This is a genomic window from Nostoc sp. 'Peltigera membranacea cyanobiont' 210A, assembly GCF_002246015.1.
GTDB lineage: Bacteria > Cyanobacteriota > Cyanobacteriia > Cyanobacteriales > Nostocaceae > Nostoc.
Window position 1 is genome coordinate 1 of sequence record NZ_NOLJ01000015.1, and the last position, 57,671, is coordinate 57,671.

Annotated in this window: 55 protein-coding genes and 1 pseudogene (1 of these 56 running past the window's edge); 32 read left to right on the top strand and 24 right to left on the bottom strand. The window is 41.5% G+C overall.

Annotated elements, in window-relative coordinates; all coding sequences use genetic code 11:
* Positions 1–96: 96 nt before the first annotated feature.
* A complete protein-coding gene (locus tag CDG76_RS33015; protein WP_223265493.1) occupies positions 97–531 on the bottom strand; it encodes a RibD family protein in 435 nt (144 codons plus the stop codon).
* Positions 532–889: 358 nt separating this feature from the next.
* On the opposite strand from CDG76_RS33015, the gene CDG76_RS33020 reads away from it, so the two are divergent.
* Positions 890–2,272 (top strand): DUF2252 domain-containing protein, encoded by a 1,383-nt coding sequence (locus CDG76_RS33020; RefSeq protein ID WP_094353062.1) that lies wholly within the window; start codon positions 890–892, stop codon positions 2,270–2,272.
* A gap of 489 nt (positions 2,273–2,761) precedes the next feature.
* Here CDG76_RS33020 and namA read toward each other — a convergent pair whose 3' ends face one another.
* From namA to CDG76_RS33060, 8 genes are all read right to left on the bottom strand, one after another.
* Positions 2,762–3,832, bottom strand: coding sequence for an NADPH dehydrogenase NamA (gene namA, locus CDG76_RS33025; RefSeq protein WP_094353063.1), 1,071 nt, complete (start codon positions 3,830–3,832; stop codon positions 2,762–2,764).
* 350 nt (positions 3,833–4,182) lie between these two features.
* Positions 4,183–4,389, bottom strand: a complete 207-nt coding sequence (locus CDG76_RS33030) for a hypothetical protein (protein ID WP_094353064.1) — start codon at positions 4,387–4,389, stop codon at positions 4,183–4,185.
* Between the two features lie 457 nt (positions 4,390–4,846).
* Entirely contained in the window at positions 4,847–5,047 is a 201-nt protein-coding gene (locus CDG76_RS33035; RefSeq protein WP_317616151.1) for a hypothetical protein, read from the bottom strand.
* A 527-nt stretch (positions 5,048–5,574) separates the two neighbouring features.
* Positions 5,575–6,756 carry a DUF5050 domain-containing protein gene (locus CDG76_RS33040; RefSeq protein ID WP_094353065.1) on the bottom strand — a complete coding sequence of 394 codons (1,182 nt, stop codon included), beginning with the start codon at positions 6,754–6,756 and terminating at the stop codon, positions 5,575–5,577.
* 274 nt (positions 6,757–7,030) lie between these two features.
* Positions 7,031–7,279 carry a helix-turn-helix domain-containing protein gene (locus tag CDG76_RS33045; RefSeq protein ID WP_094353066.1) on the bottom strand — a complete coding sequence of 83 codons (249 nt, stop codon included), beginning with the start codon at positions 7,277–7,279 and terminating at the stop codon, positions 7,031–7,033.
* A gap of 288 nt (positions 7,280–7,567) precedes the next feature.
* Positions 7,568–8,032, bottom strand: coding sequence for a CYTH domain-containing protein (locus CDG76_RS33050; protein WP_094353067.1), 465 nt, complete (start codon positions 8,030–8,032; stop codon positions 7,568–7,570).
* A gap of 323 nt (positions 8,033–8,355) precedes the next feature.
* Positions 8,356–9,042 (bottom strand): DUF6875 domain-containing protein, encoded by a 687-nt coding sequence (locus tag CDG76_RS33055; RefSeq protein WP_094353161.1) that lies wholly within the window; start codon positions 9,040–9,042, stop codon positions 8,356–8,358.
* Between the two features lie 1,064 nt (positions 9,043–10,106).
* Positions 10,107–11,756, bottom strand: coding sequence for an alpha/beta hydrolase (locus tag CDG76_RS33060; RefSeq protein ID WP_094353068.1), 1,650 nt, complete (start codon positions 11,754–11,756; stop codon positions 10,107–10,109).
* Between the two features lie 653 nt (positions 11,757–12,409).
* On the opposite strand from CDG76_RS33060, the gene CDG76_RS33065 reads away from it, so the two are divergent.
* Entirely contained in the window at positions 12,410–12,862 is a 453-nt protein-coding gene (locus CDG76_RS33065) for a hypothetical protein (RefSeq protein WP_094353069.1), read from the top strand.
* A 35-nt stretch (positions 12,863–12,897) separates the two neighbouring features.
* Here the strand turns inward: CDG76_RS33065 and CDG76_RS33070 are convergent, their stop codons facing one another.
* From CDG76_RS33070 to CDG76_RS38825, 7 genes are all read right to left on the bottom strand, one after another.
* A complete protein-coding gene (locus CDG76_RS33070; protein ID WP_094353070.1) occupies positions 12,898–13,920 on the bottom strand; it encodes a M28 family peptidase in 1,023 nt (340 codons plus the stop codon).
* Between the two features lie 268 nt (positions 13,921–14,188).
* Positions 14,189–14,401 (bottom strand): hypothetical protein, encoded by a 213-nt coding sequence (locus CDG76_RS33075; RefSeq protein ID WP_143854212.1) that lies wholly within the window; start codon positions 14,399–14,401, stop codon positions 14,189–14,191.
* A 466-nt stretch (positions 14,402–14,867) separates the two neighbouring features.
* Positions 14,868–15,959, bottom strand: a complete 1,092-nt coding sequence (locus tag CDG76_RS33080; RefSeq protein WP_094353072.1) for an ABC transporter ATP-binding protein — start codon at positions 15,957–15,959, stop codon at positions 14,868–14,870.
* 8 nt (positions 15,960–15,967) lie between these two features.
* A complete protein-coding gene (locus CDG76_RS33085; RefSeq protein ID WP_094353073.1) occupies positions 15,968–16,852 on the bottom strand; it encodes a carbohydrate ABC transporter permease in 885 nt (294 codons plus the stop codon).
* A 3-nt stretch (positions 16,853–16,855) separates the two neighbouring features.
* A complete protein-coding gene (locus CDG76_RS33090; protein WP_094353074.1) occupies positions 16,856–17,767 on the bottom strand; it encodes a carbohydrate ABC transporter permease in 912 nt (303 codons plus the stop codon).
* Positions 17,768–17,833: 66 nt separating this feature from the next.
* Positions 17,834–19,168, bottom strand: a complete 1,335-nt coding sequence (locus CDG76_RS33095) for an ABC transporter substrate-binding protein (protein ID WP_094353075.1) — start codon at positions 19,166–19,168, stop codon at positions 17,834–17,836.
* Between the two features lie 280 nt (positions 19,169–19,448).
* The gene (locus CDG76_RS38825; protein WP_143854213.1) at positions 19,449–19,631 is read right to left on the bottom strand and encodes a hypothetical protein; all 183 of its coding nucleotides are present in this window, start codon (positions 19,629–19,631) and stop codon (positions 19,449–19,451) included.
* Between the two features lie 24 nt (positions 19,632–19,655).
* Between CDG76_RS38825 and CDG76_RS33100 the strand changes: the two genes are divergently transcribed.
* Positions 19,656–20,927: an urease accessory protein UreH domain-containing protein gene (locus CDG76_RS33100; RefSeq protein ID WP_094353076.1), complete on the top strand. Its 1,272-nt coding sequence runs from the start codon at positions 19,656–19,658 to the stop codon at positions 20,925–20,927.
* Complete coding sequence (locus CDG76_RS33105; RefSeq protein WP_223265494.1) at positions 20,902–21,603, top strand: hypothetical protein; 702 nt, start codon at positions 20,902–20,904, stop codon at positions 21,601–21,603. Before CDG76_RS33100 ends, CDG76_RS33105 begins: the two co-directional genes overlap by 26 nt.
* A gap of 304 nt (positions 21,604–21,907) precedes the next feature.
* Here the strand turns inward: CDG76_RS33105 and galE are convergent, their stop codons facing one another.
* The gene (gene galE / locus CDG76_RS33110; RefSeq protein ID WP_094353077.1) at positions 21,908–22,906 is read right to left on the bottom strand and encodes a UDP-glucose 4-epimerase GalE; all 999 of its coding nucleotides are present in this window, start codon (positions 22,904–22,906) and stop codon (positions 21,908–21,910) included.
* A 225-nt stretch (positions 22,907–23,131) separates the two neighbouring features.
* Here galE and CDG76_RS37945 point away from each other — a divergent pair, with 225 nt between their 5' ends.
* From CDG76_RS37945 to CDG76_RS33180, 16 genes and pseudogenes are all read left to right on the top strand, one after another.
* Positions 23,132–23,299: a hypothetical protein gene (locus tag CDG76_RS37945; RefSeq protein WP_190241061.1), complete on the top strand. Its 168-nt coding sequence runs from the start codon at positions 23,132–23,134 to the stop codon at positions 23,297–23,299.
* Between the two features lie 10 nt (positions 23,300–23,309).
* A complete protein-coding gene (locus CDG76_RS33115) occupies positions 23,310–23,960 on the top strand; it encodes a hypothetical protein (RefSeq protein WP_094353078.1) in 651 nt (216 codons plus the stop codon).
* A 246-nt stretch (positions 23,961–24,206) separates the two neighbouring features.
* Positions 24,207–25,958 (top strand): ABC transporter ATP-binding protein, encoded by a 1,752-nt coding sequence (locus CDG76_RS33120; protein WP_094353079.1) that lies wholly within the window; start codon positions 24,207–24,209, stop codon positions 25,956–25,958.
* Between the two features lie 391 nt (positions 25,959–26,349).
* Positions 26,350–27,405 (top strand): magnesium-protoporphyrin IX monomethyl ester (oxidative) cyclase, encoded by a 1,056-nt coding sequence (gene acsF / locus CDG76_RS33125; RefSeq protein WP_094353080.1) that lies wholly within the window; start codon positions 26,350–26,352, stop codon positions 27,403–27,405.
* Positions 27,406–27,636: 231 nt separating this feature from the next.
* On the top strand, positions 27,637–29,040 hold the full coding sequence (locus tag CDG76_RS33130) for an eCIS core domain-containing protein (RefSeq protein ID WP_094353081.1): 1,404 nt from the start codon (positions 27,637–27,639) through the stop codon (positions 29,038–29,040).
* 368 nt (positions 29,041–29,408) lie between these two features.
* Complete coding sequence (locus tag CDG76_RS33135) at positions 29,409–30,356, top strand: zinc-binding dehydrogenase (RefSeq protein WP_094353082.1); 948 nt, start codon at positions 29,409–29,411, stop codon at positions 30,354–30,356.
* A gap of 15 nt (positions 30,357–30,371) precedes the next feature.
* Positions 30,372–30,719, top strand: coding sequence for an inorganic pyrophosphatase (locus CDG76_RS33140; protein WP_094353083.1), 348 nt, complete (start codon positions 30,372–30,374; stop codon positions 30,717–30,719).
* Between the two features lie 29 nt (positions 30,720–30,748).
* Positions 30,749–31,549 (top strand): SDR family oxidoreductase, encoded by an 801-nt coding sequence (locus CDG76_RS33145; RefSeq protein ID WP_094353084.1) that lies wholly within the window; start codon positions 30,749–30,751, stop codon positions 31,547–31,549.
* 76 nt (positions 31,550–31,625) lie between these two features.
* Positions 31,626–32,540, top strand: coding sequence for a TauD/TfdA dioxygenase family protein (locus CDG76_RS33150; protein ID WP_094353085.1), 915 nt, complete (start codon positions 31,626–31,628; stop codon positions 32,538–32,540).
* Between the two features lie 158 nt (positions 32,541–32,698).
* Positions 32,699–32,827 carry a hypothetical protein gene (locus tag CDG76_RS39295; RefSeq protein ID WP_262984383.1) on the top strand — a complete coding sequence of 43 codons (129 nt, stop codon included), beginning with the start codon at positions 32,699–32,701 and terminating at the stop codon, positions 32,825–32,827.
* Positions 32,796–33,254, top strand: a pseudogene (locus tag CDG76_RS33155) (nitrilotriacetate monooxygenase); the annotation flags it as partial. The gene CDG76_RS39295 and the pseudogene CDG76_RS33155, both read left to right, overlap by 32 nt.
* 100 nt (positions 33,255–33,354) lie before the next feature.
* A complete protein-coding gene (locus CDG76_RS33160; protein WP_223265495.1) occupies positions 33,355–34,062 on the top strand; it encodes an HAD family hydrolase in 708 nt (235 codons plus the stop codon).
* 40 nt (positions 34,063–34,102) lie between these two features.
* On the top strand, positions 34,103–34,879 hold the full coding sequence (locus CDG76_RS33165; protein WP_094353087.1) for a sulfite exporter TauE/SafE family protein: 777 nt from the start codon (positions 34,103–34,105) through the stop codon (positions 34,877–34,879).
* Between the two features lie 27 nt (positions 34,880–34,906).
* Entirely contained in the window at positions 34,907–35,371 is a 465-nt protein-coding gene (locus tag CDG76_RS33170; RefSeq protein WP_190241062.1) for an MFS transporter, read from the top strand.
* A 195-nt stretch (positions 35,372–35,566) separates the two neighbouring features.
* Positions 35,567–35,953, top strand: a complete 387-nt coding sequence (gene hpxZ / locus CDG76_RS33175) for an oxalurate catabolism protein HpxZ (RefSeq protein WP_094353088.1) — start codon at positions 35,567–35,569, stop codon at positions 35,951–35,953.
* A 31-nt stretch (positions 35,954–35,984) separates the two neighbouring features.
* A complete protein-coding gene (locus CDG76_RS33180; protein ID WP_094353089.1) occupies positions 35,985–36,563 on the top strand; it encodes an O-methyltransferase in 579 nt (192 codons plus the stop codon).
* 196 nt (positions 36,564–36,759) lie between these two features.
* On the opposite strand, the gene CDG76_RS33185 is transcribed toward CDG76_RS33180, so the two are convergent.
* The 4 genes from CDG76_RS33185 to CDG76_RS33200 all read right to left on the bottom strand — a co-directional run bounded on the left by CDG76_RS33185 (position 36,760) and on the right by CDG76_RS33200 (position 41,483).
* A complete protein-coding gene (locus CDG76_RS33185; RefSeq protein ID WP_094353090.1) occupies positions 36,760–37,434 on the bottom strand; it encodes a hypothetical protein in 675 nt (224 codons plus the stop codon).
* Positions 37,435–37,872: 438 nt separating this feature from the next.
* Complete coding sequence (locus CDG76_RS33190; protein WP_094353091.1) at positions 37,873–38,334, bottom strand: hypothetical protein; 462 nt, start codon at positions 38,332–38,334, stop codon at positions 37,873–37,875.
* A gap of 26 nt (positions 38,335–38,360) precedes the next feature.
* A complete protein-coding gene (locus CDG76_RS33195) occupies positions 38,361–40,199 on the bottom strand; it encodes a bifunctional serine/threonine-protein kinase/formylglycine-generating enzyme family protein (RefSeq protein ID WP_190241063.1) in 1,839 nt (612 codons plus the stop codon).
* Positions 40,200–40,673: 474 nt separating this feature from the next.
* The gene (locus tag CDG76_RS33200; RefSeq protein ID WP_094353092.1) at positions 40,674–41,483 is read right to left on the bottom strand and encodes an ABC transporter permease; all 810 of its coding nucleotides are present in this window, start codon (positions 41,481–41,483) and stop codon (positions 40,674–40,676) included.
* Between the two features lie 164 nt (positions 41,484–41,647).
* Between CDG76_RS33200 and CDG76_RS36760 the strand changes: the two genes are divergently transcribed.
* Both CDG76_RS36760 and CDG76_RS33205 read left to right on the top strand, forming a co-directional pair.
* On the top strand, positions 41,648–41,878 hold the full coding sequence (locus tag CDG76_RS36760) for a hypothetical protein (RefSeq protein ID WP_143854214.1): 231 nt from the start codon (positions 41,648–41,650) through the stop codon (positions 41,876–41,878).
* A 683-nt stretch (positions 41,879–42,561) separates the two neighbouring features.
* Positions 42,562–43,638 (top strand): glycosyltransferase family 4 protein, encoded by a 1,077-nt coding sequence (locus CDG76_RS33205; protein WP_094353093.1) that lies wholly within the window; start codon positions 42,562–42,564, stop codon positions 43,636–43,638.
* A 307-nt stretch (positions 43,639–43,945) separates the two neighbouring features.
* Here CDG76_RS33205 and CDG76_RS33210 read toward each other — a convergent pair whose 3' ends face one another.
* Positions 43,946–45,577 carry a DUF655 domain-containing protein gene (locus CDG76_RS33210; RefSeq protein ID WP_094353094.1) on the bottom strand — a complete coding sequence of 544 codons (1,632 nt, stop codon included), beginning with the start codon at positions 45,575–45,577 and terminating at the stop codon, positions 43,946–43,948.
* Between the two features lie 218 nt (positions 45,578–45,795).
* On the opposite strand from CDG76_RS33210, the gene CDG76_RS33215 reads away from it, so the two are divergent.
* From CDG76_RS33215 to CDG76_RS33240, 6 genes are all read left to right on the top strand, one after another.
* Positions 45,796–46,965: a cysteine desulfurase family protein gene (locus tag CDG76_RS33215; RefSeq protein ID WP_094353095.1), complete on the top strand. Its 1,170-nt coding sequence runs from the start codon at positions 45,796–45,798 to the stop codon at positions 46,963–46,965.
* A 68-nt stretch (positions 46,966–47,033) separates the two neighbouring features.
* Positions 47,034–49,817: a hypothetical protein gene (locus CDG76_RS33220; protein WP_094353096.1), complete on the top strand. Its 2,784-nt coding sequence runs from the start codon at positions 47,034–47,036 to the stop codon at positions 49,815–49,817.
* A 42-nt stretch (positions 49,818–49,859) separates the two neighbouring features.
* On the top strand, positions 49,860–50,087 hold the full coding sequence (locus CDG76_RS33225; protein WP_094353097.1) for an antitoxin: 228 nt from the start codon (positions 49,860–49,862) through the stop codon (positions 50,085–50,087).
* Complete coding sequence (gene vapC / locus CDG76_RS33230; protein WP_094353098.1) at positions 50,088–50,489, top strand: type II toxin-antitoxin system tRNA(fMet)-specific endonuclease VapC; 402 nt, start codon at positions 50,088–50,090, stop codon at positions 50,487–50,489. It abuts the gene before it with no gap.
* Positions 50,490–50,568: 79 nt separating this feature from the next.
* The gene (gene rbsK, locus CDG76_RS33235; RefSeq protein ID WP_094353099.1) at positions 50,569–51,510 is read left to right on the top strand and encodes a ribokinase; all 942 of its coding nucleotides are present in this window, start codon (positions 50,569–50,571) and stop codon (positions 51,508–51,510) included.
* 134 nt (positions 51,511–51,644) lie between these two features.
* Positions 51,645–52,286 carry a transaldolase family protein gene (locus CDG76_RS33240; protein ID WP_094353100.1) on the top strand — a complete coding sequence of 214 codons (642 nt, stop codon included), beginning with the start codon at positions 51,645–51,647 and terminating at the stop codon, positions 52,284–52,286.
* A gap of 11 nt (positions 52,287–52,297) precedes the next feature.
* Here CDG76_RS33240 and CDG76_RS33245 read toward each other — a convergent pair whose 3' ends face one another.
* A complete protein-coding gene (locus CDG76_RS33245) occupies positions 52,298–53,191 on the bottom strand; it encodes a LysR family transcriptional regulator (RefSeq protein WP_094353101.1) in 894 nt (297 codons plus the stop codon).
* Positions 53,192–53,368: 177 nt separating this feature from the next.
* Here CDG76_RS33245 and CDG76_RS33250 point away from each other — a divergent pair, with 177 nt between their 5' ends.
* From CDG76_RS33250 to cls, 4 genes are all read left to right on the top strand, one after another.
* Positions 53,369–53,653, top strand: coding sequence for a hypothetical protein (locus CDG76_RS33250; protein WP_094353102.1), 285 nt, complete (start codon positions 53,369–53,371; stop codon positions 53,651–53,653).
* Between the two features lie 4 nt (positions 53,654–53,657).
* Entirely contained in the window at positions 53,658–54,314 is a 657-nt protein-coding gene (locus CDG76_RS33255; protein WP_094353103.1) for a glutathione S-transferase family protein, read from the top strand.
* A 675-nt stretch (positions 54,315–54,989) separates the two neighbouring features.
* Positions 54,990–55,826: an endonuclease/exonuclease/phosphatase family protein gene (locus CDG76_RS33260; RefSeq protein ID WP_094353104.1), complete on the top strand. Its 837-nt coding sequence runs from the start codon at positions 54,990–54,992 to the stop codon at positions 55,824–55,826.
* 11 nt (positions 55,827–55,837) lie between these two features.
* Complete coding sequence (gene cls / locus CDG76_RS33265; RefSeq protein WP_094353105.1) at positions 55,838–57,280, top strand: cardiolipin synthase; 1,443 nt, start codon at positions 55,838–55,840, stop codon at positions 57,278–57,280.
* 41 nt (positions 57,281–57,321) lie between these two features.
* Here the strand turns inward: cls and CDG76_RS33270 are convergent, their stop codons facing one another.
* Positions 57,322–57,671: the 3' portion of a pyridoxamine 5'-phosphate oxidase family protein gene (locus tag CDG76_RS33270; protein ID WP_094353106.1), read on the bottom strand. The gene runs 205 nt beyond the window's last position; only the last 350 of its 555 coding nucleotides appear in the window; its start codon lies beyond the right edge, outside the window — the gene reads right to left on this strand; the stop codon is at positions 57,322–57,324.

Consider the following 57,671-nt stretch of genomic DNA (forward strand, 5'->3'; position numbering starts at 1 on the left):
TCTGAATGGCAAGGCTTACACTTGCATCTGACCGAGAGTTCAGCCTTTTGATGACAGTAATCTGCTGTCAGGCTGGCTTAGTTATGTACGGACTGATTACCGTGATTCACTAGGCAACGAATCGCACGTATCTCCCAAATCAATTAATTCGGCCAGTTTTTGCAAAGTTGTTGTATCAGAACTGCGCTCTAAAGCAGTCCGTGTGGTAAATATCCATCGCTCAATGTCCTGACTCAAAAAAGGCAAGTCCGGCGATAAGTTAAGGGAACCTGAAACAACGCAAGTAATCGGCTGAGGAGACTGACCCCGAACCTCACGCGCTGCCAACAGTTCGCGATCGCGAATTGCAAAGGTTCCCCCCTCAGCCCGAATTGTCCCTGCTCCTACCAGGACTAGATCGGCAAGGGAGACTTGATACTCCACGTGTGCATAATCGACTACATTAGGTTCACGGGGCGCTTTCGGATCTACGGCACTAATTTTTCCATCGGCCGTCATCGCAAGAACCAAAGTTGTTTGGATAGCTGACATGATTATGTTGTAACGATTCTTTATAATTTTACCTTTTTGAAGCCCCTCAATACTTTCAAGTAAATAGTTGTTGCATTGTGCTTTAAATCACTTTGCTAAATATGGCTTAAGGTGGTAAAAAACTGTTGTTGAAAAAGAGGCAGGGGAGCAGGGAGCAAGGGGGATAGAAAAGAATTGGGATTCGACCCAATCAATTCGAGAACCACTTGTAAGAAGTGGGGGACGTAAGAACATGTTCCGCTCCGCAAACTAGGCAGGAGTCAGGTGTCATTCCCCCCCCGCTCCCTGCCCCCTGCCCCCTGCCTCTTCGTTGAATGATTCTCTCTACACAAGAGTTTTTTACGCCTAAGAAAGTATCATGCCTAAACACATATCTGCAATCGTCGTATTTGTCTTAATTTTAATTTTGGGATTTGCATCTCCAGTTCAAGCTGCAACTCCCCGTTCAACTTGGGTGGTGAATGAAATTTACCAATATAATCATCCCTTTGCTTCTCAATTGCCTCAAGAACTGGCAACGAAAATGCAAAAGATGACAGCTAAAGATAGCTTTTTCACCTTTTATCGGGGGACGGCTCACATTTTTTATCGTGATATGCAGACCTTACCAAGTTCACGATTTGTAAACTCTTCAACCTCAGCCGTCTGGTTAGAAGGAGATATGCATCTGGAAAATCTTGGAGCGATAAGAGATAGCAAAGACAACAACGTTTTTGACACCACCGACTTTGATGAAGGCTATCTTGGCCCTTACGTTTGGGACTTGCGACGGATGGCAGTCTCCATTCTGTTGGTAGCTAAAAACAATGGTCTTAACTCAACTGATACTAAGGATGTTGTGCGAAATTTCTTGGATGCTTACTTCAATAAGATGAATGACTTTAAGGGAAGCAATGATGAACTGTCATACCGTTTAGAATCCAGCAATACGAACGGTGTGGTCAAAGATTTAATTCAAAAGGCATCACAGAATAGCCGTTCTAAGTTTTTAAAAAAGTATACAGTGCTAAATAACAGTAACAATCGCCTCTTCAAGACAGCCTCAGAACTCCAGCCTGTATCCAGCAGCACCTATTCTGACATTGCTGGGGCTATGAGCAGCTATATCGCCTCAATTCCTATCAGTAAGCGCTACAACGACAGTTACTATACTCTCAAAGACATTCGGCTTAAATTAGGTTCAGGTGTTGGTAGTCTTGGGAAGTATCGATATTACTTGCTGATTGAGGGGCCAAGTTCAGCAACCGACGACGATCGCATTTTAGAGATGAAGCAGGAAGGCAGTAGCGCAGTTGCGATCGCAGATCCAGGTTTGCTGCCGAGTTCAGTCTACGGGAACCAAGACGGGGCAAGGGTGACAATCACTATGAAAGCGATGTTATCCAATCTCGATCCCTTGGTTGGCTATACTACTGTCAGTAGCATCCCCTTTATGGTGCGTGAAAAATCACCCTACCAAGTGGACTTTGACTATAAGTTGTTAACCAGTAAGTCAAAATTCATGGATGCGATGGGGTACGCAGGGAAGGTGGTTGCAAAAAATCATGCAATCTCCGATCGAGACTATGATGCTGCGATTATTCCTGTCAGTGTTGATAAAGAAGTGACTGATATTGTAAGTGGTAATAAAGTTGTATTCAAAGACGAAATTTTTAACTTTGCAGTGGACTATGCAACTCAAGTCGAATATGATTACACAAGTTTTGTAGATGCTTATAAACAAGGGGTGAAACTCTACTAGAATATTGATTCAGTATTCAGAGATTGTTTTAATCTACAGCAACATCAAATAATTGCTCTAAGAGGGTGTTTGAAAAGTCTAAATTATTACTAGCCTTGGCGACTAGAAGTCACGGCTACACAGACAAAACCCACCTACGTGGGTTAAAGAGTTTGATTTTGTGTTAGTCCGCGCAGGTGGTCACTGAGCCTGTCGTTCGCGCAGCGTCTCGTAGAGAAGTGCGGACTTTGCTTGTGTAGTCGCGATTTCCAATCGCCCAAAACTTTTCAAACATCCTCTAATGAATTCACCTGATATGTACATCTTAACCTAGTCTAGGTTTCGGTTTTTTTCGTACTTATGCTTTTTTTAATTCGGGATTTGGGCCTTGTTAAATATCAACCCAAATCCCTACACGGAAGCACTTTGGACTTATCTCCACACCCTGCTTGACATTTTGGCGTCGCTTTAAGTTGTCACCAATATACAGAGCATAGGAACAAGGAAAGCTTACAGCCAAGCGCGATCGTATTGAACAGGCCAGAGTTTATCGTGTCCAAGTTGTTTGGCCGCCAGATGTGGCCAGTAAGGATTGCGGAGTAGTTCGCGTCCTAACAGGACTATATCAGCGACTTCTGTACGAATAATCTCGTCAGCTTGTTCAGGGGATGTAATTAAACCCACGGCTCCTGTATGAATATTAGCTTCGCGGCGGATGCGTTCGGCAAACTGAGTCTGATAACCAGGTTTAATTGGGATATGAACGCCCGGTATGATACCGCCTGATGAATTGTCGATGAGATCAACTCCTAAAGACTTGAGTTTGTCACTTAAAGCGATACTTTGCTCAATGTCCCAGCCATCATTATCTACCCAATCGGTGGCGGAGATGCGTACCCAGAGCGGATGTGTGTGAGGCCAAACCTCTCGGACTGCTTGAACTATTTCTCTGAGCAGACGAGTCCGGTTTTCAAAGCTGCCACCATAATCATCTTGACGGTGGTTAGAAAGGGGTGAGAGAAATTGGTGCAGTAGATAACCGTGGGCAGCATGGATTTCCACTACCTTGAAACCAGCTTGTAAAGAACGTTTGGCAGCTTGGGCAAAAGCATCAATAATTTCTTGAATTCCCTCAAGACTGAGGGCTTCTGGAACTGGGCTATCTTGGCTAAAAGCGATCGCACTACTTGAAACTAAGGGACGCCAACCTTCCTGAGATTCATCTAATGCTTTCCCTCCTTTACTCGGTTTGGCAGTGCTGGCTTTTCTACCTGCATGAGCTAGTTGAATACCTGCAACAGCTCCAAAGTTATGAATTAATGCCACAGTCTTGGCTAAAGTTTCAATATGTGAATCTGACCAAATTCCCAAATCTTGCGGGCTAATGCGTCCACGCGGCTCCACAGCTGCCGCTTCTGTGAACACTATACCTGCACCGCCAACTGCGCGAGAAGCTAGATGAATAACGTGCCAATCATTAGCATATCCATTTGTACTGGAATATTGACACATCGGTGAAACGGCGATGCGGTTGCGAAAAACAACTTCACGAATCTTGAATGGTTCAAATAGATGTGCCATTAATCTTGATTCCTTCTCTTACTACGTAAAATAAATTGGGGAGGGATTTGCAGCATGAATTCGATTTCGCATTATTTTGCATTAATTAAATAGAGAAGTCAAAATTCAGAACGCAATCAGTGGGGAATTTAGATCCACCACTTGATAATTTCCCACCAAATTTTGAATTTGGTGGGAGACTTAAACCCTTACTCTCAGAGCCGAATTTACCGCCGTAGGTGTAGCAGTAGTTCTTGCGTAGGGCAGTATTCCTCCAGCCGACGCTCTCTACGAGACACTGCGCGTAGCTTGCTTCTCTGTAAAAGTATGCGGACTCGCTATCCTGCCTTACGCAAGAACTACCTCTTTTGTTAAATATTTGTTGAATGACTAGAGTCATCATAGAGATTTGGATAAATAGGCTGATCGTCAGGCTTTTGAGACTGCAATTCCCAGATATCGCGTTTTCCTAGTTCTTGATCCACTAATAACTGTAGATGATCTGGTAATTTAGTCGTTTGCCAAATTGACCAAATCTCTTCACCAAATAATTCTTTTTCAATTTTTCCAGAAAACATGATTTGACCTCCATGAATGTTCAGCTTTAAGTTTAGTAACTCCTCATTTAGGAAAGACGAAGTAACAAAATTGTCATTCTTCATTCTTTCGCTATCTTTAAAATACAGGTACTATTCGCCCTTAATACTGCTTGTTAATAAAATCTCTAACTTGTGCATTGTTAAGTAACTTTTCATTACGGATATTGTCGATAGTATCGCCTCCTGTGAGGGCAATAATCCGTTGAAAAAGGCGATTGGATGAGCGCGATCGTTACCAATTTGTCTACTCAAAATTAAATGCAAATGCAGGGTCAGAAATCAGCAAAATTGCCTGACTAGTAGCTTACAGAATAGATTTCTTGCATAAATCAAATGTCCTCACCCTCAATCTCTCTCCCAAGCTGGGGAAATTACGTATCAAGCGCATATAATCATGAGCTTCTTATAGCGCGACGATTAGGACGCCCTTCATCATCTAGCAACCATTACCAGAAGGTGCTGTTGCTCCAGTGGTACCGCAGTAGCCTTTATCTACGAGTATCCTTCTTACTCCTTGAGCAGCAGCATTCCAAGTTGCCCAAGTTGCTGATGGGCCACTGCTTATGACTAGAACATCAGTCTCTAAATTCAGTGGCGAAGTCGAACTATTACCTGACTCAGATTGATATGTACTCACGATTACATCTCCTAAAAAGTTTACTTGGCACTAATTTTTGAGTTTCTTGGCTAACCCACCTAATTTTCTAGCAAAATACGGTAAGTATATCGATTTACAGTATTATATAATTATGAGATTTACATAGATTGTGCTAAAAAACAAGAGGCTATTAAAATTTATTGATTAGGACTTACGCAAAAACCCTCTCAAACTCTCATTCCTCCGTGACCTTTGCGCCCTTTGTGGTTCGTTTTCCGTTACCTGTGCGTAAGTCCTATTGATATTACTCTTGAATAAAATGCAGCCTGTGGCGAAAACTTTCTCAAAAAAGTAAAGGACAAGAACTATACTTGTCCTCAATGGTTAAAATAATATATTCTGCATCGGATAAGGTTTAAGGGTTATTGGTGTAGATAATTGGTCTTTTCAGACGCGATAAATCGCGTCTCTACATCCGGGTTTTGGGTTTATCTGAACTCTATTGACTGACAGTTTTCTGCAAAAAAGAATTGATCAACGAGATTCTCTACAATCTAGTTGCTCAATTAAAACTTAACGAAATAAGTATTTGTTGGTAATGTTTTGGCAGTTCCTACGTTTGTAGCCAAGTCATTTATTTTATTATCTGTTTTGATTACTGCAAACTTATCAGTAAATAGCAATACTTCACCATTTCCCGGTGTTACCCAAGCGTGGCGAGTCATTAGGTTTTTGGAAACAACTAAAAGAGATGCATCTCCACGGTAAGCCGAGATGGGTTTACCCATGAAGGTTTGATTATCCCTATTGGCGATCGCATAAGCAGCAGAGGAACCCACAAAAATTTTACTGCCATCTGAGTAAATAGTTTTAGGGAAATTGCTAGCGCCGTCTCCCATCCCCGCAGTTGTAGGCCTTCTTGGAATACTTAGCTGTCCACGCTCGACAGTAAAATTAGTCAGATTAACAGTTCCTATATAAACCTTTGTTTCGTCACGGGTTTGTGCAGCATTGGTATAGGTGTCTGTGGTGATCAAAGTCTTTGTTAATAAGTCTTTGCCATTCCACCTGTAGATTGAGTTACCCCCATAAACTGAACCAAGGACATAAAGCTTGTCTTCAAAAATATGTAATCGGTTAAGTCTTGTGTCTGCCATGTCGTGAGCAAGAGCGGCAGAACTGTAGCCCCAAAGCTTGCCTTGGTTATTTCCTCCTAAATTTGCCAAAGCAAATATTTTTGCTCCGTCGAAAACCATCCGGTAAAGAAAAGCTATCTGGACGGGAATACCTAACCTCTTTTGTTGCTGGTAGCCACTAGTGTAGAGATAGCCGTTTTTATACTCAAAATCCATTACCTCAGTTACGCCATAACTCTGTTTGGCTTTAAAGTTGAGGTTTTTGTCATAAATTGATAAAGTATTTGCAGACTGGTAAATAATCCAATTTTGCAAAAATTTTACCCGTGTCTTTGAATTAGCTGTATTGCTAACTATTTTTTGCCTAGTTCCGTCAGTTTTTATTTTTACTAGTCCTGTTGGAACGGCTAAGACATAAGTTTTGCCGTCAATTGCTACAATATCACGAGCATCGTAATTAGAGTTTGGGATTAGTTTTTTCGTCCCATTACTTTCTACTTCCCATACACCTTCAGTATTGATGACCGCAACTTTGCTGCCGTTAGTGCAAGCTGCTCTTGGCGAAGAAATATTAAGATATGTAGCTAAAGCGGGGGTAGAGTAATCAAACATTGTACAGTTCCGATAAAGTGGACTGAAAAATATTGGCGCTTAATTAAGAAAAAGATTTTGGGAGTTTTTGCGCGTTTTTAAGCTAAACTCGTCTTCAAAAGTGCAAAAAATATCGGCTACGGTAAACTCAAACTCAAAGGTTGAGTAATCCGCAAAATATGCATATCTGCAAACATCGGTAAAATTAGAATTGAGTTGTTTGTGGTTATGTCGTAGCGATAACCTGTTAATTGGGGGAAAGTAACTTCAATTAATTTGCCTCTGAGCCTGCTTTCTAATTCGACAAATACTTCACCGAGACTTTCTGCCCCAGCTCACCCATCTGCTTTAACATCCCCTCAATCTTTTGCATAGCTAGAGATGAAGGCTTGGCATATCCTTTCTCCCAACGGTTTACCGTCGAATAAGTTATACCTAAAGATGCTGCAAACTGTTCTTGGGTAAGACTAGTTATGCTACGAAATTCACGGATGAGCTTTCCAACTTCCGGTTGCTTGATTAGCAAAGGTTTCTTAATGGTCATTTAGCTAAGAACGCACCTGTTAATCTGGCGAGTGATATGTATTTCGCTACATCCTATTGGGACTAATGCTGAATTGATAGGCGAAAATATACTAGAATTTTTATACTTTCTTGATTTGCTAACCAAGTAATTACACGTCCGTAGATACGGTATTTCCTAATGAGACTCCCAAGGAATCAATTACGCAACGAAATAAGCATCCTGTTGTCAAGAAGCAGTTAAAATCAATATCTGTTGAAGAAGAAGTCAGAAGTCAAAAGTCAGGAGTCAGGAGTCAGAATCAGGCTATTACCATTGTGAAAAAGGGTATTTTACTAAATTGCTGTTGAAGTATCTGGAGTCATCAGAAACTTCTTGTCCAATCCATTTTGGTAATTCAATTTGCTGATTTTCATCAGTGAGTTCAACTTCTGCTAATATCAGTCCTTTATTAACACCATCAAACTCATCTATTTCCCAAATCAAACCACCAGACTCTATTTTATATCTGGTTTTTTCTATAAAGGGACGTTGACATAATGTCTCAAGTATTTCTTGAGCATCTTTAACAGGAATAGGATATTCAAACTCTAATCTCGAATATTTAATATTGGGGCCTTTAATGGTCAAATAACTTTTTTCACCTACTATACGTATACGTACAGTTGCTTTGTCTTCTGTAGCAATGTATCCTTGACGATATACACTACCTTCAGCTAATCCTCTCCAGCTATCTCCTCTCACTAAATATTTACGCTCTATTTCTTTCGCCATGTTATTTACCAAATTATTTGCTTTTTTATATCACAAATAATATAGCAATCCTAAATCTCTTCACAAAAATGTGTGTGCAATTATTACAAATCACAGTGAAGTTGTTGAAGTATTGATATTGATTAATTGATAATTAGCGATCGCTTCTACTGTAGTACGATAATTTACATCCTAATGACGATTTGATGCTATCTGCACCAAGCGATTGCAACTAGCAGTAAATTCGTCATTTGTATCCCATTTATTTCAAGGTGCAGTGAATTGAAAAGACTGTTAATCCTCCATACCTATGTTCAATCACTAGCACTGAATTCAAACATTTGTTATATATAAGAACTCACCAAATTTTCTTGTTTAATTTGTTCTTTTGCTAAAGCCAATGCTTGATGAGCATTTTTAAACTTTGTTTCATCTGTAAATTTATGCTCAAAATTCTTTAAATAAGCTTCCAGATACCGAATACGTAAGTGGGGATCGGCCGGATTCTGAAGAAAAGGGAGGTCAGCTTCAACCATAAACCGGATAGCTAACAAGGGGATGGGGCTACGAAGTGGACGAAAATTTGGGTTGTGCAGACCAGGACAGTCATTACGTTTATGAAATTCTCCTATCATCAGTCCTGACTCAACAAACAAAGGTTTAAGTTTTTGTTGGACACTATCTACTACTTTAGAAGCGTCTTCTATATGGATATCAGGAAAAATAAGTAAAAAAGCTTTATTAATTGCTAATTCCTGCTCTTTAACATCTATTTGCAGAAATATATCTCGATAGCGTCCAACAATCTCTTCTAATTGTTCTGGATACAAATCTTTTGTGTGAATAACTGCTAGACGAATACTATTTGATTTGAGGGAGTAAGGTACAAAAGGGCAAACTGCGCCGGGTCTACCTAAGTTAGGATGAGACCTTCCTAAAAAATTTTTCACCCATTCCATAATTTCAATTAAGGCAGAAAGGTCTTCGTGTTGCTGGAGTTGTTCAATTTCACGAGTTGTATAGAGTTGCATAGGCTTGAGTGAAATGGAATAATTGTTTAATTCTGAATCCCAAATTAGTTTTACCTGCATGTGTATTGTAAAACTCATTATTTAAGTAAATAAAACAAGCCCTTTGTTGTTGATTTTTGGGTAATCTGTGGCTTGCAGAAGATAACAAGGATCTCCCATTTGGTTTTGTGAACTTAAAGTAATTTACGTCAATACATACACAAATAGATTTCGCATCAAATAACTTCTTTTCATTTGTTTTGAAATTAGTTTGTAATATGTTAGCTTCAGAACTAATATTTGAATTTTGAAATACGTGTAGGACGTACTACACTTTGCTAATACACTCTACAATTAATTGACAGAGTTTTTCAAAAAGAATTTACGATTTCTAGATGATACGTATGTATCATCATTATTGGGCATCTACTCCTCGTTTTTTACACTCTTAAGCTTCTGTTATTTTTATGAATACATTATAAATTTTATGTGTAAATAGTTATTTTTACTGTGAAAATTTGGTGTAGATTTAACAGCAACTTTAGGGCTACTATCAAGGTAATAGACTTGTAGTAAATAAAAATTTTACACAGAATTGGTATAAGGCCAATTGTATAAGCTGTATATTAATCACAGCATATTTATTTGGTCTAAAAATAAAAATCAAAAGGGGAGGCAGAATAAGCGGCGACTTCTACCGTTAATATCTCTATTCTTAAGTAAGCTACTCACAAAATTAAATATTTTAGGACTTACAGTACTATACCAATTAACCATAATATGCATTGAGTCAAATTTATATTTCCGGTGCTGATTGCAACCCCAATTTTGTGGCATATTTACTGTTCTGGGTGTTATATCATGTCCGCTTGATTGCTTATTAAACCCGAAGAACCCCACCCCGCCAAAGCTACGCTTTGTCTCCCCTCCCCGCAGGCGGGGAGGGGTTGGGGGTGGGGTGTAATGACTGTGGTTAGCATACACTAATTATGCGGACATGATATTAGACATGGCTCCAAAGCCCAAAATTAGTATAGTCAATATGTATGATACGTAAGTCCTATATTTGTTTAATTGGAAGTCTCTTATTTCTCAACAAATTCTTTCACCACTGCCATAGCTTCAGGAGGAATCTGCGTAATTAGACGAAATGGAAATGCGGCAGTTGAAGCAAACTGAGCATAGTCTGGTGTCAGGAAGATAGCATAGTTTTTAGCTTCTGGAGTCATCTGGAAAGCAAAGGCCAAGGTTAGAGCTTTAACGTACTTGCGAATATCTGCTGCTTTTTCACCGACAACTTCACCGCCACTAATCGGTGTATTTGGTTGTCCGCTCTGATCTAATGTGGTGCTGGGGTCTTTTACACTGAGATGAGTACCCCCAATTATACCAACTAGCCATTTTGGGGATGGGATTTTTTCAAATCCGACAATTTGTTCAGTTAAAGCTGGGGTGGTTTTATCGGCGGAACCTGCTAACACTATGGTAGGAACTTGTATCTTAGTTAACCCAGTTTCGCCAAAAATCAGAGAAGTTGTGGGATTGAGAGCGATCGCTTGTTTGATTCTGGGATCTCGTAGTTGATAGCTATTTTCTGGTAGTTCTTGAGCGATGCACTGCATATTTTCTCCCAAACTCAAGATAGTCAAGTTCTTTTTACAGCGTTGTTTGAGATGTTCTAGTTGTAACTCTGCCCCAGCAAGTGCTAAAGCTGTACCACCACCAAAAGAATAGCCAACAACCATCGCGTTCGTGGTTGCAAGTTTCCCTTGCAAGGGATGATTAGCCGTTTGGTTGAGCTTTGCTAATTCGTCGAGGACAAAACTAATATCTTGAGGACGATACAAAAACTCTTGAGGCTTCATGACTCTGATTTTGCCTTGTAATGCTAAGTTAGCATTTGCCTGATTACTACCGGGATGTTCTAAAGCTGCTACGACATAACCGTGGGATGCTAAATGTTCTGCTAGGTAACGCAAGTCCGTGCGGACTGACCCGAAGCCGTGAGAAAATACAATTACGGGTTTGTCGGGAGTTGCAGCAGTTGACCAGTAAATATCAACTGGGATTTTGCGATCGCGCTTTTGATCGTTCAGACTTAAGTTGAGTATTTTTACTTGGGCGCTTCCTGGTTGGCTAGGATCAAAAGGGAAAGAAATCTGCGGTGTTCTCGGATGTGCTGTTATAGGATCGAGTTGGGGAGCGATCGCTAGCATGAATTGCTGGGTACGCCAAAAAGCTGTATTTAAATTTCCTGCAACAACGAAAGCCTTTGGCAAATCAATTTCTAAGCGTTTACTGGGATAAGCAGCAATAAAACTCAGTATAGAAAGGCCTTGCGGTGCAGTAGAACCTAACACCAATCCTGCTCTCAGTGCTTGTACCCCAGCTTTGTCCTTTCGGGCTAAAGCTGTAGCAAAGTCATTGAGAATAGTTGTACCAATCTGAGTATTAATTAACCTATCAAGTGTGACAACATTCATAGGTATATTCATGCCCAGCGCCCCCAAGAAGAAGCGGCGTTGTTCTTCAGACAAAGACTGTAAACTCCCAGGCAGTTTTCCTGTTTTTACAGCTTTTTGCAACTCAGTAACAGAGATGGATTCTGTAAATAAACCCAAACGCACAACAACTGTGTCAGCTGCAATGGCCGAAGTATTTGCCCCGAACTGTGTAAGTGCGATGGCGCTAAATAAACCCGCAACTATCTTAAGACTTCTCCAACTTTTTCCCATAAACTTTTATACCAACTGTTACTTACGGGAATATAACGGATATTTGTGTATTTGACTACCCCAATAATTGTCTAGAAATAAAAGTAAATTTTTTCTTAACTTGATGGCAATGTCTACGACGGTTACTGACTTGTGCTGAGTGCAGTCGTTGGCGCAGCCTCTCGCAGAGAAGTAGCTTTGTCGTACCACTTGCCTACGGCACGCTCCACGAACGTGGAAGCAAGTTACGCGCAGCGCCTGTCTGCGACACGCTGCGCGAACGTAGAGAAGTGCGGGCTACACCTATGCTCTAATCTCCTCAAAGCATCTTGCCGCTGCAAATAGAGGCATATTACAAGCATAACAAAAGTAACGAATTGTAGAATTCATCACAGCTAAAAATTTGAGCATAAATCAGTGTTAACAGCCACAAAAGCTCGATTGTTTCTCAGCTAGGTTTAATACTGTAACGGAGCTACTAGAACAGGGAAAGCGACCGCATCTACAATCTGCAATTTTATTTGACAGGAAAATTTAACTGACTGCTTAATGTTTTGTCTTTGCTCTTTAAAACGTTTTGCAGAGGTGTTGCAGATGAATAGTCTGATTGCTGTAGCTGCACGATCGTTACTCATCAAATTCTACCAGCCGCATCAACAATTTTTCTTGGCTTTATGCGTCGCAGACTCCCATATATTTTAATTTTTCTGCTCTCTTTGAGTATTATTACACTGTGGTGGCCTGTGAATGATTCTGATTGTAATTTCGAGGCTTTTATCGCATCAAAAACTACAAAATTCCAAGTACATGCTACTAAGGTTAGTGTTCAGCCGTGGCGTGGTCGTCATCATGTATATGGAATTTTTATGATTCCTGATGAATACAAACAAGCTCCATTTTTTGTGTTAACAGTCCAAGGTGCTGGTAGTTACTGTTCAAAACAATTTGGTCATAAACAAAACTTTGATGATATCTTTGCTGAACCAGGAACTTATCTGGTCAAGAAGGCTATTAGGACTCGAAAAACTCTACGGCTTATTCTCCAAGGTTTATATTCTCAGGTTAATGATAAAAATAATTGGACGTTGACTTTCCCGGAACCAAAAGCTAGTCAAGATAATTCATAATTCATCAGTTAGCTTGGTGGTTGAGTTTCCAAAACCTAGTCTTTCTCTAACAAGGCACTAGTCGCATTAACTACAATTTGTGCTGCTCCTGTGAAGAACGATCGCTCGATAGTTGCTGGCACATCGCTAGATTTATGATAGTGCGGAGTACGTAAATTTGCGGTATCTGTCACCAGCACAGCACCCACACCCTGATACCAAAACGGCGCATGGTCGCTGCGTAGGGTATCTGGTGTCAGTAAACCTTTAAAAGGAATTGGTAGTGTTAGAACTGCTGGCATTGATTCCTGTTTATTCAGGGCGGTTGAGGGGATATTTTGTGAGCTTTGAAAGGCATTCAGCAAAGACAAATGTTCTGTATCACCGACTACTGCTAAAAAGTCGCCCTTGTCGCTAGGTGGCGTAACAGGCAATCCAGCAGGGTATTTCTGACAGCCAGGAGTGTAACAAGCGTAACCTACCATATCCATAACGATCGCTCCGCCTAAATTTCGCAAGCGTGCTGTCTTGCTCACAAAAGCCTGACTACCCAAAAGTCCTGCTTCCTCTTGGTCAAAAAAAGCTAGCTGTAACGCTCGTGGCGTAGGACGAGAACCGAGCAATCGGGCTACTTCCAGCACTACGGCTACACCACTGGCATTATCATCAGCACCAGGGGAAGAGGCAACAGTATCGTAATGCGCTGCTACAAGAATTGCTTTCGCGGCTTTATTCGTTCCTGGACGTTCGGCAAAAATATTCACACCGTCAGAGAACTTTTCTAATTTAGGTTTCCAGCCGAATTTTTTCAGTTCCGTTGTAATATAAGTGCGAGTTAGCGATCGCTCTTTTGTGGTGTAGCGCTGAAAATTCAACTTTTGGATATGGTTTAACAGCTTGTCAGTAGACACTTGGGGGGTAATGTCAACTTCCCTTAATGGCTGTAGTTCAGGTGTTTTTACTGGAATCCGCTTAACAATTGTCGGTGAGGGACGCTGTTCAAAAAACGTGCTACCTCTGCTACCCAACACGGCAACTGTCATTAGCACTAACAGCATCAGCCAAATCCATTTTCTCATCTGATTTATCCTTGGCTTCCTGACTTAGGGTAGCGCAAATCAACCTTGGGAAGGACAAGAGGATCAATTCATGAGTTCCCTACGATCGCTCTTTATGAAAATAAACCCGTTACTAAGTAATGCTAAACTTGGTAACGGGTTTGCTAAACCTGGTAATAGGTTATTTTTAAGCTAATAAAGCTAAGGCTTCCTTGATTTTTTCTTTAATTGCATCGCCATCAGCTTTAATTAATAATTTGGCAGAACAGATACTGAAGAACTAAATATTTTATCCTTCAGCAAGTTTATAGATTTCTGCTTCTAATGCTGTTTCTGCTTTTTTTAATAAACTTTCTAGCACTCCTAATAGAGGTTTTCCTAGCTCTGTTGTAGGATTTAACGCTGTAGTATTTAACCCTCCCACCACTGCAACTAAACTCTCATCGTCCAGTTCTTCTATTAATGTTGGAGTTTGTAAATCTGTAATTTTAATATTAGCCATGAGTTTGTCTTGAGGTATGACATTTACCATAAGTATATTAGCATCAGGATTTTATTCTTTCTTGATAGTAATTAATTATCCTACTTTTCCCACCTTTCCTACCTTTTTGTTTGTGTTCTGCCCGTCACCTCCCCTTTCAACTTCATTTTGGTAAGACAGTTGATTATGGCTTAAGAGTTGGCATTCAAAATGGTAAACCTCAGTTTTACATTCACTCGAATTTAATAAAACCTATATCTGATAATAGTTTCAACTTTCGTAGAGAATTTTTCATCTCCCTTTTTATTTGAAATTTATAGTTCTAATGAACTACTAAGTGGTGATATCTACGACGTGCTGCGCCGACGCTATTTTGGAAAGGCTGAAATACCAATTCTGTCGTCAGTAATTTAAAAAGTCAGATCGAAATAAGCGAACGGACAGTGATTATTGTAGAGACGGCGATTCATCGCGTCTCTTGCTTGCGTTAACCTAACATTTGTCTCTTAACAAGAGCATGGCCAGATTGCACATCAAACCAGTGAATATCTTCAGGAGGCAATGCTAGTGTAATATCCTCGTTACTCCAATTTTGGTCTGTTGGCAACAAAGCACGTACCGTAATCGCTCCGGTTTGTGAACCCTCAACCCTGACACTGACCAAATAGTGCATACCCAAATTTTCCACTAAAAACACTCGCCCTTGAATAGTTTGGGTATCACCCGGTTGAGCAATGCGGACATTTTCTGGTCGGATTCCCAGAACAATCTGCGGTGGTACAGTTGGTATATCTGGGAGATGAACCTGAAAGTTACCCAGCAGCGCATATTGTCCCTTACAAGGTAAAGTCAGCAAATTCATTTGCGGACTACCAACAAATCCAGCCACAAATAGATTAGCTGGATGGTTATAGATGCGGTCAGGCGCGTCAAGTTGCTGGACATAGCCATCGTTAAGCAATGCAACTTTCGTAGAGAGTGTCATCGCTTCAGTTTGGTCGTGGGTGACGTAGACAACTGGCACTTTTTGGGCGGCAAAAATTTGCTTGATATCGGCTCGGACTCTTTCCCGCAGTAGTGCATCCAGGTTACTTAAAGGTTCATCCAGCAGGTAGACATCGGCATTACGCACCAAAGCACGACCGACAGCAACCCGTTGCCGTTGACCTCCAGACATTTGGCCAGGCTTGCGGTTCATTAACTCTGCTAATCCTAAAACTTCTGCCACTTCTGCCACTCGCTGTTTAATTTCTGTCGGTGGGACTTTTTTCAGCTTGAGTCCAGAAGCGAGGTTTTCGTACACCGTCATGTGGGGATAGAGTGCATAACTTTGGAATACCATTGCAATATTGCGATCGCTTGCTCGTTTATAGGTGACATCTACATCCCCGATTTCGATCTGACCGCGAGTTGGTTCTTCAAGACCCGCAATCATCCGTAGGACGGTGGATTTGCCACAGCCAGAAGGGCCAAGTAAAGTGAGAAACTCATGGTTATCTACAGTTAAGCTAACGTCTTTGACAGGGACGACTTTAGGACTGTAGGTTTTATTCAAGTTTTTGAGTTCGAGTTTAGCCATTTTGATTTTTATCCCTTGACAGCACCAGCGGTAAGACCTTGGACAATCCGGCGCTGGAAAAACAAAACTAGTAAAATCAGGGGTAATGTCCCGATGACAGTTGCAGCAGCGATCGGGCCATAGGGAATTTCATATATTGTCGCACCACCCAACTGAGCCGCAGCAACGGGAATTGTTTTCAACTCTTCACGCGTCATAAACGTTAGAGCAAAAATAAACTCGTTCCAAGCAAAAATAAAGGTGAGAATTCCGGTAGTCACTAAGGCGGGAAGGGTCATAGGCAAAACGATTTGCCACAGTAGTTGAAAGGTGTTGTAGCCATCGACCCTAGCGGAATCTTCCAAGTCTTTTGGTAATTGTTGAAAAAAGCTTTTAAGTACTAAAATTGTTAGCGGCAAATTGATCGCAGTATAGGGTATGATCAGCGCCAGATAATTATTGCCCAATTTCAGCGCTTGGATAATTTCTAACAATCCTAAGAACAAGAGAATTCCAGGAAATAAGGTAACAATTAGAATGCTGGCGAGGATAGCTCGTTCACCCCAAGGGCGTAATCGTGCGAGGGCGTAGGCCGCAGGTGCGCCGATCGCTAAAGCTACAGCGGTAGAAGTAATCGACACAAAAGCGCTGTTGAAGATGTAGCGCCAAAATGGCCGACGAGTAAATAACTCAATATAGTGATTGAAAGTGAATCGTGTGGGGAAATAGACAGTAGGAACGGCGGCAATATCCTCATTCACTTTAAACGAGGTCAGCAATTGCCATAAGGCTGGCGCTAGGCTAAATAGCACTATTAATACAACTATGATGAACAGCAAGATTTTTTTCAGAGAAAACTTGGTTCCCCCTTTTCGTTTTGGAGTCGTTGCAACTGTTTGTGGAGTTATACTCATGGCTTAAATCGCTCCTGATGTTTTGGCACGGTATTTGTTAAGCAAGAAACTAGCGATCGCCACCGCCGCAATTAATATTAAAAATGTCACCACTACTAGGGCAGCTCCATAACCAAAATCTAAGTAGCGCATCACCGTGGAGTAAATGTACAATGACACCACTTCCGTAGCGCCACCAGGGCCACCCCCAGTCATCACAGCAACCAAGTCAAAAATTCCGAAAGCTTGAGCAAACCGAAATAGCACTGCAATTAATATCTGTGGCAGCAGCAATGGCAGGGTAATATTGCGGAAACTTTGCCAAGCAGTTGCTCCATCGACCGAGTAAGCTTCATAGAGGTCTTGTGATATCGACTGCAACCCAGCTAGCAACAGGATACTGATAAACGGCGTAGTTTTCCAAACATCAGCAAAAACCAGTGCGATCATTGCCAGCGTTGGCTCTCCTAACCAATTAATCCCAGTCTCAATCAGCCCCAACCGCCGCAGAATATCGTTCACAACCCCAAACTGGTCGTTAAAAATCCAAGACCACGCCAGACCAATCAGAGAAGTAGGCAAAGCCCAAGGGATAATGGCGGTTGTACGCACTATACCCCGCCCAAAAAACGCTTGGTTGAGAACTAGGGCAATTCCTAGTCCTAGCAGTAGTTCTGAGATTACTGATGCTGTTGTGAATACGGTTGTCGCCCACAAACTCTGCCAGAAACGACCATCCCCCGCCATCCGCACATAATTTTCCAAACCAGAGAATACGGGTTGTAGCTCTGTTCCCAGATTTCTAGTAAATACGCTTAACCAGAATGCTCGTAAAATCGGGTAGGCAAATACAAACAACAGCAGCAGCAATGCTGGTGTTAGTAAAATCCAGGCTGTCTGTTGTTCTCGATTTCTAAGTGTATGTAAATTTGTCATTTGTCATTTGTCATTTGTCATTGGGCATTGGCAAAGAGGAGGCAGAAAGCACAAGCTGTTTAATTTTTAATTTTTAATTTTTAATTGCTCTCCCCCTGCTGCCAGCAATCGCCGTGTTTCCGCAGCAGCAGCTTGCATTGCTCGTTCCGAATTCATCCGACCGGATAAGGCGGCGCTGAGATAACGCTGTAAAATATCTGATGTCTGAGCATATTGCGCGATCGGTGGACGTAAAACTGCATTGTCTACGACCTGCAATAACTGCGGATAGTGGGGGTATTTAGCAACAATCCCTGGATCTGTAAACAGTTCCCGCCGACTGGGTACATAACCTGCACTGAAAATGAATCGGCGCTGTGCTTCTCGACTGGTAAAATACTGAATTGCTTTCCAAGCTTCTTCAGGATGTCTAGAGGTTTTAGAAATCCCTAAACCCCAACCCCCTAAACAAGCCGCTCCCGTCTTACCAGGAGCATGAACCATCGGTTTAATCGCAATTTTGCCCCGGATTGGTGAATTTTCTGCTTGGGCTAAAGGCCACGCGTATGGCCAACTACGCAAAAACGCTACTTGACCACTTTGAAACAAACGGCGGGTGTCTTCTTCTTGATAGGTTGTGACTCCAGGAGGAGAAACGCCTTCCCTAACGGTACTACGCAGAAACTCAATGGCTCGTAATGTTTCTGGTCGATCTAGTCCAACTTCGAGGGTGTCGGGATTAACCCAGAAGCCACCAAAGCCACCGAGAACTTCCGCAAACATCGCCACAAGTCCTTCATATTGGCGACCCTGCCAAACATAGCCCCACCTCACCTCGTTTTTCTTCTGCAAGACTTGGGAAATTCGGAGTAAATCATCAAAGGTTTCTGGCGGTTTCAATCCCGCTTGCTTGATTAAATCTTCCCGGTAGTAGAGCATTCCCACGTCAGAACGCACTGGAATGCGATACAGCTGGTTTTGATAACGTCCCCCCTCTACATCCTGGGGTGAAAATACTGCCAACTCCTGTTTAGAAATGCGATCGCCTAAAGGTAGCAACCATCCAGCAGCAGCAAACTTGGATGTCCAGATGACATCCATATTGATCAGGTCATAAGGGGATTCACCCAAGATAAAAGATGAGGTATACAGGTCTTCGAGCAAATTTGTGGCATTCGGCCCTTCAACCAGATTAATGCGAATACCTGGGTTCTCAGCCTCGAAGTCTCTAATTAAACCCTGCCTCCAAGGTTCGGCATCAGGGGCAGTCATTAACAGATTCAGGGTAACTGGTTGCTGTGAGAATGCTACCCAACTGAACAATATGATGCTCAAGAGAGTTGCCAGAAAAACCCCTATATGCAGATAACTTTGTTTTTGAATGAATTTTTGCAAATTATTTATTGGCTTTCGGTACAACATTATCAATGTAGCGATCGCTAGTAGTAATCCTTAGGAAAGAAAAACATAAAATATCTTAAAAAAGATTATTTTGTATTATTTTTTTACGGCTTAATCAGTAGGTGGGCATAAATATTTATTGTTGGAATGAGGCAGGAAGCAGATCGCTTTTAGCGTCTCCCCGTGGGAGAAGGCAAAAATTAGGAGATAAAAGGGTTTTAGCCTCATTTATTTTTGTCAACATAGTTTGATTTTATTTTGCTTACCTACTTAGCGCTTGATAACAGAATTTAGCCAATTGTCAGCAAAAGTTTAGATAAATTACATTTCCTAGAGAAAACATCAAGTTTGACGCTTTGTCTTTTGACAGCGATCGCAACTTCACGTAAAGTGCCCCACTAGAGGAGTGCTGAGTACTGAGCAAAGAAGAAAAGAATTTCTTAATTACTTCTTCAAAATCTTTATTCTTACACTCAGGACTCATGACTCAGAACTCGGAACTTTTTTTATGGTAGATTTGTTGCTGATTGCAGTCCTGGGGTTCCTGGGGAGTTTTGGACATTGCTTTGGGATGTGTGGCCCTCTAACAGTGGCATTTTCTCTGTCTCATCAGCCGAAAATTCCACAAACAGTCTCTTTGGGACGGACATCAACCTTAGAAAAGCCCGACACTTGGCAACAGCAATTAAAATTTCATATCCTGCTAAACCTGGGGCGGATGTTGAGCTATGCTCTAGTCGGTGCTGGCATTGGGGCGCTAGGTTCGGTATTGCTGCAAGGTGGACAGCTAGCGGGTATTGGCAGCGACTTCCGGCGCTGGATGGCAATTCTGACTGGTGTGATGTTGATTTGGTTTGGCTTAGGACAAGTAAAACCCGATTTACTACCGCGGATTCCCGTGTTACATCCCCTATTGCAAGGTAGTTTACACGATCGCCTCAGTACTGGAATGGTTAAACTTTCCTTAAAAACCAAATGGTGGACGCCAATGCTTTTGGGGATGACTTGGGGTTTAATGCCCTGTGGTTTCCTCTATGCTGCCCAAATTAAAGCCGCTGAAACTGGCAATTTATGGATGAGTACAGCTACTATGCTGGCTTTTGGCTTGGGAACTTTGCCCACGATGCTAGGTGTAGGCGTTTCCTCATCTTTGGTAAGTAAAGACAGGCGCAGTCAGTTGTTTCGATTAGGCGGTTGGGTAACACTAACCATTGGCGTTATCACCTTGCTACGGACTGGCGACACAATGGTAGATTACACCGGACACGCCGCCTTAATCTGCTTAATTTTGGCGTTAATTGCGCGTCCGATTAGTGGGTTGTGGGCTTCACCACTGCGTTACCGTCGCGGCTTGGGAGTGGGATCTTTTGTGCTTTCTGTGGTTCACACCGTCCACATGATAGAACACTCATTGCAATGGAATTTTGCCGCCTTTTCGTTTCTGCCACCAGAATTTCAGTGGGGGATGGCTGCGGGTGCTGTAGCATTGGTATTAATGTCCCCCGCCGCTTTTACAAGTTGGGAATCGTTGCAAAAATCTTTGGGCAAGCGTTGGCGACAGATTCATCTATTGGGTGTGCCAGCCTTGCTCTTGAGTGCCATTCATACTGTGTTGATTGGTTCCCATTACCTGGGTTCCTTACAATCAACTTGGGGAAATAAATTAGCGGCAGTACTGATGGTAATTGTTACTCTCAGTGTCTTACTAGTGCGTTCGCGCTTTTTCTGGTCAAAGTTAGCCGTAGAAAAGTTTTATGTTCCCCCAACCAAATCGCGGTAAATCATCCTTATTTTCTGGCTCCATTCCAACGAGTCAAAAACAGAGGCGTTACCCCCTCAAAGGCATTTTCTGGAAGAATCAAGGCACAATAAAGTATTTATTATTCCTGAGTTGCTTAGTTATATCAATAACTAATCTTTACCCTGCTTTTGCTCATAAGGTAGAAGTAGCCTCAGATGTTGGCGGCACTCTCCATATTGAACCAAATGATAATCCCCGTGCTGGAGAAGCAAGCCAAGCCTGGTTTGCACTTACCCGCAGAGGTGGAAAGGTGATTCCTCTGTCACAGTGTAATTGTCAGTTGGCTGTTTATGCCGAACCTTATGCCGCCGGAGAGCCACCGCTGTTAGAACCACAGTTAGAACCTGTAGCAGCCGAACGTTATCGAGGCATTCCAGGTGCAGAAGTTGTCTTTCCCAAACCAGGTCTTTATGAATTGCAACTAAATGGAAAACCTGTCTCTGGGGCAAGATTCAAACCCTTTGAATTCAAATTTGAAGTGACTGTGGCAGGAGGCGGGTCTACACAGAATGCACAAAACCTGCGCAATGTCAATGGTGATTTAGTAGAGGGTCAATCTCAACAATTACCAACTTGGGCGATCGCACTGCCAATTCTCGGATTTATCGGCATCTTAGTTGTCGTCATGCAAAGTATGAGGAGGGGTGGGGAATAAAGAAGAAGCAGGGTAAAGATTAGTTATTGATATAACTAAGCAACTCAGGAATAATAAATACTTTATTGTGCCTTGATTCTTCCAGAAAATGCCNTAATAGACCTCTTCCAAAAGTCCCTAACACCCCACCCCCGGCCCCTCCCCGCAGGCGGGGAGGGGAGAATTTGACGTAAGTCAAAGGCGGGGTGGGGTTATTTTTTTGATTTATGCAAGAGGTCTATTGAACAAGTCTCTCCCTTGTCTCCCCCCTCTACCTTGTCTACCTTGTCTCTTCTCCATGCCCAATGCCCCATGCCCAATGCCCTTACTTATGTCGCTTCTGATGCCACTGCCACGCATCAGCGACGATATCTTTGATGGATGGATACTGAGGTTGCCAGCCTAAGATTGTTCTGGCTTTGTCGCTGGTGCCAATGAGAACTGGGGGATCGCCAGGACGGCGATCGCGTTCTTCTACTGGTATGCTAATTCCAGTCACCTCTTGGACTGCGGCAATGACTTCTTTGACGGAGAAACCGCTGCCATTGCTCAAATTAAAAACTTCGCTATCGCCACCTTTTAATAAATATTCCAATCCCAAAATATGGGCATCTGCTAAGTCGTTAACGTGAATATAATCGCGAATACACGTACCATCGGGCGTGGGGTAATCAGTGCCGAAAATTGAAATGGATTCTCGTTTCCCTAAAGCTGTCATTAGCACCAAGGGAATCAAATGGGTTTCTGGGTTGTGATCCTCGCCCAGTAAACCATCGGGATTAGCACCAGCAGCATTGAAGTAGCGAAAACGTACTGATTGCAAACCGTAAGCAACATCAAAATCAGAGAGAATCCTTTCTACCATCAGCTTTGTAGCGCCATAGGGATTAATCGGATTTTGGGGATGGGTTTCTGGAATGGGCACGAATTCCGGTACCCCGTAAGTGGCACAGGTAGAAGAAAAGACAAATTTCTTTACAGATGCTGTCAGCATCGCTTCTAATAGGGTCAAAGTACCAAGAACGTTATTGCGGTAATATTTGGCTGGATCGCTCACCGACTCTCCTACGTAGGCATAAGCCGAAAAATGCATCACCGCAGCAATATCGTGAGTTTTAAATACATGATCCAGCAAGGCGCGATCGCTTGTGTCCCCAATTATTAGTTCTACCTGTAAAACCTTTTCTACTAGATCGCGATGTCCATAGACCAGATTATCAAGTATGACAACGCCATAACCCGCTTTCTTCAAAGCAAGCACTGTATGGGAACCAATATATCCAGCTCCCCCTGTTACCAAAATAGTAGGCTTTTCAGGCGACATAGTTTTTCCTTTTGAGTCGATTACTTAATTAATTTAGTTTACCGGTATGAGATTACTCTTCTGGAAAATTATAAATAATAGACGCAGTGTCAAAAAATTGCACTAAAATCACTACGACGGTAGTCATTGGGTGTGAGGTTTGAGAAATTTTAAGTCAAACAGTGCGATTACAATTTGACAATAAAATAAATCCATTTCCCGAAACCTCTAGGTTGAGCCTTACGGGTGACGCTTCTAACGTCGCTATCAGTAAGAAGTCGCCAGTTGTTTCATGCATGGTTTCCCGGCATGGCAGTCCTTTCTGGGGGCAACCCCAATCGAAACGGACTGCCTCTCCTGACGGAGACGCTACGCGAACACCACCACACTGGCTCACTGCACCAGAAAATTTGAGAGTTAGTCTATGTTTCTATTGTTAAGCCGGGTACTGCTGTGGCTGCTGATTGGCACTATCGTTTATTCTCTGTTCCAGCGATTTTATCCCTCTGGAAGTTTTGTCGGGCGATTAATCTTAGTCGTTATCTTGGTAATCGTAGCCCTATCATTTCTTAACCCCAACGAACCTGCTGTGGCGTCGTTGTGGAGGATGCTATCTTTTCCACTCAAGCCTCTAGGAGCCTCTGTTTTACTGATGATTATTGCCGCTCAGAAAATCAAAGGAGGTGGAATAGAGAAACCAGGAGGATACTTGATCGGTTGGGCACTGACGATTTTGCTGTTGGCAAGTACACCAGCAGTCGCTTATTTCCTTTATAGAGCGCCTCTAGCAATGACGGGTGAAACATCTGTCGCAACTGCTACACCAACATCTGGGACACTGGTGGCATTAGGGCAACCCACCACAGCTAACATCTCAGATGTAAGGGGGGATAGCATTCTTTCTTATAATTTGAGAGTGCCTCCGTACCTGTTACAAGGAAATCCTCAAGATATTCGCACACGCGGTTTACGACTTGAAGACTTTGTACCGGATGCACAAACGTTGCAATTGACAACAAGAACTTGGGAAAGTTATCTCCTTGAAGTTTACAGGTTCATGCGTGTTCAGCGGTAATCAGGCAAGAGAACAATACTTGGTTCGTAGTGAGCGCTTGAGCGCTTAATTTAAGGGCTAAAGTCCTGACTACGAACTTATTTCTTCATTAAAGTTGCTGTGGTGGACTACTAGTACCAAACGGCCATAACTATCCAGTTAAAAGAGCTAAAAAAAGCTGAATTTATCACAAGCGATATTTCCTCTTCATAGCTGCCTTCTGGGACTAGCAGTTAATCTAGATGATAAAGTTGCACAATTGCTTTAATGGCAAAATCTCGACGAATCGCTAAACTCAGTGCTTATCTACGACCCCATTGGCGGGAAGCCTCCTTGGGTATTCTCGCTTTGTTGTCTGTCAATGCACTGGGTGTTTATATCCCTTGGTTGATTCGTGCTGGTGTTGACAAACTCTCGACAACCTTCAGCTGGAACCAAATACTACATTACGTAGTAGTCATTGTTTTGCTCAGTTCGGCGATGTGGCTAATGCGGATGGCATCACGCATTTGGCTATTTGGGGTGGGGCGTCAGGTGGAATTTGACCTGAAACAACGGATTTTTGAACACTTACTGAAGCTGGAGCCTGGTTATTTTGCCAGTAATACTGCTGGCGATTTGATTAGTCGGGCTACTAGTGATGTGGACAATATCAAGCGGTTGTTAGGTTTTGCGGTTTTGAGTTTGGCAAATACGGTGTTTGCCTACGCCCTGACATTGCCAGTAATGCTGGCAATTAGTGTGGATCTCACCCTAGCCGCCCTAGCAGTGTATCCTTTTATGCTCTTGTTGGTGAGTTTATTTAGCGATCGCTTACGCAAACAACAAGCAGCAGTCCAAGAGCAACTCTCTGACATCAGCGAACTCATCCAGGAGGATATTAGTGGCATTGCCTTAATTAAAATCTATGCTCAAGAAGCAAACGAGCGTCGAGCTTTTGCCAAGAAAAATCAGCAGCTATTGACTGCTAATCTAGAATTGGCAAAAATCCGCAATACACTGTTTCCGCTAATTGGTGGGCTAGCTAATATCAGTTCACTGGTAATCATCTGGCTAGGATCGGCACGGATGTCTGCTGGGACACTTCAGGTTGGCGATTTTTTAGCATTGTTAATTTATGTAGAGCGTCTAGTTTTCCCTACTGCCCTTTTAGGATTCACAATTACCGCCTACCAACGCGGTGAAGTTAGTATTGATAGGCTTGAATCTATTCTCTCTGTCACACCAAAAATTAAAGATGCAGCCGATGCCATACATCTGCCTGTGGCTGAACTCAAAGGCGAAGTGACAGCGAAAAATCTCACCTACAATTACCCTGGTTCCACTACTCCAGCTTTAGCAAATGTTAACTTTACCATTGCTGCTGGAGAAACTGTCGCGATTGTTGGGGCAATTGGTTCGGGGAAATCTACTTTGGCCAATGCTTTACCACGCTTGTTGGATGTTGAATCAGGACAATTGTTTTTAGATGGGGTAGATATTACTAAGATCGCTTTGACAGATTTACGAGGTGCGATCGCCTACGTTCCTCAAGATAGCTTTCTATTTAGCACTACAATCAAAAATAATATTCGCTACGGCGATCCAGTTAGCGAACAACAGCAGGTAGAATCTGTCGCTAAACTTGCCCAAATTGAATCAGAAATTCAGAATTTTCCCCAGCAATATGAAACTATTGTTGGCGAACGCGGTATTAATCTTTCTGGCGGTCAACGGCAACGTACTGCTTTGGCTCGTGCAATGTTGGTCAATGCTCCAGTGTTAATTTTGGATGACGCTCTCTCTAGCGTGGATAATCAAACAGCTACGAAAATCCTCAAAAATCTCTCCAGTGGTACTGAACGTAAAACAGTAATTTTTATCACCCACCAATTATCAGCGGCGGCGGCGGCTGACCGAATTTTTGTCATGGAAAAGGGAAAAATTGTTCAGGTCGGAAATCACTTAGAACTTTTACAAAAACAGGGTTTATACAGAACTTTGTGGAGCCAGCATCAAGTTGAAGAATTACTGCGGTGAAGGAGGCAGGGGGCAGGGGGCAGGGGGCNGGGCAGGTAGGTGAGGTGGTCACTGAGCGTAGTCGTTGGCGCAGCCTCTCGTAGAGAAGTGAGGCAGGGGGCAGAAGGAAAGAATTATGATTGAGTTACCTACTGGGGATTGGGAAGATTGGAATGGGGATTCAGACCCCAACCAATTCTTAAAAAATTTCTTCCCCAGTACCCAGTAACCAGTCCCCAGTCCCCAGTCCCTCTTTCATGCTTGGCTAATTGGGGAATCCTGGGCGCGACCCGTTGAAGAAAAATTCAGAAATTCCAACTTTACTGAAGGATTGTAAATAGGTCTAGCAAAATAATTGCATTTGTCATAACTTTATAGTTATAGAACTATTGATTAGAACGCCTCATTACTCATGGTTAACACCCTACCCAAGCCAGAAATCAAAACCCCCAGCAAAGAAACCGTACTCACCCCCCGGTTTTACACTACAGATTTTGAAACCGCAGCCAAACTGGATTTGTCTGCCCAGGAAACGGAGTTGCAGGCGATGTTGACAGAAATGCGGACAGACTACAACCGCCACCATTTTGTTCGCGATGAAGCGTTTGAGCAGTCTTGGGAACACATTGACGGTGAAGCAAGGCAGGCGTTTATAGAGTATTTGGAACGTTCTTGCATTTCTGAGTTTTCCGGCTTCTTGCTATTCAAGGAATTATCCCGCAAGCTAAAAAATCGCAGTCCAGTGCTAGCGGAAATATTTCAAATGATGGCACGTGATGAAGCCCGCCATGCTGGATTCCTCAACAAAGCCATGGCCGATTTTAAACTCTCCCTTGATTTAGGCACTGTTACCAAAACCCGCACTTATACATTTTTCCCGATTGAATGGGTACTTTACACCGTCTACCTCTCAGAAAAAATCGGCTACTGGCGTTACATTATTATTTTCAGGCATCTAGAAAAGCACCCGGAAAACCAGTTTTACCCGATATTCCGCTACTTTGAGAGCTGGTGTCAGGACGAAAACCGCCACGGGGACATATTCAAAGCATTATTGCGTTCTCAACCGCAACTTTGGAACACCTGGAAATCTAGGCTATGGAGTCGCTTTTTCTTGCTATCAGTATTTGCTACTCATACCCTGACAGTTCATGAACGTTCCGGGTTCTACAAATCATTGGGACTTGATGCCACAGAATTTGATATCCAAGTTGTCCGCAACACCAATGAAACCGCAGGACGGGCTTTTCCTGTAATGTTGAATACCGAACATCCCAAGTTTTTCCCACGTCTGCAACGCTGTGCTGGTTACAACTTGAAAATTGCAGAGATTGAAGGCAGTTATAATCCGAAATTGGTAAAGCTAATTCGCAAACTACCTTTGATTGCAGCAATTGTTTGGAATCTGCTGTTAATTTACCTCATCAAACCAATTGATACTGAAGCCCTGCGGGGAAAGGTTCGTTAGCTATTTATTAGACATCTGCTGGTGAAATTAACTATGCGTTATTCAGAACGCATAGTTAATTTCACCAGATGTCAATTCTTGAATATTCGGGTAGCTGAATAATGACAAAACTAGACTAAAGTCTATACATAAGGATGTCAATAAAATAGTTAAATTTTTGTATATATATAATCGTGGAATGCAATAGATAAGAGGTTCACTAATTAATCTAGAAAATGTAGGAATTGAGAGATGAGCGACATTAAAAGACAAGCCGCTTTGCCTTTACCCACATGGAAGCGACCCAACACAGGAACATCAAATTTTACGAATCCATCGCTTGTCTCATCCAATATTCCCACATTGGCCAATCCAACACGCGGTTTTGGTTTACGAACAAATAATAATACTCCACTCGATACAGTCATGGAAGTGGCAGGCGACCTTCAAAAAGCCTCACCTGCTAATGAGCAATTATTAGAACCAGAAGCTATCAAAGAAAAACCTTTTGTTCACGACATTAGTCGCATATCTTTGCATCGTCCACAGCCGCAACTTATAGGTAGCCAGCCAAAAGACCAGTATGAGCAATCATCTGACCAGATTATGCTTTTACCTAGACCTAAGTCAAATATAAATATTGGTGGAATAGATTCACATATAGTACAACGAGAATGTGCAGATTGTGAGCAAGAAAAAGAAGAAGTACAAACCGAGTTGTCGCTACAACGCGTTAGCGATCGCAGCGTTCAGACCCAAGACAATATTGAAAGTCAGTTAAATAATAGTAAGGGTGGAGGAAGCCCGTTATCTCCAGAAGTGCGAGACTTTATGGAACCACGCTTTGGTAGTGAATTCGACGATGTGCGAGTACATACTGACTCCAATGCTACGCAGATGAGTAAGTCGTTGGGAGCGCAAGCCTTTACTCATGGTAGTGATGTTTACTTTAGCGCCGAGAAATCACCTGGTAATAACGAGTTGACAGCCCATGAGTTAACCCATGTGGTACAGCAGACAGGCAAAGTGCAGAAACAAAGCGATGCATCTACAGCACCAACCCCTGTTGAACAGACATCTAGTGGTATGCCGCCCAAAAAAGGGACAACTAAAATTGACAAAAAGAATGCCACAATTACTGCTTCGGGAAAAAATATTACAGAAGCAATTACAAACTTAACATCACAAGGAAAGGGCGAAGCGGGCAGTGTTACTTGTGCCCCCACAAAAGATGTCAAAACTTACCAAGCAGAAGATAAATCCGATGAAATTGTCTACGAGGCAGATGTCTTAGTAACAGAAACTAAGGCAATGCCCGTCTGGACTGAACTCGACCAACAATGCGAACCTGTTAAAAAAGAATGGGCAAGGTTTTATAGCGCTCTTGATACACATGAGAATGGGCACATTAGTATTGACGAGAAGGCTTTTAAAGATTTACACAAAAAGCTTCTTGGCAAAACAATCTCAGCATCTGACAAGATTTTTAACGATACTTACGCCCAAGCAAATACTGATAACAATGCCTACGACACCACAACGAGACACGGCCTCACTCAAGGTACAGGAGTAACTCCGGTACAGTGCGGCCCAGAAAAAGTTTCTCAAAGTGGAGATGAATCGGATGCAAAGGTAGAGGTTCAAACTCAAAAATAGAGGCGAAAACACCATAATGCAAACCGGTTAATAATTTTCGCGTTTACACTGTTTGGACTCACATAGAGAAATTATAAAAAGAACGCCGAACGATACGGAAGCCACTTGGTTTGATTACAGTGCAAGAAGTGTCAACGGCGAATTTATGCACAAGGTGCTTGATTCTTCTGACTGTCTGTGATAGTTTTCTTTTTACAAACCATAAAATACTGTAAATTTATCAAGATGCCGTTGTTTGTGATTTTCGTTAACCTAGTTGCAAGGATTTGAAGTTAAGAATAAATAGCTAATCTATCGAGATTATTTATTGCAGGTATAAGATTGCGAACCAACGAACTAGAAATTAATCTCTTAGCCAGGGCAACCTTATGAGCAAAATACGTGCTGTGATTGTTGATCCCAATGTGCCGGGGCGTTTGGCACTAAGTGAAGTAACTGCACCAAAGCCCGCCCCAGATGAAGCTCTAGTGCGGGTAGCGGCAATTTCCCTGAATCGGGGAGAGATAAAACGTTCAACCACTGCTGAGGCTGGTTGGCAACCTGGTTGGGACTTAGCAGGCGTAGTGGAAATTCCCGCCGCCGATGGTTCGGGGCCTCCCCTTGGAGCGCGTGTAGTTGGCTTGCGCCGCGCCGGTGCTTGGGCAGAACTCGTTTCTGTTCCTACTAATGCCTTAGCAGTAGTGCCGCCATCGGTATCTTTTGCTCAAGCTGCCACACTGCCTGTAGCGGGTTTAACTGCATACCATGCGGTGTTAAAAGGTGGTTCACTTTTGGGTCGGACAGTTTTGGTTACAGGTGCATCAGGAGGCGTTGGTTACTTCGCTATCCAATTGGCGCAACTGTCAGGAGCGCAAGTTGTGGCACATATTCGTCAAGCTGGCTATGAAACTCTAGTTAGAGAAGCAGGAGCGCAATCGGTGGTGATTGGCGAAGACCTCTCACCCGCCAGCGAGTACGGCCCCTACGATCTAATTGTAGAGTCAGTGGGTGGCAAGACTTTGGGGATAGCCCTTGGCTTACTGGCGCAGGATGGAAAAACTGTGCTGTATGGAGTATCTGGGGGATCTGAAGTGACATTCAACGCGGCTCAATTTTTTGGGACTGGTAGCGTCAGCCTGTATGGTTTACGTCTGTTCGATGAATTGAGATTTGAATCAGCAGCAGTCGGTCTAAAACGGCTTTTGAGTCTAGTAGAAGCAGGTGAGTTACGTCCTCACATTGACTTAGAAGCTTCTTGGACAGAAATAGCTGACGTGGCACAACAACTACTTGATAGGCGTTTTCCTGGCAAAGCTGTGTTGCACATTTCCAATTGAGCGATCGCAGATGGTATGAGGGATAGTACTGAATTCTGGTTCAAACTAGATCGGCTTGTAGCCCTTAGTAATCTCAAGATAGATCGCCCAAAAGGGACATCACATCCACGTTATCCATCCTTTGTTTATCCGTTGGACTATGGATACTTGGAAAACACTCGCTCTGGAGATGGAGCCGATATTGATGTCTGGATAGGTAGTTTGTCTAGCAAAAAAGTTACCGCCGTCATTTGTAGTGTTGACTTGGAAAAGCGGGATGCAGAAATCAAAATACTTCTGGGCTGCACTTCTGAGGAAAATCAAGCCATCTTGGATATCCAGAATATAGGCTCTCAATCAGCAATATTATTGGTTCGCAAATAAATTAATTACATTTTCGAGGGTAAGTTTGTATGAGCTTAGAACTAAAACTATCAGGTAAAACAGCGATCGTTACAGGAGGGAGTGCGGGAATTGGATTAGCTACCGCCAAAGCACTTTATAGTGAGGGTGTGAATGTTGCGATCGCAGCCCGCAATCAAGAAAGACTAGAAAATTCAGTAGCTGCCATCCAGTCTCTACCAACTCCTGGTGCTAAAGTTATTGCCATCAGCGCTGATTTAACTAAAGCAGAGGATGTTGAGAAAGTTGTCTCGACAACATTAGCCCAATTTAATCAGATTGATATCTTGATTAACAATGCAGGTTCAGCCCGTGCTGGATCTTTCTTAGAATCCACTGATGATTTATTTTTGGATGCTTGGAACTTAAAATTATTAGGCTATATCCGCTTAGTTAGAGCCGTCGTTCCCCATCAAAAAAGTCGCGGTGATGGGCGGATTGTCAATATAGTCGGCGGTGCAGGACGGACACCTCGCCCTAACTTTCTAGCTGGTGGTACAAGTAATGCTGCTTTGCTGAACTTCACAAAGGGCATTTCTAAAGAGCTAGCCGAGTACAAGATTCGCATTAACGCTATCTCTCCTGGTGCTACAGCTACTGAGCGTGCTGAGACTTTAGCGCGGCAAAATGCTCAAGCGCAAGGCATCACCGTTGAGCAAGAAAAGGCACAAAATATCCAAAGTATTCCTTTAAAAAGAATCGCCCAGCCAGAAGAAATTGCCGCGCTGGCGCTATTTTTGGTGTCCGATCTTGCTGCATCGATTACAGGAACAGAGATTATCGTTGATGGCGGATCTACCCCTGGTGTTTAGTAGACGCGATGAATCAGACGCGATGAATCGCGTCTCTACAATTTGTCAAAACATAAACTTCTTGGAGAGAAAAACAATGGGTTCTCAATACTTTGATATCAAACCAGTTGCAGGACGTATCGGGGCTGAAATTATTGGTGTTAATCTGAGTTCTAATCTCAGCGATGACATCATCAGTGATATTCGCAAGACTCTAGTCAAATACAAAGTGATCTTTTTCCGTGGTCAGCAACAGCTCGATGCTGATGGACAGGTTGCTTTCGCTCGTCGTTTTGGTGAAGTCACTACAGCCCACCCTACTGTACCATCGCTGCCAGAAAATCCAGAAGTCTTAGACCTGAATTATGGTCGTACCACTTCCCGCGCCAATAGCTGGCATACCGATGTGACATTTGTAGACCGTCCTCCTCTCGGTTCCGTCTTACGAGCGCTTGATATTCCCCCAACTGGTGGCGATACAATCTGGGCAAACTCCGTGACTGCATACCAAGATTTACCTATCCATTTGCGTAATCTTGCAGATCAACTTTGGGCAGTACATAGCAACAAATACGATTATGCTACTGCATTTGACCTACCTGAAGATGCCAAAGCTTACCGCGCTGTCTTTACCTCGACTGTATACGAGACTCTGCACCCAGTTGTACGCATCCATCCCGAATCTGGGGAGCGGGGACTATTCATCGGCGGATTTGTGCGCCAGTTCCGTGGCTTATCAACAACTGAATCCGATGACATTCTGCGGCTGTTGCAAGCATACATCACACGTCCTGAGAACACAGTCCGGTGGCGTTGGCAAGTTGGTGACGTAGCCTTTTGGGATAATCGGGCTACTCAACATTATGCGATCGCTGATTACGGCGATCAGCCCCGCCATGTTCAACGAGTGACAATTGTCGGCGACCTCCCCGTTGGCATCAATGGTAAACAAAGTGAGGCTATCAAGGGAGATGCTTCTGAGTACAATCGGCGTCAGGCGGTGACTGCATAATACTTGGGCATTGGGCATGGAATGTTGCCCAATGCCCTCGGTTTTTCAGCAGCCGAATTGCTTGCTGTCGCAGGAGTGCTTCAGTCCTAATAACTAACATTTTCTTGTTGCAAACAAGAGAACGAAAAAAGCATAAGTACGCCCTCGCAAATACAAACATGAGTACAAAAAAACAACTTAAACTCGGAGCATTTTTACCCGGTAGTGGTCATCACGTCGCAGCATGGCGACATCCCAACACCCCGGCTGATGGAGGGGCTGCTTTCTGGACTAGTGGGTGGCCATGATTTGTCCAAGTATCCCCTAGACGGGCCGCTGCCGGATCTGCCAGATACCAACGGTGGCAAAAGCCGCTTGCAGTTGATTACCGATCTTGCCCGCAGAGAGAATTTAACAATCCGGCAACTGTATTTGTGGATTGCAGGAGCGCGGGGACATCGAACGATTCTTGGAACACCAGAACATATTGCCGATCAGTTAGAAGATTGGTTTGTTAATGGTGGGGCTGATGGATTCAACATCATGCCACCCTGGTTGCCTGGAGGTTTAGATGAATTCGTGGACTTGGTAATTCCCGAACTGCAACGCCGAGGAATATTTCGTACTGAGTATGAAGGTAATACTTTGCGCGAAAATCTTGGTTTGCCCCGTCCGGTGAACCAGTTCACCACAAAAACTGCTCCTGAACCTGTGAGCGTCGGTTCCTTGGCATAGTAATAATTGATGGATAAATTCCCTGTAGAGACGGCGATTTATCGCGTCTTTTGAAGCGACGGCTTTGATTTTCTCAAACTTCATCTGGTTTGTTATTCCAGTGGTTTTAACAATACAATCAAGTCGTCACGAATTAATATCAAATATGCCTTTCTCCGCTATCCTTTTTGATTTAGACGGCACTTTGACAGATCCTAAACTTGGTATCACTCGTTGCATTCAGTATGCTCTATCTGAACTCGGTTACAAACCACCGAATGCTGATGAATTAAATTGGTGTATTGGCCCACCACTCAAAGATAGCTTTTCGCAATTACTCAATACCTTGGATGGCACAGTAATTGAACAGGCTATTTCACTTTATCGTCATCGCTTTGCCACAATTGGATTATTTGAAAATTCCCTTTATCCCCAAATTACGGAAGTTTTAAAAGCAATTCGTTTTGCTGGTTATAAAACTTTTGTTGCGACTTCTAAACCATATATTTATACTACGCAAATTATTGAATATTTTGGCTTATCCTTGCTTTTTGATGGTGTTTATGGTAGCGAACTTGACGGAACGCTGAGTATAAAAGGTGACTTAATTCACCATATTTTATTAACAGAAAAACTTTTATCCTCTACTGTGGTGATGGTAGGCGATCGCTCACATGACATCATTGGAGCCAAGCGCCATCAAATCGCCTCAATTGGTGTCACCTATGGCTATGGAACTGAGGAGGAATTAAAAGCTCATGGTGCTGACTTGATTGCCCATTCTCCAAGTGATATTCCCAAATTAATAATTCGTAATGACGCTCGATGACTCGCTAACGCTGCGCTAACGTAATTCGTAATTAAAAATAATGCCGCCATCATTAACGTTTATCCATAGCTTGCTGTTGTTTAGTACTGCTTTTATTGCAGGCGGCTTAAATGCTGTAGCAGGTGGTGGAAGCTTTATCACATTTCCAACTCTTATCTTTACGGGTGTACCCCCGATCGCAGCTAATGCCACCAATAATACTGCAATTTGGGTGGCTTCCCTAGCCAGTGCTGGAGCATATCGTCAAGATTTGGGCATCGAGCGGCGAGATTTTTTACTTCTATGTGGTGTCAGTTTAGTTGGTGGCATGATTGGCTCCATCGCTTTGTTATATACATCGCCAGATGTCTTTAAAAAGCTGATTCCCTATCTATTGCTGCTAGCCACAGTTGTGTTTACCTTTGGCGAACCGTTCAAAAAATGGTTGCAGCGTCGAAACCAGAATACATCACCGGAATCTGTACCGTTGTTTAATTTGGCACTGGCTCAACTAGCGATCGCAATCTATGGCGGTTTCTTTGGCGCAGGTATAGGGATTTTAATGCTGGCAGCTCTAACGTTTTTAGGCATCAAAAGTATTCACAAAATGAATGCTTTTAAGACATTTTTGGGGAGTTGTATCAATGGTATTGCGATCGTTCCATTTCTTTTTGCAGGTGTGATTGCTTGGCATCAAGCTATTTTGATGGCAGTCGGTGGCTCTCTTGGTGGTTACTTAAGTGCCCATTATGCTCGTAAACTTGAACCGCACTTAATTCGGAAATTTGTGATGATTGTTGCCTTTACGATGACTGCCTACTTTTTTATTCACGGTTAAGAACTGGGAACTACTCAGGGGTGATGTATGGAAGCATCAAAAAAATCACAAGTCATGCTGCGTGCTTTTAGTTCTAGAAATTTTCGCCTGTACTACACAGGTCAGGCAATTTCTCTAATTGGTACGTCCATGACTCAAGTGGCTACTAGTTGGTTAGTATATCGCCTCACCGATTCCGCTTGGTTACTAGGTCTAGTGGGCTTTGCCAGCCAAATTCCCACATTTGTGTTGATTCCTCTGGGTGGAATCATTGCCGATCGCTGGAATCGTCATCAAATTCTGCTTGTTGCCCAGATTTTGGGGATGCTTCAGTCTTTAGCTCTAACGTGGCTAGCTCTAAGCGGTACGATTAATATCGAGTACATCGCAATTCTTGGCGTACTGCAAGGGATGATCAACGCCTTCGATATTCCGACTCGGCAGACATTTCTTCCTGAAACAGTTGGTAAGGAAAATCTGGGTAATGCCTTTGCCTGGCGCACTAGCAAGTAAAATTTGTAGTAGCAATACTGTCATTTTTGGTGCAAGTATTTGTATTGCAGGCTCAATTTTATTTATGCAGCAAATTTCCACCTTCCGCGATCTGATTCGTCTAAATCTACGTACTGAAGGAACTTAAAAGAAAAATAGCTCTGGCTATTTGAAAGAGTGCATAATCAGCCATAACACCAAAAATTAGTAATAACAATGACTACTATAAATGACCTTACTGTTGTCGCTGAAGTAACTGATTTATACCTCAAGTATGAAGAAGCTCTTTGTAATAACAATTTGGATGTGATGGATAGCTTGTTTTGGGATACGCCCGAAGTAGTACGGTTTGGCATCACAGAAAACCTCTATGGTGGCGATGAAGTTCGCAACTTTCGCCAGAATCGACCAAACCCAAAAATAGAGCGAGAAATCTCGAATCTCAAGGTTGTAACCTTTGGGAAAGATGCCGCAACAGTGACTTTAGAATTTCACCGGATTATCAATGGTGTAGAGCGTTTCGGGCGACAAAGCCAGACTTGGTACAGGTTTACCGAAGGATGGAAGGTGGTTTCAGCGCACGTTTCGTTATTGCCAGTGTGATGGTGCGAGAAGTTTTGATCAAGGAGTAGACATGACAACCTATCCCATCACCTCTAATCCATCATTAGTGCAGCAGGCTGAATCCTTAGCTGCACAACTTGAGTTTACCCAATCCTCACTCCCAGAAGTTGGTCGTCTGTTGCAAGTCCTCACCAGCCATATCACACAGGGTCAAATTGGCGAGATTGGTAGTGGATGCGGGGTTGGTGCAACGTGGATTGTGAGTGCATTACATCCAGATAGTACATTGATTACGATCGAGAGCGATCGCGATCGTGCCAAAGTTGTGCAACAGCTATTTGCAGATAAGTCTAATGTCCGCGCACTTCAAGGCGACTGGCGCGATTTACTGACTTATGCTCCCTTTGATTTGTTATTTGCCGATGGCGGAAAGGCAAAACTTACAGAACCTCAGACATTGATAACTGCTCTCAAACCTAGAGGCTTCATCTTACTAGACGATCTCACACCCCAAGAATACTGGCCACCAGAATGGCACGGACGCACAGATCCAATCAGGGAATTTTGGCTCAAAGATCCTCGAATTGCTGCCACAGAAATCCGCGTGACAGCAAAAAGTTCAGTGATTTTAGCAACACGCATTCAATGAAATAATTACTGTAAAAAGGGCACTTTTACTGAGCGGTAGCGGGACGTTTAGCCTGTGCTGAGTAGAGAAGTGAGATTCCCCATTCAGCACTCCAGATAATTGGGTTGTCTCGTTCCAGCGAAGACTAGGAACGAGATTTGAAAAGTATTAAGCGTTGGTTGTAGAGCGAACTTTTGATTGGCTATGCTTCAAAATATCAGGTGCATTTAATTTTTTGAGTATAAAACCTAGCTGCTAAAAGAGCCGCACCTGCTACCAAAGTTGCTAATACACTATCAGGTTCAGGTACGGCAGCAACTTGAGCATCAATTCGTGCAGTTCCAGCAAACAAACCGGTCAATTTAGAGTCGCCTAATATATCAGCAAACTCTGGAGAAATCAACAATTTCACATCAGGGATGGTTAAATTTTGGCCATCAAATGCCACAAGTCCCGGAGCGCTCAAATCAAACAAAATTGTATTTAAAGAAAATGTGTCTCTTAAAACAAGTCCGCTGGCACCTGTGACAGTACGTCCTGGAGCAAAACCAATTGAAAAGTCACCAACAGTAATTTGATTGTTGAATGTAACAGTACCAGTATGCTCGATTGTACCTGAGAGCGGTGTAAAACCGCCGTCGTCACTGAAGGTGAAGTTAGTAAGTGAGTCGATGTTGAAGCCAACTAAATAATTGCTAGGAATTGGTGCAACTGTCTGATTAGTGCCTGTCAAGTTTAGCCCAATACTACTAAGAATCTCTCCGTGATCGCGATCGATGCTGGTGACTCCAGATATCACTTTAAAAGTTGCAGCTTCTACCTGTATGGGTGCAATTGAGATGAAAGCTGCTGTAGTACAACCAAGAATCCCTGCAAACTGAAAAAAATGCATATATATTTCTGATGATCTTCGTAATTTTATTTTAAATAATAAAACCTCTTTTATTAATCTATAAAGTCAAAATTTACTCTAAAAAAATATTCGCAAAAGTTAAGTTTATGTAAACGTACAGTTAATAACAAAGTTGAAGGCAGACAGTTGCAAAAAGAAAGTTAAGTAAGTAGGTACGAATAAAAATAAATCATTAGAATAAAGCGTAAAGTATAAGGTATAAAGCATTAAGGATAGAAAATGAAAAAAATATAGTTACCTTTAATTATGTCCAATGCCAATTATTTAGGAGCCAATTTCAAAATCCCTATCCCAAGCTGGGGAGAGGGATTTAGGGTGAAAGCTCATTGATTCATGCAATAAGTCTAATTAGGTATTGGCAGATTCTAGCTGAGAACTAGAGAAAGCTGATTTATTCTCGCCGATTTACTTTTTAGTTCACAGACTTGTTCTAATCCACCAGCTTATTTTCTCCAAATTAGGATCTATTTCCTGCCAAAAGCTTGCTGATGAGTCTATTTCTCTTGTTGCTGCGAGTATTTTATCTATACTGTCGAAGTTGTTTTTAATCAACTGTTTATCTAGTTTAGGAATATCTAATTTCAGATATTTCAGACGGTTGGGTAACTCTACTTTCTCTTGTGTCGGCAAGTGAGAAATCTGATCGACTTGTTCTAAAATTTTGTCTATTGATGTAATAACTTCTTGCAAACTCGGCTTTTTAGTTTGTAATTGTAAATCTTTTTCTTCAAAAGTTTCTTCTTGATTACCTAACTTTACTAAGACTATTTTGACAAAGAAAATATTGTAATCTACCTCACTAACTTCACCCACTTGCTGATAATGTTTTCCACTTTTATTTATAACTACTATGTCACCTTTCTCAATTCTGTTGTTCATAATTTATATAGCCTGGTATTGAATTACTAAATAATCTCCTCTACAGAAAATACTACTCTAAAGCCACAAACCCTCAGTCCACCGTCTGACTCATTCCAGCTACGGCTAGCACTGCGACACAGTTCTGCACTGAAACTCCAAGAACCACCGCGTAGCACCCGACGATTTATGTCACCGCCAACTTCCCAAGCTGTTCCATCTAAGGGTGCGTCGTTGTAATTGTTATGCCACGAATCAGCACACCATTCCCAAACTAACCCGTGCATATCGTACAATCCAAAGGCGTTGGCGACTTCAAAACTACCGACGTTTGTTGTTTCTTTACGGAATTTGCTTTTTGGTTCCATTGTGCAGCTGACTAACTCAGGGGTAATGGTTTCGCCAAAGTGGAATGAGGTTGTAGTTCCAGCCCGACAAGCATATTCCCATTCCGCTTCACTCGGTAAACGATAGTCGCGTCCAGTTTTTTCTGATAGCCTGAGACAAAATTCTACAGCCTCATACCAAGATACATTTTCTACTGGTCTATCTAGACCTTTGAATTTCGATGGATGGGGATTTAAAGCTTGTTTGACTTTGGGTAAAGCTGCTACTACTCTCCACTGTGCTTGAGTTACAGGAAATTTCCCCATAAAAAATGGTTCAACGGTAACTTGATGCTGAGGACGTTCGTCAGCATCGCCTTCAAATTCGGGTGAACCCATCATGTAAGTACCACCAGGAATCGATACCATTTCTAATGTGACAGACTTACCTAATTCTTCAGCAAAGAAGTTTGCATTACAGTTCATGCGATTTACTTCTCTACCACCTGTGTCTACTGTCACTACGTCAAATTCAAAGGTTTCTAATGGGGGTAATGGTACGATTACTTTTTGTGGTAACGGCGATAATATAGGTTGAGGCATCGAAACAATTTTTAAGGCAACAGGTTCAATGTTCGATGTGGCAAACTTCAAATCGTTAATGACTTCTACTGCTGTTTGATACCTTTCACTCGGTAGATGTTTGAGTAATTTATCTAAAATTTTTCCTAATTCGTCGCTGATAGTAATACCTTTTTTTTGTAAACGTTCGCGCCACAACCATTTAGCGCTCATGGCATCATAAATAGGGTCATTAATCTGTCCAGAAGCATCCTGCAAGGGCAAACATTGAGTTAAAAGACGCACACAAGTTACGCCCAAAGCATACAAATCACTGCCATGACAAGCAAATCCAGCCATTTGTTCTGTTGGGGCATAGCCAAGGGTATAAATTACCGTAGCTTGTCTTCCGATACTGGTTTGTGTTACTTGTTTAGCACCGCCAAAGTCAATTAATACGGGTTTTTCATCACTTGCACGGCGGATGATATTTTCTGGTTTAATATCTCGATGAATAACGTTATGAGTATGAATGAATTGCAGAACTGGCAATAAATCAGCTAAAAGTTCCCAAATTTGTTGTTCGCCATAAATTTGTTGCTGAACTTCTTGTAAGAGAGTTTTGCCTTGAATAAATTCTTGTACGAGATACAAGCTAGTACCTTGTTCAAAATAAGCTAGTAATCTGGGAATTTGCGTATGATTTTCTCCCAGTTCATATAACCGAAAAGCCTCTTCTTTGAAAAATTCGGCGGCTTTAGTGCGTTGTCCTGTTCCCTGAAACTGGGGGAAAAATTGCTTGATAACGCAAGGGGCGTTTAGTCTGTCTACATCTTCTGTAGCATAAGTTCTACTAAATCCACCTTCGCCTAATAGTCTTAATACGCGATAACGGTTTCTGAGAAGTTTGCCAAAGTTGCTTTGTCCGCAACTCACGCAAAATCTATTGCTATCAGAGTTGAATGGATTTGAGCAATTGGGATTTTGGCAGATTTGCATAATGAGGGGGAAATAGCATCTTCTCCAAAGTTAGCCCCAATATTATCTAATTGAAAACAGTTATGTAGAGAAGCGAACACGGAAGTTTATTCATGTGCTTAAAACTATCTTTCACACGAGGGCATAAGAATGAATAAATTATATTTATTTATACCAATTCAATTAATGATTGCAACACATACTTTGGTTAAGACGCGACGCCAGTCGCTACAACGGGGGGAACCCCCGCAACGCGCTGGCTCATGAATCGCGTCTCTACAAATGGTGTATTTGTCGCATTATTTTTTACAATTGGTATTACTTATCTATACTATGACGTTGTGTTAGCAGAAAGTATGGCACATTGCCATAAGATTCGGGCGTTAGGCTTGCCGTAATGCACCCTAAATTTTAATATAACTGTTGTTAGCTATCTAAAAAAGTTCACGAAGAACGAAATCACCTACCTATAACTTTTATTGCGAATTGCGACTATTATTTAAAAGTTTTATTATCTCCAGAAGCGCGAATTAATTCCGCTACAAGGGCAACGATCGCAGATACTAAAATTAACATGACACTCAGCGCGTTAATATCAGGTTTAACTCCGGTTCTAATGCGGCTAAAAATTTCCATTGGCAGGGTGTTAGAACCACTACCAGCAGTAAAACTAGCAATAAGAAAGTCATCTAAGCTAAGAACAAAAGCCAAGAGACAACCAGCGACAATTCCAGGCATTAATTGAGGTAACAATACTTTGATGAAAGCTTGGGTTGGTGTCGCACCTAAATCTAGTGCTGCTTCTTCTAAGTGAGGATCTAAATTAGTCAGTCGGGAAGCAACCACAAGTCCGACATAAGCCAGACAAAACACTACATGGGCTGCAACTATCGTCCACAAACTCAAAGGTATCGCAAAGGCTGCTAGACATACTAGGGTAGCCACTGCGATCGCAATATCGGGAATAATCAATGGTAGGTAAGCAATACCCCGATACAATTTTTTACCAGGAAATTCGTAACGCGCCAACCCAACCGCCATCAAGGTTCCCAGCACTGCGGAAATTGCCACGGCACAACTTGCAACTATCATACTGTTTTGCAAAGCCGATAAGATGCGATCGTCACTGAACAACTTGCGATACCAATCGAGAGTGAATCCTTGCCAAGTTGCACTGTAGGGCGACTGATTGAAGCTATAAAAGCCAAGTACCAGTATGGGCAGGTACATGAACACAAATATCAACAGTGAGAAAACCGCCTGCCATGAGACACGCGGTTTTTTGAGAGATGGAGAGATATTCACGTTTATATATATTATTGATAGCAATACAAAATAGCATATTTTATGCAATAAGTCAATCTCGGTTTAAAATTTATTTATCGAACCGCAGAGGCACAGAGAACGCAGAGATTTTATGAATCATCTCAACGAAGAGGCAGGGGGAAGGGGGCAGGGAGCGGGGGGAAATGACTCCAACCAAGAGCCGTGGAGCAGAGCGGAACATGGGTCTGAGTCCCCCACTTCTATTAAGTGGTTCTCGTACCCTTCGGGAAGCTAGCGCAACAGGTGGGGTCGAATCCCCCTTTCTGTTCCTTCTCCCCTGCTCCCTGCTCCCTTGCCTCTTGCTCAATCTGACTCTCGCTTCTCTACCAGACGCGGCGCGATCGCTAGAATTCAAAATTCAAAAAGGGATATAAACCGTTAAATTTATGTAAGCGTTCAGAGAATCGAAAAAAGACGAAAAATAACCCCTAAAATCAAGCAATAAAATTAGGCAGATTTTAACATAACACAACGATCAGAACGGTTAGGGGTTAGGTTTTTTGTAGGCTTTTCCATACAACGTTAAGAGTCAGGTTAATTTTACTTTTAAGAACTTGGATAGAACTTATCAGAAAAACTGCTACTTCTGATTTCAAAGTACCTACTTTACGTAAATTTACCTTTTAATCGCCTAGAGATGATCCTTTAGAGTACGGAAAGCCCCCCAAAAAGTGTCTACAGACTTTATTCTTTAATTAACATTTTAAAATTGGATGATTGACGGTCATAAATAGAGCTTTTTCAGTCAAAACTATCTTTAAATGACAGTTTTTGACGATTATAGAAAGTTCCTGTTTATAAAAAAACTTCTATTAAAAACTGCCATTAATCACATAAAAATTAATAAATCAGAATACAGCTACTTCTTTAGGAGTGGGTAATTTCCGTACTAAGATAGACAAAAAATATATAAGGTACAGCGTAAGATTTAAAGGAAATTGTTAATAAGTTTAGTATCTGAAGTTACTTTCTGATGCCAAAGTGGATCAATTACAAGCACTAAAACAACAGAAATAAAAAACTTCTAATTCAAGTTTTATTTTTTAGGAGGTTTGTGATGAAAATTGCTCAATTAGCTCCATTATGGGAGAGAGTTCCGCCTCCAGCTTATGGTGGCATAGAGTTAGTAGTAGGGTTACTGACCGATGAGTTAGTCCGACGCGGACATGAAGTAACTTTATTTGCATCGGGAGATTCTATTAGTCTGGCAAAACTAACTTCAGTTCATCCCCGCGCTCTCAGACTCGATCCTACTATCAAAGATTACGGCATTTACGAGATGCTGAATCTAGCTTCGGTGTACGAACGCGCAGAAGAGTTTGATATTATTCACTCCCATATCGGACATGGGGCGTTGGCTTATGCAAATCTGGTAAAAACTCCTACAGTTCACACGTTGCACGGTACTTTTAACCCTGACAACGAAAAGATGTTTAGTTTTGGTAAAAAGCAACCCTATGTCAATATTTCTAATGCACAACGAGAACCAAGGTTAGGATTGAACTATGTAGCGACGGTTTACAACGGAATTGATGTCAGCAGTTATGAGTTTCACTCCCAACCAGAAGATCCTCCTTACTTAGCGTTTTTAGGTCGGATGTCTCCAGAGAAGGGAGCGCACTTAGCTATAGAAATTGCCAAAAAAGCTGGTTGGCATTTAAAAATGGCAGGTAAGATAGATGTCGTTGATGTGGAATACTTTGAGAAAGAAATTAAACCACATATTGACGGGGAGCAAATTGAGTATCTGGGTGAAGCCAACCATACTCAAAAAAACGCCCTGATGGGTGGTGCAGTCGCAACTCTATTCCCTATCACTTGGCGGGAACCCTTTGGATTGGTGATGGTAGAGTCAATGGCTTCTGGTACGCCAGTGATTGCGATGAAATTGGGGTCTACTGAAGAGGTAATTTCCCACGGCAAGACGGGTTTCCTCTGCAATAATATTCAAGAGTGTATTAGTGCCATCGATCGCGTCATCGAGTTAGACCGTTATGCTTGTCGTCAGTATGTCGAAAATCTTTTCAGTGTTAAGCACATGACTGATGGCTATGAGGCGGTTTATCAACAAATAATCGCAGAACGATTTTCTCAGAATGGGCATTTCCGCAGTTTGGTTGATTTAGCTAGCTAGCGATCGCATTTAAATATCGCCTTTAAATACCGCATTTATGTAATTTTACATCTTTTTAACAAAGTACAATACACGCGATCTTCGGGTAGCACAACTGTCATTGGTGTCAACTGAACCCGAAAACTATATCGGACAGGCGTTTTGCAAATCCCTCACGCCCTCATCCCCTAACCCCTTCTCCCAAAGGAGAAGGGGAATTGAATGTCTAGCTCCCCTCTCCCTTGGGAGAGGGGCTGGGGGTGAGGGCAAAACGTTGTCACCAAGCGGGTTTAGCGTTAATTTGACACCAATACACAACTGTGCAAACCTACCAAGTCAAACGTTCGCTCCATTTTTCTAAAGTTCTAGCACTCACTCCTGGAACTCGCTCTAAGTCTTGTAAAGATGTAAATTTTTGCTGTTGACGGCTAATAATTATTCGTTGTGCTAACTTCTTACCCACGCCAGGGAGAGTTGCTAATTCTTCTAAACTTGCAGTGTTGATATTGACTTTTGGAATTGCTTGTAACTCAGTTGATGAAGAAGTTTTTATCTGAGGACAACGTGTTTTTTCTAATTTAATTTTTTCTTGAATTGCTGGTGGTAAACCGGGTTTGACTTTGGTATAAAGACGAGCGAATTCTCGCACATAATGGGCAGCAACTATCGGGTTTTCCATCACTACAAGCGTCTCATCGTTACCATTATTGGCCGCATCTGACCAATTATGAGAACCTGTAATTACTGTTTGACTATCAATAACACCAAATTTGTGATGCAATAAATCGCCTTTGGGTAACACAGGTACACCTACGCTAGTAATTGGATTTTGCCAAGGATGATTGTCAACTTCATATTTACATTTGTTACTTAGAGCAACCCCCATCATATCTAAGGCTTCGCTATAAGGACGGTAGGCGAATTGTGGTTCAATTAAAGCGCGAATTTGCACGCTTTGTTGATGGCGTTTTTCTAAAATATTGGCAAGAGGCTGTTCGGAAAAGACAAATAACGCCATATCAATAGACTTGGTTGCTGAACCTAAAGTTTTACCAATTAAACCATTACTACTGTTATTCCAAGGTTGAGTTGGAGAAGTAGGGGAAAATTGTACAGTAATTTTGGTATTACCTAAAGTTATTTGTTTAGGTAAACGTATCGGCTTTTGCAAACCAAATTGACTATTTGGTTGACCTTCCGGGCCGTCACCCCACATAATGTTAAATTCTTCTGTAAATAAAGATGCTAATTCTGGGCTGTCAATCTGCAATAAGTTATTGGCATTGCCTAAACTACTAGGATTTGTAAAATCACCCGAAGTATCACTTAATGTAAAATTAGCTGAAGTGATAATTACGAGGCGATTGTCCACAATCACAAACTTATGATGCATCAAGCTGCTACCCGCTGAACCATCTGCTCTATCGTCTAGCCAGGGAATTTTGGCATTCTGCAAAATCATCAAAGCATCTCTTTGATTGATTTCGGTTGGACTGAGTTGATTATCGTGGTTAATATCAATAAAATGGCGAAATTCGTTGTAGCGTTCTTGTTCTCTTTTATTTAACTTACCTACTTCAGCAGATGTTAAGCTACTCCAAGGTCGACTATAGAGATTTTCTAAAATTATCCTGACTTTTACCCCAGCTTTTTGTCTATCAACCAGTGCTTGGGCAACTTTGGGTAAACGTAATTCTTGCACCGCCACATCTACTGTAGATTTAGCCTGCGTAATAGTATCGGCAATCTGTTTTTCTAAATCATCCCCAAGGCGAGTTTGCTGACGGTAAGCTTCTTGGTATTCTGAAGACTCAGAATGGTTAAAGTAAACTTGAACTAACGGATCTTGCGGTAAAGGTGTTGGACGTTGATTATAAGACTGGACTCGTTGACAACCAGCAAGGGAGAATATCAGTAAAAAGATATATAAAAAATATCTTTGTCTAGAGATAAGTTGCACTGTAAATCTGCTAAAAGTGGATTGGAAATGGATATACTTATCATTCCCAAAATTTTGTGTTCTGAATTAAGTAGAGAAATAAGTTTCCAAGTAAAGGGAAAAATCCACTATTAGATGTAAAATTACAGATATTTTTTTCAGGATTTGTCCACTAAAACTGTATATGCTGACAAATCCGCAGTCTATCACTAACGTGTGTTCTCACTATTATCGGTTTTATGCAAATTTATCTAGATTACAGCGCCACTACTCCGACTCGAAAAGAAGCGATCGCAGTTATGCAAACAATCCTCACTCAACAGTGGGGCAATCCTTCCAGTTTACATGAGTGGGGACAACGGGCGGCAACGGTTGTAGAACAAGCCAGAGTCCAAGTTGCTGGTTTAATTAACGCCGCTACCCCTGAATCGATCGTTTTTACCTCTGGTGGCACTGAGGCAGATAATTTGGCAATTATGGGTGTGGCTCGGTTGTATGCTGTTCCTCAACATATAATTATCTCCAGCGTTGAACATTCCGCAATTTCTGAAACAGTGCGGTTACTAGAAATGTGGGGTTGGGAAGTTACGCGCTTGTCTGTAGATGTTAAAGGCAGAGTTAATCCCTTGGATTTAAAAGCGGCGTTGCGACATAACACAGCCTTAGTTTCTATAATTTACGGTCAAAGTGAAGTTGGGACTGTGCAACCGATCGCAGAACTGGGTAAAATTGTGCAATTGCATGGTGCTTTGTTCCACACAGATGCGGTGCAAGCTGCGGGACGCTTACGTATAGATGTGCAACAATTACCTGTAGACTTACTTAGCCTTTCTAGTCATAAAATATATGGGCCGCAAGGTGCAGGGGCGTTATATGTGCGTCCTGGTGTAGATTTGATGTCTTTACTGAGTGGTGGTGGGCAAGAAATGGGGCTGCGTTCTGGTACGCAAGCAGTACCGATAATTGCCGGATTTGGTGTAGCAGCAGAATTAGCAGCGCAAGAATTAGCTACAGAAATACCACGATTAATTGAGTTACGCGATCGCGCCTTTGCCCAATTGGCTGAGATTCCTGGTTTAATTCCTACAGGGGATAGCTGCGATCGTTTGCCTCACCATGTGAGTATGTGCTTAGAAAACGCTGATGGCAAAAAACTCAGCGGTAAAGCCTTGGTACGACAGCTAAACCTTGCTGGCATCGGCATCAGTGCTGGTGCTGCTTGTCATAGTGGTAAACTTAGCCCAAGCCCAATATTGTTAGCGATGGGTTATTCCGAAAAAGCTGCCTTGGGTGGAATTCGCATCACATTGGGGCGTGATACGACTGAAGCTGATATAGATTGGACGGTAATGGTGTTGAAGCAAGTTTTGCAAAGGCTAACACCGGATTTATCTTTAGTTAAGCGTTAAATCAAATGTGACAAATCGCATACCTGTGGGAATACTAGCCGTATAAACTAGCTAAACACAGGTACGCGATGAGAGAAATTGGTTTTATAAAGTGGTTTGGTGGCTATGATCGTCAAAGAGGTCGGGAAAATGATTTTGGATATATTGGACGCGAAGGAAGAACAGACGATATAAAAGTCTATCGAGAAGAAGTGCATTGTTCAGAAAGTAGTTTGATTGAAGGAACATTAGTCACTTTTGAATTAGTTATAAATTTGCAGACTAATAAACAATTTGCTACAAACTTGAATTTATTTAAAGAGATAGGTAGGATAAAAACCTTTGATACAAATATAGGGAGAACAAGTAAAAATAATTATTGGTCTATCGAATGCCAATATCAAGATAATACCTTGCTCCATAAAAACGAAATCCATTTTTTAGAAGCTGATTTAAAAGAAGGCACACTCGTAAAGTTTGAACTGCGAAAATATGGTGACGGGTATAGAGCAAAAAATGTACATTTACTAGATTTAAAAAAAGAAACCGACTCAGATATTATTCAACATTGCTTAAATCACAATGATCCTAGATTTTGTGCTTTGGCATTTTGGGGATATCTAAATAATAGCTCAATTGAGGACGCAATATATTTAGCAGATAAAAAATTAAAGAGTTTTCTTCCGTGGCAAATGAAACGTTTTTTAGATTACGTGCCAGAGACTATTCTGATACACTATAAAGCTCGAAATATTCGACAATTGTTGCCATATAATAAACAGCTAAAATTATGCTTACGGCTTTTACCTGATGATTTAAGTATAGAAATAGATACTGCTTTGAGACAGGAGATATTTAATATTATCTCAAATCTTCAAAAGGAAAATTTGAAAATATGCGATCAAATTATCAGCAAAGTATATAAATTATATGTGAATTATCCAGAAGATCGTAAACGACTCAATATAAAATTACACGTAAGATGCTTGATTGAACTGATTAGCAATATAAAATGTGTTTTTAATAGAAACATATTTTTATCTGAATTGCGAGAGATTTTAGTAAATTCAAAATTAGGCATTTTTTGGAAAATTATACCTGATTATATTATTCTGGAACAACAGATTTGGTCTATAGCATCAGCAGATAGACGTATTGGTATTCTTGTAAGTCAAATAAGTAATCAACAAGATTTAAATTATCAAGATGATATTTTGATAATTGCAGAGATACTTGAAAATTCAGCAGAAGAAGATATAACAAAACTAATTTCTATATTTAGACACAACGATTTAGTTAAATCTCACGACGCGATTTTAAAATTTTTACCTGCTGTTGAACAAATTACTATTCTTAGCACAAGGCTAAACAATATTGTTAGTGAAAATACTAAAGTTATATCCCGTATTGCAAAAATTCTTACTAATAGTTCAAGTGATAAACTTCAATTTTTGTTATCTGAACTACCAGATAGCGTTAAAAAATGGGATGAAATATTAGAGTTTTTGCCGCCAAAAGAAAGAATATTAATACTATTATCAAAGCTGAAAGCAGAATGTAAATTAGAAAATCAAGATATCATCCAAAAAATTGGTAATGTGATTAATGCTGTTTCCAATGAAGAACGTATAATATTAATTGACAAACTTCCAGAAGGAGTAAGATACAAAGAACCAATCCTTAAAATATTCCATTTTTTGCTTCCAGAAGATCAAATACGATTAGTGTGGAGTTTTATAGCAGATGGCTCCTTATTTATTTGGCATTATTTGTCAAGAGAAGCAAAAATACTATGTGTATATCGCCTAGCAAAAGAAAATACAAATATTTCTCTATTTCTTACTGAGTTTAAACGTATTCATAACACTAGTCCAGAGAATGATGATTTGATAAGATGTGTCCTGAAAATACTATGGGCTAAGGAATATCCAAATCGAAGCAATGAAGTTTTCCAGGAAGTACACAAATTATTAACAAATTATGTAATTCAATATTCTAAAAAGTCTACTGAGCCTATAAATCTTGATCCGTTATTGCCTTACTGCAAACCTACAGAGGTGAAAGTTAAATACTGTGAAGGAAAACTATGGGAGAGAGAAGAAGTTCAAACAACAGGTGAGGCTAAAATAGTAACTAGCGCTTATTGCCCGCGTGCAAGAAATAACTGTAACTTATTTGAACCAAACAGAAGCTCAAATTCAAATTTTGGTTTGTATGGAGCGCGTTTATCTGCTGAATGTTCACAAGATTGGAAAAACTGGTCTTTACTAGAACTTTTTAAAGCAGTAGATATTGTGCCATCTATGCCTGATTTGAGAAAGCCGGAGGATTACTTACCAAAACTATCAGGGTGGATTAATCGCATTAACGAAATTCGTTCAAGGCTTAAGTGTTCTGTATGTGAAGATATAATGCCGCACAATATAGAATATTCTCAATTTAGTACTAAATTCAGGGTTACAGTTTTTTCTTGCAAACATGGAGAAGGTCATGACCATAATATTTATTTGAACGAATGCTGGGGATGCAGTGCCATAGTTGACAGTAGGGAGAGTAAGTACCAATCAAAAGAAGATAAATATTATATTTGCATCCACTGCGGAAGTGGGACACAACACAGCAATACTTATACTCAAGGCGATATTTGCCCAAAATGCGGCACGATAGGAATGGAAATTAGTCCGAATAACAAGCGTTACCGTAAGTGTCATTCTTGTAATCACTCAATCAAACTGCCTGAAGAAAGAAAGATAACTGGTTCTAATTGTCCTCAATGTCGAACACGAGGGATGATGCTGACAGTTAATCAAAAGAATAAGCAAGTTCGCGTGTGCCGTTCTGATTCCTGTAGACATTCAATATCAGCAACATAACCCATGTTTTGGTTTCTGTATTAATAATCCTTAAACACCACCATGAACACTGCTAAACTCACCACTGATGGCACTCACCAAATCGTTATTTTACCCGAAGACTTTCAACTTACTGGTACTGAAGTTTATATCAAAAAAATTGGTAACGCCATTGTCCTGATTGCCAAAGACAACCCTTGGGAATCCCTCATTGATAGTCTAGACAATTTTTCTGATGACTTCATGACTACCAGAGATCAGCCACTCCTCGACACCAGAGAGAGCTTTTAAATGCGATACCTGCTTGATACAAACATCTGCATTTACCTGATAAAGCAAAAACCCCAAAAAGTACTGGATAAATTTCAAACCCTTAGCATTTCTGATGTTGGTATCTCCTCTATCACCATTGCCGAACTAGAATATGGAGTTGCGAAAAGCCAACAGCAAGAGAAAAACCGCATCGCCCTGATGCAATTTCTGCTACCTCTAGAAATTGTCGAATTCAATCAAGCATCTGCAACGATTTACGGCAGCATCAGAAGAGATCTCGAAAGTAGAGGACTTATTATTGGTGCAATGGATATGCTCATTGCTTCTGATGCGCTGAGTCTAGGAGTTACCCTAGTCACCAATAATTTGCGAGAGTTTTCTCGTATTCCTACGCTCCTATTAGAAAACTGGGTTGAGTAGTTGTCAATATGCGAGATGTGATGATATTGCGTTACTGGCATCCTGTAATATCAATCAAAATAACTTTAAGATCGGCATTATGAGTATTATCGTCTTCGGCAGCATCAATATAGACTTGGTAGCAACAACACCCCGGTTGCCAGTTGCAGGAGAAACGTTACTAGGAGAAGACTTTTTTAAAGTTTCAGGAGGTAAAGGAGCCAATCAAGCCGTAGCATTAGCAAAATTGGGCATTCCTACCCAGATAGTAGGGCGTGTAGGTGCAGACGATTTTGGTACGGAACTCGTGAACAATTTGCAAACATCTGGTGTGCAGACTGATAACATTTTTGTGGATAAAACTGTTAGTTCTGGAGTTGCGAGCATCACCGTGAGTCAGACTGGTGAAAATCAAATCGTTGTCATTCCTGGTGCAAATGGGCGCGTCAATCAAGAAGATGTAGAGCGATTATCCCACTTATTACCAGAAGCTACAGCACTACTTTTACAACTAGAAATTCCTATTACTGCCGTGGTTGCTGCTGCTAAAGCCGCAAAAGGTGCAAATATAAAAGTAATTTTCGATCCCGCACCCGCACAATCTAATTTACCAGATGAACTGTATCCATTGGTTGATATTATTACACCCAATGAAGTTGAAGCAGCGCAGTTAGTGGGTTTTCCTGTGAATGGAGAGGAACAAGCCGCCAAAGCGGCTGCGGTTTTATTGCAACGGGGTGTGAAATGTGCGATCGTCAAACTAGGTGCTAAAGGTGTTTTTTGCGCCACTGCTGAAGAAAAGTTTTTTGTACCTGCGTTTTCAGTTCATGCAGTTGATACAGTAGCCGCAGGCGATGCTTTTAATGGTGGTTTAGCGGCGGCACTTTTTGAAGGACTTTCCTTACATCAAGCAGTTGTTTGGGGTGCAGCAGCGGGTGCTTTGACAGCCACAAAACCAGGCGCACAAACTTCGCTACCTGATAGGTTTACATTTGATGCATTTCTTAAGGAAAGGGGAATGAATGGTGGTTTTCAAGGGTAGGTATTTAAAAAAGCATAGATAAGCAGGTAAAATACTTATCTGATGAGGATTGGCAGAAATATCAATGCGGAGCTTCTAAACGATGTAGGGTGTGTACCAGGAGAAATGCAGATAGGAAAAGTGAGGAATTAAGTATGGCACTATATCTAGACTCCGCGATCGCATCGGAAGCTGAAGTTGTTAAGCTTTGGGGATGGGTAAAAGGTATTACAACGAATCCCACGCTGTTATCTCAAAGCGATACTCCACCAGAAACCACGCTCAAAAAATTGGTTGCCTTGACAAATGGCCCGTTATACTATCAACTTATGGCATCCGATAAAGCTGGGATGCTAGCTGAAGGTAGAAAAGCTTTCGAGATTATTGGTTCACAAACAATTTTGAAGATTCCCGCAACACCGTTAGGGTTTGAAGTGGTGGCGAGTCTATCACCAGAAATTACCTGTTCGGTGACAGCGATTTATAGTGCAGCCCAGGCAGCAGTGGCACGAGAAGCAGGAGCTAAAATTGCCATAGCTTATGTAAATCGAGCTACCCGATTATTAGGTGACGGTATTGTTTTAGTGCGGGATATGGCTAGCGTACTCAAAGGTAGTGATACGGAAATCTTGGCAGCTAGTATCAAATCTCCTGAAGAAGCAGCCGCATCGTTGCAAGCCGGGGCGGATCATTTGACTTTACCACTGGCAATGTTGCAGGCGATCGCAACTCATGAATTCTCCCAAAAAACTGTTGAAGAATTCGCGAAAGGAGGCATCGGTTTAAGTAATTCGTAATTTGGATGCGTTCAATAAGTGAATTTAGCTAAACTATAAAAATCAAATTTACTCAACATCTCCAAAAATGTGAATACCGCAGGTACTTGCAGAGCGTTAGATAAAGTTGCAGTTGCAATGACTCTTTCAAGCGGTGCAGGTAAACTGTATACTTGCACCTTTGGGGGAATGGGTACAGCTGCTAAACGAGGCATAATAGCTGCTCTCAGTCCTTGATTCACCATACTAACGACTGTGGAATCTTCTTGAATGTCGCTAGCAGTATGGATTGGAATTGCTAAAGTCTTCAGATGGTTGTGAAGAATGCGTCCACAGGGTGTACAAGGAAGCAAAACCGGTGGATACGCTGCTATGTCTTCCCAAGTAATTTGCGGACTGCTAATTTTGGTATCTGGTGGTAGTAAAGCTATATATTCATCCCGAAAAATTTCCCAGGTTTCAAATTCTTCACCAGTTGGCAGACAGGTAATACCAATATCGGCACGTCCATCGTGCAGACACTGCTCTACATCCGTGAAAGCAGCACACTCTATGATTGTGACAGCAATTTCTGGGAATTGATTGTGAAATTGGGCGATCGCTTTTGGTAATAGATGGGTAGCGACGCTCCGAAAAGCCGCAATTCGCACATGACCACCGTGTAAACCTTTATGCAAGTTTGCTTCGTGTTGCATCATCTTTAGATGCTGCATTGCTTGACGCGCATGACACAAAATGCGCTCTCCAGCAGGTGTCAGCACAGCACCGTGACGACCTCTCGCAAATAATGGCACACCTAATTCTTCTTCTAGGGTAGCAATGGCATGACTAATTGCAGGCTGGGAAAGCTGCAATTCTAAGGCTGCTTCACTAAAGTTACCACGATCTGCTACTGCAACTATAGCTCGGAGTTGGGAGAGTTTCATAGGCAATTGATGAGAACAAGGGTATACACATCCTGACTTTATTGTGGCAAAAAGGTTGTATTAGTGATTTTTCATATCTATAAATCCTATTTATAGAACCTATGCAAGCCATGATTTGATTCCTAACTGAGATGTTGTTACTGTTTTATTTACTGAGCAACTTTCAGGAATAATTTTATGAACAATAACATTAAGTGTTTACAAACAGAAGATATAGAAATAAATTGTAGTCCGTCATTACAGAAAAAATTCCACTCAAACTTCTGGAAATATCTGTATATGATTTGGGAAAATTTTGTCAAAAACCTCCTAGCAGATCCGAATGAATTACAAGTTTGGCAAAAGGTTGACCGCCACGGTAATATCTATTGGCAAGCTTACGACCCGGCAACCGGAAAATCTTTTTCTTCAGGTTCTGAAACTGATGTGTCTATGTGGATTGAACAAGTTTATAGGTATTAAAAATATGACACAACTTACTTTAGTAATCGGCAACAAAAATTATTCATCTTGGTCACTTCGTCCTTGGTTAGCGATGAAGCAATTCGGTTTGGAATTCAATGAGATTCGGATTCCTCTCTACAACAACCCAGATTTTTCATCAAAGGTTCGGCAATACTCGTCATCAGGAAAAGTACCTGTGTTATTGCACGATACGCAAACGGTGTGGGATTCTCTCGCTATTTGTGAATATCTAGCTGAAACTTTTCCAACCCTGCAATGGTGGCCAGAGAATAAGGCCGCAAGAGCATTAGCTCGTTCTGTCAGTGCGGAAATGCACTCAGGATTTCAAAACCTGCGTCAGAATATGCCAATGAACTGCCGTACTAAATATCCTGGTAAAGGTTTAGAACCCGGCGTACAACAAGACATTGACCGCATTACTAGCATCTGGCAAGAATCACGTCAAAAGTTTGGGGCTGGTGGCAATTTGTTATTTGGCAATTTCACGATTGCCGATGCATTTTTTGCTCCAGTTGTCCTGCGGTTTATCGCCTATGAGGTGCAGTTAGATACTGTTTCTAGAGATTACGTGGAGTCAGTTTTGGCACTTCCAGCAATGCAAGAGTGGATAAATGCAGCAAAGAATGAGACAGAAGTTATTCCCCAATATGAGTTTTAGGGAAATAGGAAATAAGAAAAACTTCAATTCTAGATTAATACGGTTCAGTTAAGCATTTTTTCTCTTCTCTCTGTTTCCTCTGCGCCTCTGCGGTTCGTTAAAAAAGTTGACTTTGACAAAGACTTTTAGCCTTAACTGAACCGTATTGAATTATAGATGCAAATCAAAGAGATATTGCTACTAGACATTTCCAGAAATTAAATATGTGTTATCTAGAACCCTTATGCCGAGACATAGCAATGCTATGTCTCTACATTCTTTTTTAGACAGGACTTACGCAAAAAGTCTCTCAAACTCTTATTCCTTCGTGTCCTTTGCGTCCTTCTCTAACGAGACGCTGCGCGAACGCGGTTCGTTTTATCATAGTTTTGCGTAAGTCCTATTAGATATTGATAATTTTAAATAGTTATGACCTCCCTATAGTCCCTTTGATGCTTTGGGGGGACGGCGTTAGCGGGAGATGAATTTTCTTACAAATCATTTAGGATTGCGATCGCTCTCTTAAACCACCCTGCTAAACTGTAAGGTCTATCCAGGAAAATCGCCCGATCCATCCCGACACTGTTCAAGCTCTAGTGCTTATGGAGCATAGCTTATAGCTTTCCAAACGTGCTATTCTTCTCTAACGACTGTTTAATAGCGTTAAGCTAGAATAAATCCATTTTAATATTAGTAATGCCTAATATTCAAGAACACGTAAACACTCTCGTTACAAAATTTGTTCCGGGTTATAGATTTTTTCGTTTACAAGAACTCACAATTGATAAAAATAGTTCAATTCAAACAGAAATTAATAGTAAATCAATTAAAGTTCTCAGTTGGAATATTGCTAAACAAAACTACAATAACGCTTGGTTAGAAGATTTTTCCAAAATAATTGCAACTTATCAACCAAACCTCATATTTTTACAAGAATTTTCTTTAAAGTTAGAGGCAGACGAATGGGCAAAATGGTTGAAAATGAATTGGAGTTTTGCTCCTAATTTTGTAGATATTCATCATCAAACTTATTCAGGAATCTTTACAGCATCAACAATCAGTCCGATTACAAAAAAAGTTATAACCACTAAACATCATGAGCCGATTGTTAAAACTCCTAAAATTTCTTTAATCACTGAGTATCTGCTATCTGAGCAAAGCATAACTCTCATGACAATCAATACTCATCTGATCAATTTTGTAGATTTAAATAAATTTAAAATCCAACTAAATGAATTAGAGCAAGCCTTATCTATACATCGGGGGGCACTAATATTTTCAGGAGATTTCAATACTTGGAGTCGAAAAAGAGCAGTTATTCTCAATCAAGTAACAACTCAATTAGGATTAACGCCTGTAATTTTCGCACCTGATGAGAAGGAGAAAATTAAACGCTTCCTGTTGTCACCTCCTTTAGATCATATCTTTTATAGAGATATCAGTGTGAAGAAAGCTAGTGCTAAAGTGCTAGACCAAATTTGTTCATCCGATCATAAGCCATTGCTGGCAGAATTTACTTATACCAATACTTAAAAAAAATTAAGATGCTTGTAGATGCTGGTGTTCTAGCTATTTTTAGCACAGCTACAGTTGTTGTTCATTTCGTGGGAGTTATACATGCAGCCCATGCAGTGATGAATGTGCGTTCTTCCCAAGGGGCAATTGCCTGGAGCATTTCTCTAATTACCTTTCCCTGGCTAACGATTCCGTTGTATTGGATTTTAGGAAGAACTAAATTTCATGGATATGCTGAAACACTACGCTCAGTCTATGCACAACACTATAAGCTTTTTCATTCTACTTATAGCGAACTGATTAAATTTCAGGTTGCGCCACCAGATAATCTAGCCCAGTTGCAACCTTTAGCGGAGGCTTTTACAGAAATTTATTTCACATCAGGCAATGCTGCCGAATTACTGATTAATGGTCAGCAAACCTATGAAGCGATGCTGAAAAAGATTGCATCGGCGACAAATTATATTTTGTTTCAATTCTATACTGTTAACGATGACGAATCAGGTAATGAGTTTAAAGAAGCATTGATTGCTAAAGCCAAGCAAGGAATAAGCATCTATTTTCTCTACGATGAAATTGGTTCCAAGAAACTATCTCGCCCTTATATCCAATCTCTACAACAGCATGGAATTGCAGTAAGTGCATTTAACACCACTAAAGGTCAGGGTAATCGGTTCCAATTTAATTTTCGCAATCATCGGAAAATTTTGGTAGTGGATGGAGAAATAGCATTTGTAGGTGGATTGAATATTGGTGATGAATATTTAGGAAAAAATCCTCGTTTGAGTCCTTGGCGTGACACTCATATCATGCTTGAAGGCCCAAGTGTACAAAGCCTACAAAACTCTTTTGTGCGAGATTGGTATTGGGCAACTCGAAAACTTCTCGAAGTTAACTGGCAGGTAAAAATTAATCGGGAAACTAATCAAACTGTATTTATACTTCCTACAGGCCCGGCAGATCATCTGCCAGCTTGTAAGCTTTTTTTTGTCGAACTAATTAATCAAGCTCAAACTCATCTCTGGATTGCTAGTCCATACTTTGTGCCGGATGAGGCAACATTGTCAGCCTTAAAACTGGCAGCAATGCGAGGTGTCGATGTGCGAATTCTCTTACCAAATCGACCCGATCATTTATTTGTTTATTTATGTTCCTTCTCTTACTACACCGAAATGGAAAAAATCGGTATCAAGTTGTATCGTTACAAAAATGGGTTTATGCATCAAAAAATTATAGTCATTGATGAGAATCTAGCAGGGGTAGGAACTGTTAACTTAGATAATCGCTCGTTTTCTCTAAATTTTGAAGTTATGGGTTTTGTTACCGAGTGTGGGTTTGTCCAAAGTGTGAAAAAGATGTTAGAGGATGATTTAGCTGTCTGTGTTGCTGTCGATCTTAATGAGTACGATAAAAAACCTTTTTGGTTTAAGTTAGCTGTGAGAGTCTCTCGATTGCTGACTCCTTTACTTTGATCGCTAATATATGGATTAATAGAATAATCCATCAGGCAAAGTTAGGGTAATTTACTCAGTGGTGTCGCTAAACCGTCAATGCTGACAAGATTTTTCTTCTGTTGATATTCTCGAACTCCCTCTTCGCCTTTTTTACTAGCCCAGTTTACTAAAGTCTGGCGCTGACCTTGATATTCATAGAGTGGTACCCCAAAACCACAGGAAGTCTGGATTTTTTCAATGTCAGCGACGATAATTTGACGAGTTCCAGGTATGGGCAAAAACAGAGAATAGAGGGAGTCCCACTCTGGAGAACTCGGTAAAATCGTGGTTCCTTGACCGTAAAGACGCAAGATACACGCGGGTTCTTGAAAAGCACAAAACATGAAGGTTATCCGCCCATTTTCTTGCA

What these genes read in the sequence shown, in the direction of transcription:
- CDG76_RS33015 (WP_223265493.1), bottom strand. Translation starts at nt 531, where the DNA reads ATGTCAGCTATCCAAACAACTTTGGTTCTTGCGATGACGGCCGATGGA.
- CDG76_RS33020 (WP_094353062.1), top strand. Translation starts at nt 890, where the DNA reads ATGCCTAAACACATATCTGCAATCGTCGTATTTGTCTTAATTTTAATT.
- namA (WP_094353063.1), bottom strand. Translation starts at nt 3,832, where the DNA reads ATGGCACATCTATTTGAACCATTCAAGATTCGTGAAGTTGTTTTTCGC.
- CDG76_RS33030 (WP_094353064.1), bottom strand. Translation starts at nt 4,389, where the DNA reads ATGTTTTCTGGAAAAATTGAAAAAGAATTATTTGGTGAAGAGATTTGG.
- CDG76_RS33040 (WP_094353065.1), bottom strand. Translation starts at nt 6,756, where the DNA reads ATGTTTGATTACTCTACCCCCGCTTTAGCTACATATCTTAATATTTCT.
- CDG76_RS33045 (WP_094353066.1), bottom strand. Translation starts at nt 7,279, where the DNA reads ATGACCATTAAGAAACCTTTGCTAATCAAGCAACCGGAAGTTGGAAAG.
- CDG76_RS33050 (WP_094353067.1), bottom strand. Translation starts at nt 8,032, where the DNA reads ATGGCGAAAGAAATAGAGCGTAAATATTTAGTGAGAGGAGATAGCTGG.
- CDG76_RS33055 (WP_094353161.1), bottom strand. Translation starts at nt 9,042, where the DNA reads ATGCAACTCTATACAACTCGTGAAATTGAACAACTCCAGCAACACGAA.
- CDG76_RS33060 (WP_094353068.1), bottom strand. Translation starts at nt 11,756, where the DNA reads ATGGGAAAAAGTTGGAGAAGTCTTAAGATAGTTGCGGGTTTATTTAGC.
- CDG76_RS33065 (WP_094353069.1), top strand. Translation starts at nt 12,410, where the DNA reads ATGCGTCGCAGACTCCCATATATTTTAATTTTTCTGCTCTCTTTGAGT.
- CDG76_RS33070 (WP_094353070.1), bottom strand. Translation starts at nt 13,920, where the DNA reads ATGAGAAAATGGATTTGGCTGATGCTGTTAGTGCTAATGACAGTTGCC.
- CDG76_RS33075 (WP_143854212.1), bottom strand. Translation starts at nt 14,401, where the DNA reads ATGGCTAATATTAAAATTACAGATTTACAAACTCCAACATTAATAGAA.
- CDG76_RS33080 (WP_094353072.1), bottom strand. Translation starts at nt 15,959, where the DNA reads ATGGCTAAACTCGAACTCAAAAACTTGAATAAAACCTACAGTCCTAAA.
- CDG76_RS33085 (WP_094353073.1), bottom strand. Translation starts at nt 16,852, where the DNA reads ATGAGTATAACTCCACAAACAGTTGCAACGACTCCAAAACGAAAAGGG.
- CDG76_RS33090 (WP_094353074.1), bottom strand. Translation starts at nt 17,767, where the DNA reads ATGACAAATTTACATACACTTAGAAATCGAGAACAACAGACAGCCTGG.
- CDG76_RS33095 (WP_094353075.1), bottom strand. Translation starts at nt 19,168, where the DNA reads ATGTTGTACCGAAAGCCAATAAATAATTTGCAAAAATTCATTCAAAAA.
- CDG76_RS38825 (WP_143854213.1), bottom strand. Translation starts at nt 19,631, where the DNA reads ATGAGTCCTGAGTGTAAGAATAAAGATTTTGAAGAAGTAATTAAGAAA.
- CDG76_RS33100 (WP_094353076.1), top strand. Translation starts at nt 19,656, where the DNA reads ATGGTAGATTTGTTGCTGATTGCAGTCCTGGGGTTCCTGGGGAGTTTT.
- CDG76_RS33105 (WP_223265494.1), top strand. Translation starts at nt 20,902, where the DNA reads ATGTTCCCCCAACCAAATCGCGGTAAATCATCCTTATTTTCTGGCTCC.
- galE (WP_094353077.1), bottom strand. Translation starts at nt 22,906, where the DNA reads ATGTCGCCTGAAAAGCCTACTATTTTGGTAACAGGGGGAGCTGGATAT.
- CDG76_RS33115 (WP_094353078.1), top strand. Translation starts at nt 23,310, where the DNA reads ATGTTTCTATTGTTAAGCCGGGTACTGCTGTGGCTGCTGATTGGCACT.
- CDG76_RS33120 (WP_094353079.1), top strand. Translation starts at nt 24,207, where the DNA reads ATGGCAAAATCTCGACGAATCGCTAAACTCAGTGCTTATCTACGACCC.
- acsF (WP_094353080.1), top strand. Translation starts at nt 26,350, where the DNA reads ATGGTTAACACCCTACCCAAGCCAGAAATCAAAACCCCCAGCAAAGAA.
- CDG76_RS33130 (WP_094353081.1), top strand. Translation starts at nt 27,637, where the DNA reads ATGAGCGACATTAAAAGACAAGCCGCTTTGCCTTTACCCACATGGAAG.
- CDG76_RS33135 (WP_094353082.1), top strand. Translation starts at nt 29,409, where the DNA reads ATGAGCAAAATACGTGCTGTGATTGTTGATCCCAATGTGCCGGGGCGT.
- CDG76_RS33140 (WP_094353083.1), top strand. Translation starts at nt 30,372, where the DNA reads ATGAGGGATAGTACTGAATTCTGGTTCAAACTAGATCGGCTTGTAGCC.
- CDG76_RS33145 (WP_094353084.1), top strand. Translation starts at nt 30,749, where the DNA reads ATGAGCTTAGAACTAAAACTATCAGGTAAAACAGCGATCGTTACAGGA.
- CDG76_RS33150 (WP_094353085.1), top strand. Translation starts at nt 31,626, where the DNA reads ATGGGTTCTCAATACTTTGATATCAAACCAGTTGCAGGACGTATCGGG.
- CDG76_RS39295 (WP_262984383.1), top strand. Translation starts at nt 32,699, where the DNA reads ATGAGTACAAAAAAACAACTTAAACTCGGAGCATTTTTACCCGGTAGT.
- CDG76_RS33165 (WP_094353087.1), top strand. Translation starts at nt 34,103, where the DNA reads ATGCCGCCATCATTAACGTTTATCCATAGCTTGCTGTTGTTTAGTACT.
- CDG76_RS33170 (WP_190241062.1), top strand. Translation starts at nt 34,907, where the DNA reads ATGGAAGCATCAAAAAAATCACAAGTCATGCTGCGTGCTTTTAGTTCT.
- hpxZ (WP_094353088.1), top strand. Translation starts at nt 35,567, where the DNA reads ATGACTACTATAAATGACCTTACTGTTGTCGCTGAAGTAACTGATTTA.
- CDG76_RS33180 (WP_094353089.1), top strand. Translation starts at nt 35,985, where the DNA reads ATGACAACCTATCCCATCACCTCTAATCCATCATTAGTGCAGCAGGCT.
- CDG76_RS33185 (WP_094353090.1), bottom strand. Translation starts at nt 37,434, where the DNA reads ATGCATTTTTTTCAGTTTGCAGGGATTCTTGGTTGTACTACAGCAGCT.
- CDG76_RS33190 (WP_094353091.1), bottom strand. Translation starts at nt 38,334, where the DNA reads ATGAACAACAGAATTGAGAAAGGTGACATAGTAGTTATAAATAAAAGT.
- CDG76_RS33195 (WP_190241063.1), bottom strand. Translation starts at nt 40,199, where the DNA reads ATGCAAATCTGCCAAAATCCCAATTGCTCAAATCCATTCAACTCTGAT.
- CDG76_RS36760 (WP_143854214.1), top strand. Translation starts at nt 41,648, where the DNA reads ATGACTCCAACCAAGAGCCGTGGAGCAGAGCGGAACATGGGTCTGAGT.
- CDG76_RS33205 (WP_094353093.1), top strand. Translation starts at nt 42,562, where the DNA reads ATGAAAATTGCTCAATTAGCTCCATTATGGGAGAGAGTTCCGCCTCCA.
- CDG76_RS33215 (WP_094353095.1), top strand. Translation starts at nt 45,796, where the DNA reads ATGCAAATTTATCTAGATTACAGCGCCACTACTCCGACTCGAAAAGAA.
- CDG76_RS33220 (WP_094353096.1), top strand. Translation starts at nt 47,034, where the DNA reads ATGAGAGAAATTGGTTTTATAAAGTGGTTTGGTGGCTATGATCGTCAA.
- CDG76_RS33225 (WP_094353097.1), top strand. Translation starts at nt 49,860, where the DNA reads ATGAACACTGCTAAACTCACCACTGATGGCACTCACCAAATCGTTATT.
- vapC (WP_094353098.1), top strand. Translation starts at nt 50,088, where the DNA reads ATGCGATACCTGCTTGATACAAACATCTGCATTTACCTGATAAAGCAA.
- rbsK (WP_094353099.1), top strand. Translation starts at nt 50,569, where the DNA reads ATGAGTATTATCGTCTTCGGCAGCATCAATATAGACTTGGTAGCAACA.
- CDG76_RS33240 (WP_094353100.1), top strand. Translation starts at nt 51,645, where the DNA reads ATGGCACTATATCTAGACTCCGCGATCGCATCGGAAGCTGAAGTTGTT.
- CDG76_RS33245 (WP_094353101.1), bottom strand. Translation starts at nt 53,191, where the DNA reads ATGAAACTCTCCCAACTCCGAGCTATAGTTGCAGTAGCAGATCGTGGT.
- CDG76_RS33250 (WP_094353102.1), top strand. Translation starts at nt 53,369, where the DNA reads ATGAACAATAACATTAAGTGTTTACAAACAGAAGATATAGAAATAAAT.
- CDG76_RS33255 (WP_094353103.1), top strand. Translation starts at nt 53,658, where the DNA reads ATGACACAACTTACTTTAGTAATCGGCAACAAAAATTATTCATCTTGG.
- CDG76_RS33260 (WP_094353104.1), top strand. Translation starts at nt 54,990, where the DNA reads ATGCCTAATATTCAAGAACACGTAAACACTCTCGTTACAAAATTTGTT.
- cls (WP_094353105.1), top strand. Translation starts at nt 55,838, where the DNA reads ATGCTTGTAGATGCTGGTGTTCTAGCTATTTTTAGCACAGCTACAGTT.